51 protein-coding genes and 1 tRNA gene (2 of these 52 cut by a window edge) are annotated in these 55649 nt (G+C 67.3%); 17 read left to right on the top strand and 35 right to left on the bottom strand.

Translation table 11 applies throughout. The features are described 5' to 3' along the window. Both ACZ5MJ_RS02695 and ACZ5MJ_RS02690 read left to right on the top strand, forming a co-directional pair. Positions 1-272 carry the 3' end of a sulfite exporter TauE/SafE family protein gene (locus tag ACZ5MJ_RS02695; RefSeq protein WP_464222197.1) on the top strand. 553 nt of this gene lie to the left of the window's left edge, so only the last 272 of its 825 coding nucleotides appear in the window; the start codon falls outside the window, past its left edge; its stop codon occupies positions 270-272. Positions 273-386: 114 nt separating this feature from the next. Next, entirely contained in the window at positions 387-1085 is a 699-nt protein-coding gene (locus ACZ5MJ_RS02690) for an SIMPL domain-containing protein (protein WP_464222195.1), read from the top strand. A gap of 48 nt (positions 1086-1133) precedes the next feature. Here ACZ5MJ_RS02690 and ACZ5MJ_RS02685 read toward each other — a convergent pair whose 3' ends face one another. The 5 genes from ACZ5MJ_RS02685 to ACZ5MJ_RS02665 all read right to left on the bottom strand — a co-directional run bounded on the left by ACZ5MJ_RS02685 (position 1134) and on the right by ACZ5MJ_RS02665 (position 7022). Further along, the gene (locus ACZ5MJ_RS02685; RefSeq protein ID WP_464222192.1) at positions 1134-2687 is read right to left on the bottom strand and encodes a malonate--CoA ligase; all 1554 of its coding nucleotides are present in this window, start codon (positions 2685-2687) and stop codon (positions 1134-1136) included. Positions 2688-2759: 72 nt separating this feature from the next. Next, a complete protein-coding gene (locus ACZ5MJ_RS02680; protein WP_464222190.1) occupies positions 2760-3542 on the bottom strand; it encodes an enoyl-CoA hydratase/isomerase family protein in 783 nt (260 codons plus the stop codon). 44 nt (positions 3543-3586) lie between these two features. Next, positions 3587-4600, bottom strand: coding sequence for a Bug family tripartite tricarboxylate transporter substrate binding protein (locus tag ACZ5MJ_RS02675; protein ID WP_464222189.1), 1014 nt, complete (start codon positions 4598-4600; stop codon positions 3587-3589). Between the two features lie 172 nt (positions 4601-4772). After that, complete coding sequence (locus tag ACZ5MJ_RS02670) at positions 4773-6236, bottom strand: malonyl-CoA decarboxylase domain-containing protein (protein ID WP_464222188.1); 1464 nt, start codon at positions 6234-6236, stop codon at positions 4773-4775. 72 nt (positions 6237-6308) lie between these two features. Further along, positions 6309-7022, bottom strand: a complete 714-nt coding sequence (locus tag ACZ5MJ_RS02665; protein WP_464222186.1) for a GntR family transcriptional regulator — start codon at positions 7020-7022, stop codon at positions 6309-6311. 807 nt (positions 7023-7829) lie between these two features. Here ACZ5MJ_RS02665 and ACZ5MJ_RS02660 point away from each other — a divergent pair. Next, a complete protein-coding gene (locus ACZ5MJ_RS02660; protein ID WP_464222184.1) occupies positions 7830-8927 on the top strand; it encodes a YjgN family protein in 1098 nt (365 codons plus the stop codon). Positions 8928-8955: 28 nt separating this feature from the next. Next, positions 8956-9978: a M48 family metallopeptidase gene (locus ACZ5MJ_RS02655; RefSeq protein ID WP_464222183.1), complete on the top strand. Its 1023-nt coding sequence runs from the start codon at positions 8956-8958 to the stop codon at positions 9976-9978. A gap of 19 nt (positions 9979-9997) precedes the next feature. Here the strand turns inward: ACZ5MJ_RS02655 and lgt are convergent, their stop codons facing one another. Continuing rightward, positions 9998-10816: a prolipoprotein diacylglyceryl transferase gene (gene lgt, locus ACZ5MJ_RS02650; protein ID WP_464223636.1), complete on the bottom strand. Its 819-nt coding sequence runs from the start codon at positions 10814-10816 to the stop codon at positions 9998-10000. Between the two features lie 70 nt (positions 10817-10886). Beyond that, on the bottom strand, positions 10887-11816 hold the full coding sequence (locus tag ACZ5MJ_RS02645; RefSeq protein WP_464222181.1) for a LysR family transcriptional regulator: 930 nt from the start codon (positions 11814-11816) through the stop codon (positions 10887-10889). Between the two features lie 160 nt (positions 11817-11976). Here ACZ5MJ_RS02645 and ilvD point away from each other — a divergent pair, with 160 nt between their 5' ends. Next, complete coding sequence (gene ilvD / locus ACZ5MJ_RS02640; RefSeq protein WP_464222180.1) at positions 11977-13650, top strand: dihydroxy-acid dehydratase; 1674 nt, start codon at positions 11977-11979, stop codon at positions 13648-13650. A gap of 75 nt (positions 13651-13725) precedes the next feature. Here ilvD and ACZ5MJ_RS02635 read toward each other — a convergent pair whose 3' ends face one another. The 3 genes from ACZ5MJ_RS02635 to ACZ5MJ_RS02625 are packed head-to-tail and all read right to left on the bottom strand — an operon-like array spanning position 13726 to position 16194. Next, positions 13726-14178 (bottom strand): hypothetical protein, encoded by a 453-nt coding sequence (locus ACZ5MJ_RS02635; protein ID WP_464222178.1) that lies wholly within the window; start codon positions 14176-14178, stop codon positions 13726-13728. Next, positions 14175-14609, bottom strand: coding sequence for a DNA polymerase III subunit chi (locus ACZ5MJ_RS02630; protein ID WP_464222177.1), 435 nt, complete (start codon positions 14607-14609; stop codon positions 14175-14177). The genes ACZ5MJ_RS02635 and ACZ5MJ_RS02630 overlap by 4 nt, the downstream gene beginning before the upstream one ends. A 34-nt stretch (positions 14610-14643) precedes the next feature. Then, on the bottom strand, positions 14644-16194 hold the full coding sequence (locus ACZ5MJ_RS02625; protein WP_464222175.1) for a leucyl aminopeptidase: 1551 nt from the start codon (positions 16192-16194) through the stop codon (positions 14644-14646). A 187-nt stretch (positions 16195-16381) separates the two neighbouring features. On the opposite strand from ACZ5MJ_RS02625, the gene lptF reads away from it, so the two are divergent. The 3 genes from lptF to ACZ5MJ_RS02610 are packed head-to-tail and all read left to right on the top strand — an operon-like array spanning position 16382 to position 19098. After that, the gene (lptF, locus tag ACZ5MJ_RS02620) at positions 16382-17509 is read left to right on the top strand and encodes an LPS export ABC transporter permease LptF (protein WP_464222174.1); all 1128 of its coding nucleotides are present in this window, start codon (positions 16382-16384) and stop codon (positions 17507-17509) included. Further along, entirely contained in the window at positions 17506-18693 is a 1188-nt protein-coding gene (lptG, locus tag ACZ5MJ_RS02615; RefSeq protein WP_464222172.1) for an LPS export ABC transporter permease LptG, read from the top strand. Before lptF ends, lptG begins: the two co-directional genes overlap by 4 nt. 12 nt (positions 18694-18705) lie before the next feature. Further along, positions 18706-19098 carry a sirohydrochlorin chelatase gene (locus ACZ5MJ_RS02610; RefSeq protein WP_464222171.1) on the top strand — a complete coding sequence of 131 codons (393 nt, stop codon included), beginning with the start codon at positions 18706-18708 and terminating at the stop codon, positions 19096-19098. 83 nt (positions 19099-19181) lie between these two features. On the opposite strand, the gene cobA is transcribed toward ACZ5MJ_RS02610, so the two are convergent. The 7 genes from cobA to ACZ5MJ_RS02575 are packed head-to-tail and all read right to left on the bottom strand — an operon-like array spanning position 19182 to position 26211. Continuing rightward, positions 19182-19982, bottom strand: coding sequence for a uroporphyrinogen-III C-methyltransferase (gene cobA, locus ACZ5MJ_RS02605; RefSeq protein ID WP_464222170.1), 801 nt, complete (start codon positions 19980-19982; stop codon positions 19182-19184). 38 nt (positions 19983-20020) lie between these two features. Further along, positions 20021-21325: a sulfate adenylyltransferase subunit 1 gene (locus ACZ5MJ_RS02600; protein ID WP_464222169.1), complete on the bottom strand. Its 1305-nt coding sequence runs from the start codon at positions 21323-21325 to the stop codon at positions 20021-20023. 25 nt (positions 21326-21350) lie between these two features. Beyond that, complete coding sequence (gene cysD, locus ACZ5MJ_RS02595; protein ID WP_432258004.1) at positions 21351-22316, bottom strand: sulfate adenylyltransferase subunit CysD; 966 nt, start codon at positions 22314-22316, stop codon at positions 21351-21353. Between the two features lie 12 nt (positions 22317-22328). After that, a complete protein-coding gene (locus tag ACZ5MJ_RS02590; RefSeq protein WP_464222168.1) occupies positions 22329-23132 on the bottom strand; it encodes a phosphoadenylyl-sulfate reductase in 804 nt (267 codons plus the stop codon). After that, entirely contained in the window at positions 23129-23710 is a 582-nt protein-coding gene (locus tag ACZ5MJ_RS02585) for a DUF934 domain-containing protein (protein ID WP_464222166.1), read from the bottom strand. The genes ACZ5MJ_RS02590 and ACZ5MJ_RS02585 overlap by 4 nt, the downstream gene beginning before the upstream one ends. 16 nt (positions 23711-23726) lie before the next feature. Beyond that, complete coding sequence (locus ACZ5MJ_RS02580) at positions 23727-25409, bottom strand: nitrite/sulfite reductase (RefSeq protein WP_464222164.1); 1683 nt, start codon at positions 25407-25409, stop codon at positions 23727-23729. Between the two features lie 28 nt (positions 25410-25437). After that, entirely contained in the window at positions 25438-26211 is a 774-nt protein-coding gene (locus ACZ5MJ_RS02575) for a sulfite exporter TauE/SafE family protein (RefSeq protein WP_464222162.1), read from the bottom strand. 165 nt (positions 26212-26376) lie between these two features. Here ACZ5MJ_RS02575 and ACZ5MJ_RS02570 point away from each other — a divergent pair, with 165 nt between their 5' ends. The 4 genes from ACZ5MJ_RS02570 (at position 26377) to ACZ5MJ_RS02555 (ending at position 30729) form a co-directional block, all read left to right on the top strand. Continuing rightward, complete coding sequence (locus ACZ5MJ_RS02570; RefSeq protein ID WP_432258009.1) at positions 26377-27318, top strand: CysB family HTH-type transcriptional regulator; 942 nt, start codon at positions 26377-26379, stop codon at positions 27316-27318. Positions 27319-27404: 86 nt separating this feature from the next. Then, positions 27405-28568 carry a methyltransferase gene (locus tag ACZ5MJ_RS02565; RefSeq protein ID WP_464222160.1) on the top strand — a complete coding sequence of 388 codons (1164 nt, stop codon included), beginning with the start codon at positions 27405-27407 and terminating at the stop codon, positions 28566-28568. An 87-nt stretch (positions 28569-28655) separates the two neighbouring features. After that, a complete protein-coding gene (locus ACZ5MJ_RS02560) occupies positions 28656-29819 on the top strand; it encodes an ABC transporter substrate-binding protein (RefSeq protein ID WP_464222158.1) in 1164 nt (387 codons plus the stop codon). Next, positions 29803-30729: an NAD(P)-dependent oxidoreductase gene (locus ACZ5MJ_RS02555; protein ID WP_464222156.1), complete on the top strand. Its 927-nt coding sequence runs from the start codon at positions 29803-29805 to the stop codon at positions 30727-30729. Before ACZ5MJ_RS02560 ends, ACZ5MJ_RS02555 begins: the two co-directional genes overlap by 17 nt. 32 nt (positions 30730-30761) lie before the next feature. Here ACZ5MJ_RS02555 and ACZ5MJ_RS02550 read toward each other — a convergent pair whose 3' ends face one another. Next, on the bottom strand, positions 30762-31682 hold the full coding sequence (locus tag ACZ5MJ_RS02550; protein ID WP_464222154.1) for an alpha/beta hydrolase: 921 nt from the start codon (positions 31680-31682) through the stop codon (positions 30762-30764). A gap of 161 nt (positions 31683-31843) precedes the next feature. Here ACZ5MJ_RS02550 and ACZ5MJ_RS02545 point away from each other — a divergent pair. Next, a tRNA-Leu gene (locus ACZ5MJ_RS02545) sits at positions 31844-31928 on the top strand. Positions 31929-32082: 154 nt separating this feature from the next. On the opposite strand, the gene ACZ5MJ_RS02540 is transcribed toward ACZ5MJ_RS02545, so the two are convergent. Then, entirely contained in the window at positions 32083-33522 is a 1440-nt protein-coding gene (locus ACZ5MJ_RS02540; RefSeq protein WP_464222152.1) for an aldehyde dehydrogenase family protein, read from the bottom strand. A gap of 139 nt (positions 33523-33661) precedes the next feature. Between ACZ5MJ_RS02540 and ACZ5MJ_RS02535 the strand changes: the two genes are divergently transcribed. Continuing rightward, positions 33662-34549 carry a LysR family transcriptional regulator gene (locus ACZ5MJ_RS02535; protein ID WP_464222151.1) on the top strand — a complete coding sequence of 296 codons (888 nt, stop codon included), beginning with the start codon at positions 33662-33664 and terminating at the stop codon, positions 34547-34549. 302 nt (positions 34550-34851) lie between these two features. Further along, positions 34852-35901: a glycosyltransferase family 9 protein gene (locus tag ACZ5MJ_RS02530; RefSeq protein ID WP_464222150.1), complete on the top strand. Its 1050-nt coding sequence runs from the start codon at positions 34852-34854 to the stop codon at positions 35899-35901. 96 nt (positions 35902-35997) lie between these two features. Here ACZ5MJ_RS02530 and hutG read toward each other — a convergent pair whose 3' ends face one another. The 11 genes from hutG to ACZ5MJ_RS02475 all read right to left on the bottom strand — a co-directional run bounded on the left by hutG (position 35998) and on the right by ACZ5MJ_RS02475 (position 48224). Then, a complete protein-coding gene (gene hutG / locus ACZ5MJ_RS02525; protein ID WP_464222149.1) occupies positions 35998-36810 on the bottom strand; it encodes an N-formylglutamate deformylase in 813 nt (270 codons plus the stop codon). 34 nt (positions 36811-36844) lie between these two features. After that, a complete protein-coding gene (locus ACZ5MJ_RS02520; RefSeq protein ID WP_464222147.1) occupies positions 36845-38251 on the bottom strand; it encodes a formimidoylglutamate deiminase in 1407 nt (468 codons plus the stop codon). Further along, positions 38248-39501 carry an imidazolonepropionase gene (gene hutI / locus ACZ5MJ_RS02515; RefSeq protein ID WP_464222146.1) on the bottom strand — a complete coding sequence of 418 codons (1254 nt, stop codon included), beginning with the start codon at positions 39499-39501 and terminating at the stop codon, positions 38248-38250. The genes ACZ5MJ_RS02520 and hutI overlap by 4 nt, the downstream gene beginning before the upstream one ends. Continuing rightward, complete coding sequence (locus ACZ5MJ_RS02510; RefSeq protein ID WP_464222144.1) at positions 39498-40100, bottom strand: HutD/Ves family protein; 603 nt, start codon at positions 40098-40100, stop codon at positions 39498-39500. Before ACZ5MJ_RS02510 ends, hutI begins: the two co-directional genes overlap by 4 nt. Continuing rightward, positions 40097-41797, bottom strand: coding sequence for a urocanate hydratase (gene hutU / locus ACZ5MJ_RS02505; RefSeq protein WP_464222143.1), 1701 nt, complete (start codon positions 41795-41797; stop codon positions 40097-40099). The genes ACZ5MJ_RS02510 and hutU overlap by 4 nt, the downstream gene beginning before the upstream one ends. 51 nt (positions 41798-41848) lie before the next feature. Then, entirely contained in the window at positions 41849-43435 is a 1587-nt protein-coding gene (hutH, locus tag ACZ5MJ_RS02500) for a histidine ammonia-lyase (RefSeq protein ID WP_464222141.1), read from the bottom strand. Between the two features lie 63 nt (positions 43436-43498). Further along, on the bottom strand, positions 43499-44260 hold the full coding sequence (gene hutC / locus ACZ5MJ_RS02495; protein WP_464222139.1) for a histidine utilization repressor: 762 nt from the start codon (positions 44258-44260) through the stop codon (positions 43499-43501). 6 nt (positions 44261-44266) lie between these two features. After that, complete coding sequence (locus ACZ5MJ_RS02490) at positions 44267-45046, bottom strand: ABC transporter ATP-binding protein (protein WP_464222136.1); 780 nt, start codon at positions 45044-45046, stop codon at positions 44267-44269. Beyond that, complete coding sequence (locus tag ACZ5MJ_RS02485; protein ID WP_464222134.1) at positions 45043-45912, bottom strand: ABC transporter permease; 870 nt, start codon at positions 45910-45912, stop codon at positions 45043-45045. Before ACZ5MJ_RS02485 ends, ACZ5MJ_RS02490 begins: the two co-directional genes overlap by 4 nt. Before the next feature lie 27 nt (positions 45913-45939). Continuing rightward, entirely contained in the window at positions 45940-46908 is a 969-nt protein-coding gene (locus ACZ5MJ_RS02480) for an ABC transporter substrate-binding protein (protein ID WP_464222132.1), read from the bottom strand. A gap of 308 nt (positions 46909-47216) precedes the next feature. Next, positions 47217-48224, bottom strand: coding sequence for an NAD-dependent epimerase/dehydratase family protein (locus tag ACZ5MJ_RS02475; protein WP_464222130.1), 1008 nt, complete (start codon positions 48222-48224; stop codon positions 47217-47219). 9 nt (positions 48225-48233) lie between these two features. Here ACZ5MJ_RS02475 and ACZ5MJ_RS02470 point away from each other — a divergent pair, with 9 nt between their 5' ends. Together ACZ5MJ_RS02470 and ACZ5MJ_RS02465 are read left to right on the top strand one after the other, a co-directional pair. Further along, on the top strand, positions 48234-49292 hold the full coding sequence (locus ACZ5MJ_RS02470) for a CDP-6-deoxy-delta-3,4-glucoseen reductase (protein WP_464222128.1): 1059 nt from the start codon (positions 48234-48236) through the stop codon (positions 49290-49292). A gap of 297 nt (positions 49293-49589) precedes the next feature. Next, entirely contained in the window at positions 49590-50777 is a 1188-nt protein-coding gene (locus ACZ5MJ_RS02465) for an acetylornithine transaminase (protein ID WP_464222126.1), read from the top strand. A gap of 242 nt (positions 50778-51019) precedes the next feature. Here ACZ5MJ_RS02465 and ACZ5MJ_RS02460 read toward each other — a convergent pair whose 3' ends face one another. From ACZ5MJ_RS02460 to ACZ5MJ_RS02440, 5 genes are all read right to left on the bottom strand, one after another. Further along, entirely contained in the window at positions 51020-51736 is a 717-nt protein-coding gene (locus tag ACZ5MJ_RS02460) for an ABC transporter ATP-binding protein (RefSeq protein ID WP_464222125.1), read from the bottom strand. Positions 51737-51753: 17 nt separating this feature from the next. After that, positions 51754-52530, bottom strand: a complete 777-nt coding sequence (locus tag ACZ5MJ_RS02455) for an ABC transporter ATP-binding protein (RefSeq protein ID WP_464222124.1) — start codon at positions 52528-52530, stop codon at positions 51754-51756. A 13-nt stretch (positions 52531-52543) separates the two neighbouring features. Beyond that, positions 52544-53701, bottom strand: coding sequence for an ABC transporter permease subunit (locus ACZ5MJ_RS02450; RefSeq protein ID WP_464222123.1), 1158 nt, complete (start codon positions 53699-53701; stop codon positions 52544-52546). Between the two features lie 11 nt (positions 53702-53712). Next, the gene (locus ACZ5MJ_RS02445) at positions 53713-54648 is read right to left on the bottom strand and encodes a branched-chain amino acid ABC transporter permease (protein WP_464222121.1); all 936 of its coding nucleotides are present in this window, start codon (positions 54646-54648) and stop codon (positions 53713-53715) included. Between the two features lie 212 nt (positions 54649-54860). Continuing rightward, positions 54861-55649 carry the 3' portion of a branched-chain amino acid ABC transporter substrate-binding protein gene (locus ACZ5MJ_RS02440; RefSeq protein WP_464222120.1) on the bottom strand. 414 nt of this gene lie beyond the right edge of the window, so 789 of the gene's 1203 nt are visible here — the last part of the coding sequence; its start codon lies beyond the right edge, outside the window; the stop codon is at positions 54861-54863.

Raw genomic sequence — 55649 nt, 5'->3', positions numbered from 1 at the left:
CCACCTCGGCCGCGCTTGGCTTCCCGATCGCCGCCGCGAGCGTGGCGGGCTACATCTGGAGCGGCTGGCAGGCGCCGGGACTGCCGGTTGGTTCGCTCGGCTATCTCTACCTGCCCGCGCTGCTGGTGATCGCGGCGGCCAGCGTGCTGACCGCGCCGCTGGGCGCGCGCACCGCGCACCGGATGGATGTGGGCCAGCTGCGCAAGATCTTTGCCGTGCTGCTGCTGTGCCTGGCAACCTATATGTTGTGGAAGGCCTGGCAGGCCTTCTGACCCGAACGGAGGAGGTACGCTCGCGCCGGCTTCGTAACAATGGTTTGCAATGTCGCGGAACGATTGCCCCTTCGCTTACGTCTGATACCCATCACGTTTGAACGGGAGAAGAACATGAAACAATGGCTCGTCGCCACTCTGCTGGGCACCACCGCCGTCGTCGCTTCGGCGCATGGCGGCCCCACTGAAACGCCGTCGGGCGTGCTGTCGCTGAGCGCGCAGGCCGTCACCGAAGTGCCGACCGATATCGTGCACCTGACGCTTGCCGCGGAACAGGAAGGCGCCGAACCGGCCGCAATCTCCTCGGGCCTGTCGACCCGGACCCAGGCCGTCATCACGCAGGCGCGCCGCGTCCAGGGCGTGACCGCCGAGTCTGGCGGCTTCACCATCCATCCGAACACCGACCGCAACGGCCGCATCAGCACCTGGCGCGGGCGTTCCGAGGTCATCCTGAAGTCGCGTGATTTCTCGGCGGTGTCCAGGCTCGCGGGCGAACTGGCCAGCCAGATGCAGGTGCAGAACATCACCTTCTCGCTGTCGCGCGAAGCACGCGAGGCAGCCGAGGCCAAGCTGGCCGAGCAGGCCATCGACTCGTTCCGCAGCAAGGCGCAGTCGACCACCAAGTTGTTCGGCTACAACAGCTACACCATCCGCGAAGTCAACCTGAATGAAACCGGCGTGGTGCCGCCGATGCCGCGCATGTACGGTGCCGCCAAGGCCATGATGTCCGACTCCGCGGTGCCGGTGCCGGTCGAGGGCGGCAAGACGCAGGTAACGGTGTCGGTCAATGGCTCCGTGCAGATGCTGAAGTAAGACAGCCGCGCCCTGCGCCATCGCGCAGGGCGCTTGCCTTCAGGTCCCTCAGAGCACCGCGAACTGCTCGCGCAGCACGTTCTTCTGCACCTTGCCCATGGTATTGCGCGGCAGCTCGTCCACCATGTGCACGCGCTTGGGCACCTTGAAGTTGGCGATGCGGCCCTTGAGCGTGCCGATCAGCGCCGCTTCATCAATCTCCGCGCCCGCCTTGCGCACCACCACCGCCACCACTGCCTCGCCGAAGTCCGCGTGCGGCACGCCGATCACCGCGCTCTCGGCCACGCCCGGCATCTCGTCGATAAAGCTCTCGATCTCCTTCGGGTAGACGTTGTAGCCGCCCGAGATAATCAGGTCCTTGCTGCGCCCGACAATGGTCAGGTAGTGGTCCGGCACCACGCGCTCGCCAGCCTGGCTGACGATGGCGCCGCCGAAGCGGCCGACGTCGCCGGTCTTGAACCAGCCATCCTCCGTGAACTCTTCCCTGGTCTTCTCCGGCATGCGCCAGTAGCCCTTGAACACGTTCGGGCCCTGGACCTCGACATTGCCGATCTCGCCCGGCGCGCACGGCTTGCCCTCGCCATCGACCACGCGCGCCGACACGCCCGGCAGCGGCATGCCGACGGTGCCGCCGATGCGCTCGCCCAGCGTCGCGTCATACGGATTCGACACCAGCATCACGGTCTCGCTCATGCCATAGCGCTCCAGGATGGTATGGCCGGTGCGCTCGCGGAAGGCATCGAAGGTTTCCAGCAGCAGCGGCGCCGATCCCGACACGAACAGCCGCATGCGGCGGCAGGTGTCGTCGTCGAAGCGCGGCTCCTGCAGCATGCGCACGTAGTAGGTCGGCACACCCATCATCACGGTGCAGCGCGGCAGGAATTTCAGCACCTGCGCCATGTCCAGCCTTGGCGCCCAAATCATCTTGGCGCCGGCCAGCAGTGCCCCGTGCGACGCGACAAAGAGGCCGTGCACGTGGAAGATCGGCAGCATGTGCAGCAGCACGTCGTCGCTGCGCCAGCCCCAGAACGCATGCAGCGTCTGCGCGTTTGAGGCCAGGTTGCGATGCGTCAGCATCGCGCCCTTGCTGCGGCCGGTGGTGCCGGAGGTGTAGAGAATGGCGGCAAGGTCGTCGTCCTGGCGCGCGACCGTCTCGAAGGCATCCGGCTTGCCCGCCGCGCGCGACAGCAGCGAGCCGCTGCGGTCGTCGTCCAGCGTAAAGACGTGGTTCACGCCGTGGCGAAACGCCACCTTGGAGACCCAGCCGAAGTCCTTGCTGCTGCAGACCACCACCGACGGCTCGGCATTGCCGACAAAGTAATCGATTTCGGCTTCCTGGTAGGCGGTGTTCAGTGGCAGGTAGACGTAGCCCGCGCGCAGCGTGGCCAGGTACAGGAACAGCGCTTCGGGAGACTTCTCCACCTGCACCGCCACGCGCGCGCCTTCAGGCAGGTGCAGCGAAGCCAGCAGGTTGGCCAGCTTGGCGGTGGCGCGGTCAAGATCGTCCCAGCTGTAGTACAGCCCGTCATGGGTTTCGATGCAGCAGGCGGTGCGGTCGGCGGGGAAGCGGGATTCGAACAGGGCGAACAGGTTGGCGTTCATGGCGGGGATCGAACGAAAGGCTAAGAAAAACGAAGAAGACGAGGATGTGGGAAGCAGTGCTGGCGGTGTGCCCTACTCCCCGCGAAACTGCGGCGGCCGGCGCGCGAGAAAGGCAGCAACCCCTTCCGCGTGGTCAGCGCCTTCGGCATAGGCAAAATGCGCATCCAGTTCAGCCGGCGAAAGCGGTGCCGGCGACGGCGCCAGCCGGCGGATGGTGGCCTTGTTGATGCGGGCCGCGGCGGGCGCGCCGGCGGCGATGCGGCGCACCGTAGCGTCGACCTCCGCAGCCAGCGTGCCGGGCTCGACCACGCGCGTCAGCAGCCCCTTATCGCGCGCCTCGGCAGCGTCGAAGACGCGACCTTCGAGCAAGATCTCGAGCGCCGCGGCACGGCCCGCCAGCGCCAGCAGGCCTTGCAGCTCGCCGGGCGCCATCGGGAAGCCCAGCCGGTTGATCGGCACGCCGAAGCGGCTGTCCGACGCGGCGATGCGCAGGTCGCAATGGCAGGCGATTTCCAGCCCGCCACCCACGCAGACGCCCTCGATCATCGCGACGGTCGGGTGCGTGCATTGCGCCACCGCCGCCAGCGCGGGGGCGATGGTGGCCATGTGGTAGCGGCGCACCGCGGCCTCGTCGCCGCGCTCGGCGGGAAACTCGGCAATATCGGCGCCTGCGGCAAAGTTGCCGTCGGCGCCGCGCACCACCACGCAGCGCAGAGAGGGATCGGCCGACAGGCGCGCAAAGCCCGCGGCCAGCTCGCGCCACATCTGCGCGGAAATGGCGTTGAGCTTGCCCGCGTGCGACAGCGTCACGGTGGCGGTGGTGCCCAGCGCGGCAAACTGCACGGTACCGCTCATGGCTGTGCCCCCTGGCATCGGATCAGCATTGGCATGGTGTCCCGTCAGTCGATCGTCGCGCCGGACTGCTGCACCACCTGGGCCCAGCGCCGGATCTCGGCGCGCTGGAACTGCGCGAACTGTTCCTGCGTGAAGGCGGGCGTATCCGAGCCATTGTTGAGCCAGACCTGCTTGAGGTCCGGCGTATTCAGCGCCTTCTCGGTTTCGGCGTAAAGCCGGTCGACGATCTCCTTGGGCGTGCCCTTGGGCACCCACATCGCATACCATGTGGAAACGTCAAAGTTGGGCACGCCGGCCTCGGCCGCGGTCGGCACATTGGGGAAGGCGGCCGAGCGCTTGGTCGAAGCCACCGCCAGCGCCTTGATGCGGCCGGCGCGGATATGCTGCGCCGATGAGCCCAGGCCGTCGAACATCAGGTCGACCTGGCCCGCGATCAGGTCCGACAGCGCCGGGCCAGCGCCCTTGTACGGGATATGGGTGATAAAGGTCTTGGTCTGGAGCTTGAACAGCTCGCCGGCCAGGTGGTGCGACGAGCCGTTGCCGGCCGACCCGTAGTTCAGCTTGCCGGGATTGGCCTTGGCGTAGGCAATCAGCTCCTGCAGCGTGTTGGCCTTGACGCGGCTGGGGTTGACCACCACCACCTGCGGCGGCTGCGCGATCACCGTCACCGGGATGAAATCCTTTTCGATGTCGTAGTCCAGCTTCTTGTAGAACGACGGCGCGATGGCGTGGTGGGCGCCGCCGATAAACACCGTGTAGCCGTCCGGCGCGGCCTTGGCCGCAATGCTGGCGCCGACCGTGCCGCCGGCGCCGCCGCGGTTGTCGATCACGAACTGCTTGCCGAGCTGCTTGGACAGCTGCGCGGTCAGCGGCCGGGCAAAGGCGTCGGTGCCGCCACCGGCGGGGAACGGCACGATCACGGTAACGGGCTTGGAAGGCCAGGTATCGGCAAGCGCGGCGGGGGCCGCAATCATGGCGCCGGCGCTGATGCCGGCCAGGCCCAGGGCCATGCCCGCGGCGCGCGCGCATGCGGCCAGGCTGAACTGACGACGATTCATGTTGTTGTCTCCTCTCTCTTCCGGAAAGTCAATCTGATGGGCCACACGCACCTGCACAGGCGCGCCGCACGGCTGGCTTTGCTTCTACGACATGGGTCCCGACAAAAGAACGCGGCGCGCCAGGCGCCGCAGGTGCGAGGGCGATCACCGTGACCGGACTAGCGGACCAAGGTCACAGCAGCTTCCCGACGCTGCGGCTGATGCGCGGGTTGCCCGCGCCCAGGCGTGCCAGATTGTCATCCAGCGCCTCGGACACGTAAAGGTAATTGACCATCATGCCGCAGCTCTGGCTGCGGCCTTTGCGCGACAGGTCGGCGCCCCAGTTGAGCCGCTCCACGCAGGCACCGTTGCCCAGGTGGAAGCGCGCCACCGGGTCGGCCGGCATCGACTGGTTGCGCTCGCGCACCAGGAAATGCGCGGCCAGGGTCATGGCGGTGTCGCGGATCATGGGATCGGCGGCATCCGGCGCCAGCGCCTCCAGCCACCCCGCACCGTCGGCGGGCGCGTCGCCGTGGCGCTCACGCCAGCGCGCCACACGCTTGTCGCCCAGCACGCGCGCCACGGCATCGCCATCCTGCTTGCGCAGCCAGTCGGCAAACCCCGGGATCGGCGACAGCGTGGCGAACTGCTTCACTTTCGGGAATTCGCGCTGCACTTCCTCGATCACGCGCTTGAGCAGGAAATTGCCGAAGCTGACCCCGCGCAGGCCCGCCTGCGTATTGCTGATCGAATAGAAAATTGCCCACTTGACGCGGCGCAGGTCCTCCAGCGGCGCAGCCTCATCCAGCAAGGTATGGACATCGGCCGCCATCTCCGGGGCGAAGGCCACTTCGACAAAGATCAGCGGCTCGCGCGGGATGCGGGGGTGGAAGAAGGCGTAGCAGCGGCGGTCGGAATCAAGGCGGTTGCGCAGGTCGGTCCATGAGGCGATCTCATGCACGGCCTCATAGCGGATCAGCTTTTCCAGCAGTGACGCCGGCGAGTCCCAGGTGATCGGCTGCAGCTCCAGCAGGCCCACGTCGAACCAGTTGGAGAACAGCGCCTCGAGGTCGTCATCGAGCGGGCGCAGGCCGGGCATGCGGCGCTGCCAGCGCAGCATGTCGGCGCGCAGCTGGATCAGGAAATGCAGGCCGCAGGCGCTGCTGCCGCGCTGGCCGTGCAGCGCGGCCAGCCGCTTGAAGAAGCGGATGCGCGCGTTGGACAGTGCCTGGCTCAAGCCCGACGGCCCGGCCTGCGCGCGCGCGCCGCGCGCACCCTTGTCGGCGTCGGCCGCGCCGTCTTCGCTGCCGCTGCCGGCCACCTCGGCCAGCACCGCCAGCATGCCGCGCCGGGTGGCCTCGCCGGCGGCCTCGTACTCGGTCTGCCAGGCCTGCGCGGCGGCATTGGCCGCGCCATCGGTCAGGCGCGCGTCGAAGCACAGGCGCAGCTGCTCGCGCTGGCGGCGGACCACGCGCGGCGGCAGCGGTGCCTCGCCATCGGCCGGCGTGGCCGCGGCGGACTTGCCATTGGCCCTGGCGTCGCCCTCGCCCTTGCGTCCCCACCAGCGGCCCAGCCGCGACAGGATATTCGAGCCCGACGGCTCGCTCTCGCCCAGCGGCGCACTGATCTTCTGGTCACCCGTGTCGAAGGAATTCATCCGGTACCTGCCTTGGTGCATCGATCGGAACGTGGGAACAACATCGGACTGGCCTGGCGTGGCGTTGCACGGCTATTCTTCGCCGCCCGCCACGCGCAACGCAGGCGGCGCGCGCACGGCCTGCGTCTCTGCCGCCATGGCGCCGGCGTCCAGAGTCTTGAGCGCGCCGCGCTGGCGCAGCAAGTGGGTCTTCATCATCGCCTCGGCGCCTTCGGGGTCGCGGGCCTTGAGCGCGGCAAACACCGACAGGTGCTCGGCGCAGGATTCCTGGATCCGGCCCGGCAGCTTCAGGCTCTTGTGGCGCGACAGCCGCAGCACCTTGCGCAGGTCGCTGATCAGCCCCGTCAGCCAGCGGTTGCCCGCAAGCCGCTGGATCGCTTCATGGATCTGGGCGTTGGTCTCGTAGTAAGCGTCGATATCGCCGGCCTGCGCGTATCGCGCCAGGTCGGCATGCAGGCCGTCCAGCGCATCCAGGTCGGCGCGGGTGGCGTTGCGGGCGGCCTCATAGGCGCAACGCCCTTCCAGCAGCGCCATCAGCGGGAAGATCTCGTCCAGGTCCTGCTCGGACAGTTCATTAACGAAGCAGCCGCGGCGCGGCTCCAGCCGAAGCAGGCCCTCGGCGGCCAGCACCTTGAGCGCCTCGCGCAGCGGCGTGCGTGAAATGCCCAGCGTTTCGGCCATCGCGCTCTCGTCGATCCATGCGCCGGGCACCAGCCTATGCGTGTCGATCATCGCGCGCAGCCGGTCTGCCACTTCCAGGTACAACGCCTGCTGGACGATGCGCATGCTTCCTCCGGGTCTCTTTGGCGTGACCGGCCCGCCGATCACGATCCGATTGCGGGAGCCGATGCGCCCCGTTAGCCATAATTCATAATTATGGATTAGGGCGCGAACGATACAAGCGATTTCGATGCTGCGCTGCAACCCTCCGGAAAACTGGCGTTGCGCTGCTTGTCGTGGAAAGAACCGCGGAGAAGAAAGGAGATACGGCGCGAGGTGCGGCGGGCGTTTCCCTGCCTCCCCGCAAGGAAACGCCCGCGCCTGAAAAGAACTGCCTGTACTGCTGTTTCATCGCAGGCGGTCACCGTGAGCGTCCGCTGCGTGGGTCCATGGATTACCTGGCGCTGGCCCTGCGCCCCCCTTGAAACGCGCTGGATGCGCGGATTTTCCCGTGCCCGTATAGGTTCGTGAAGCGCGGCAAGTGACCCTTGACCCTACAGGCCTACTCCCCCCTGGCGCTACCGTGGCGACTGTGGCTTGCCGCTCATCTTGTAACAAGATCCATAGCGATTTGCGTGCCAGCGGGACTAAGTCCCTGATTTCATTGATGGCACGCATCGAAAAGTTGTTACAGAATGAGACCAGTGTAACAGGATGTTTCTAGAGTGTTACGAGGGTTTTCCCACATTCGCGCTGGGGGAACCTGGCTGGCGGCAATGGCATATGCAGATTGTGCCGTGTCCGTTATTTATCGGTGCGAGAATGTGAGCGCGTCGCCGCAAATGCCCAGATTAATGTGGTTGCATTTCTGAAACTGCGGCAAGGATTGCTGTCTTTTACCGTCGTTGTCCAAACCCACCTGGAGCTCCCGCCATGCAAGCAGGCAGCAGCGATTTCACCTCAGCCGGCACCCCGGCAGACGACGCGGTCTTCCCCGCCGGACCGCGCCATGCCGCACCGCGGCCACTGGCCCTGACCTTTACCGGATCGGGCTCGGAGTACTTCCGGATCTGGATTGTCAATGTACTGCTGACCCTGGTCACGTTCGGCATCTATTCGGCCTGGGCCAAGGTCCGCACGCTGCAGTACTTCTATCGCAATACGCGGCTCGACGGCGCCAGCTTCGACTACCACGGCAAGCCGTCGGCGATCCTGAAGGGCCGCGCCATCGTGTTCGCGCTGGTGTTCGCCTTCCAGTTCGCGTCGACCTTCTCGCCCTTCCTTGCGCTGGCAATGCTGGTGGTGGTGCTGGCGCTGTTCCCGTTGCTGCTGGTGCGTTCACTGCGTTTTCGCATGGCCAACTCCAGCTACCGCGGCCTGCGCTTCGCCTTCACCGGCGGCGATGCCGAGGCCTACAAGGTGTTCGTGCTGTGGCCGCTGGCGGCAGTGGCCACGCTGGGCTTGCTGGGGCCGGTGGCGCACCAGCGCTTCAAGCGTTATCAGCACAACCACACCCGCTTCGGCACCGCACCGTTTGCCTTCGACGCCGGCACGGGCGATTTCTACGGGGTCTACCTGCGCGCCTTCGGCGTGATGGTTGCACTGGTGGCGGTGGCGGCGCTGGCCGGCCTCATGCTGGGTGCAACCGCATCAGGCAAGGCGGGCATGATGCTGTCATTCGGCCTCGGCGTGGGCGGCTTCTACCTGGCGTTGCTGGCGGTCAGCCCTTACGTGACGGCACGCCTGCAGAACGTCGTGTGGAGCCACACCACGCTGGCGCCGCATGCGTTCCGCAGCGAGGTCGGCGCGGCCCGCATGGTGTTTATCTTCGTCACCAACCTGATCGCGACCGCGCTGACGCTGGGCCTGTTCCTGCCGTTCGCGCGGGTCCGCTCGGCACGCTACCGGCTGGAATGCGTGACCATGCTGGCGGCCGGTCCGCTCGACAGCTTCGTGGCCGGCGAGGCCCAGCAAGTGGGTGCGCTGGGCGATGCGGCGGTAGACTGGTACGACATCGACATCGCGCTCTGAGGCACCATGCGCTGACCGCACCAGCACCATGATCCCAGTCACCTTCTACGATGGCCGCTCGTCGCGCGCGCACCCGGCCACGCTGGCCGTCGAGGCGCAGCAGGCCGTGCTGCGCGACGCGTCCGGCGCCGAGCTGCGGCGCGCGCCGCTGCAGGACCTGCGCGTGTCCGAACGCGTGCGCCGCGCGCCGCGGCTGGTCACCTTTGCCGACGGCGCCTTCTGCGAGATCACCGACCACGCCGCCTTCGACCACATGCTGGCCGCCACCGGCCACCGCGACAGCCTGGTGGCGCGCGCGCAGAACAGCTGGCGCCTGGCCGGCCTGGCCGTGGCGGCGCTGGTCGCGGTACTGGTGCTGGGCTACTACGTGCTGCTGCCTTGGGGCGCGGGCCTGATGGCGCGCGCGGTGCCGCCCGAACTGGAGGCCCGTCTCGGCAAGCTGACCCTGGCAAGCCTGGACAACGGCGTGGTCAAGCCGACGCAGTTGCCGGCCGCGGAGCAGCAGCGCATCCGCACTGGCTTCGCGGCATTGCGGCGCCCGCCCGATGCCGGGCACGACTACCAGATCCTGTTCCGCCAGGGCGGAGAAATCGGCGCCAATGCGCTGGCCTTGCCGGGCGGCACCATCGTGGTCACCGACGAACTGGTCAGCCTGGCCGGCACCGGGCCCGGCATGATGGGCGTGCTGGCCCACGAAGCGGGCCACGTGGCCAGGCGCCACGGACTGCAGCAGGTGATCCAGGGATCGGCGCTGGCCGCGCTGTCGGCCTACCTGTTCGGGGATATCTCGTCGGTGCTGGCCGGCGTGCCGGCAGCCATGCTGACGCTGCGCTATTCACGCGAGCACGAGCGCGAGGCCGACGCCTATGCGATCGAGGTCATGCAGCGCAACGGCCTGCCGCCCGCGGCGCTGGCCGACGTGCTGGTCAGGCTGGAGAACCGGCGCGGTGCGGCGTCGGACGCCCAGCCGGAGCGCGGCCAGGACTTCATGTCGACCCACCCGCAAACGCAGGCGCGCATCGAGGCCCTGCGCCGCGCCGGCGGCAAATAACGCAGGCCGGGCCGGGCGCTCAGGCCGCCGGCTGCGATGCGCCGGCGCCGGGCTGGCGGCGGTAGGCCCAGATCACCATGGCGATGCCGGCCAGGATCATCGGCAGGCTCAGCCACTGGCCCATCGACAGTTTCAGCGCCAGCAGGCCCAGGAAGTTGTCGGGCTCGCGCGCGAACTCCGCGGCAAAGCGGAAGGCGCCGTAGCCGATCAGGAATACGCCCGATACCGCGCCCATCGGCCGCGGCTTGCGCGCGAACAGCCACAGGATGATGAACAGCGCCACGCCTTCGCCCGCAAACTGATAGAGCTGCGACGGATGGCGCGGGATATTGTCGCCCGCCTGCGGGAAGATCATGCCCCACGGCAGGTCGGTGGCGCGGCCCCACAGCTCGCCGTTGATGAAGTTGCCGATGCGCCCGGCGGCCAGCCCGCAGGGAATCATCGGCGCGATGAAGTCGGTCACCTCCATCCAGTGGCGCCGGCGCAGTCTGGCAAACAGCCACATCGCCACGACCACGCCGAGGAAGCCGCCATGGAAGGCCATGCCGCCTTCCCATACCTTGAAGATCTCGACCGGGTGGGACAGGTAGTACGACGGCTTGTAGAACAGCACATAGCCCAGCCGCCCGCCCAGGATCACGCCCAGCACACCGAAGAACAGCATGTCGTCCAGGTCGCGCGTGGCCCAGCCCCTGGCCGCGATATGCGGCTGGCGGATGCGCAGGCGCCCGAACCACAGGAACATGATGAACCCGGCCAGGTACATCAGGCCGTACCAGCGGATGGCAAGCGGGCCCAGGTGGATGGCAACCGGGTCAAACTGGGGATGAATCAGCATGTTGGCGTGAATGGTGGTTGAGAAGGCCGCGGCCCGCGTATTGTCGGTGGCCTCGGTGACATTCGTAAGGTCAGCGACCGGCAAGCCCGGCTGCGCCCGCTTCGTGCGCGAGCGCGGTCGCAATATCGATGAACGAGCGCAGCACCGGCGCCACGCCGGCGGACGCGCCATCGCGCCACACCAGTCCGGTCTCGATCTGCGGACCGGCCTCGCGCAGCGCCAGGTACGACACGCCGGTGCGGCGAAGGTTGCACAGCGACGCCGGCACCAGCGCCACGCCCATGCCGGCCGACACCAGGCTGACGATGGTCTGCATCTGGATGGCTTCCTGCGCGACCGCGGGCACCAGGCCCTCGCGCGCATAGTAGCCCGTAATGATGTCATAAAACGCCGGCGCGCTTCGGCGCGGGAAGATGATCAGCGGCTCGTGGGCGGCCTCGCGCAACGAGATCGTGCCGTCGCCCGCCGGCTGCCAGCCGTCGGGCACCGCGAGCACCAGCGGCTCGCTCACCAGCGGCAGGTAGGACAGGCCGTGCGGCATGGCCGGCAATTGCGGGCGGATCACCAGGCCAGCGTCGATGCTGCCGTCGAGCAGCGCTTCGAGCTGTACGTCGCTGGTGGCCTCGCGCAACTGCAGCTGCACTTCCGGGTGGCGGGCACGGAAACGGCGCAGCAGGTCGGGCAGGATGCCGTAGTCGGCCGTGCTGACAAAGGCCAGCGACAGCGACCCCAGCTCGCCCCGCGCCAGCCGTTGCGCCAGCCCGGGCAGCGCCGCGGCATCGGCCAGCACGCGCCGCACCTCGGGCAGCCACTGCTGGCCGGCCGGCGTCAGCGCCACCGAGCGCCGCGTGCGCGCGAACAGGTGCACGCCGATCTCCTCTTCCAGCGCCTGGATCTGCTGCGACAAGGGCGGCTGCGTCATCGACAGGCGCTGCGCCGCGCGGCCGAAATGCAACTCTTCCGCCACCGTGACGAAGTAACGCAACTGGCGCAGGTCCAATATGGCTCCTGATATGTTTTTCGACTCAATAAAGGTCAAATAATATATTTGACACTACAAAACGCAAGCGTCATTCTTTGGCGCACAACATCGCCGCCGCGCGTTCGGCTTTCGGGCGCGGCGCGCAGCGGCACTGAAGATCCCCCCGGAGACTCCCACCATGGCATTCAACAAGCGCTCGCAGAACATCACGCAAGGCGTGGCACGTTCCCCCAACCGTTCGATGTACTACGCACTCGGCTACCAGAAGGAAGACTTCGACAAGCCGATGGTGGGCATCGCCAACGGGCACTCGACCATCACCCCCTGCAACGCCGGCCTGCAGCGCCTGGCCGATGCCGCCATTGACGCCATTAGGGCATCGGGCGCCAACCCGCAGGTGTTCGGCACGCCGACCATCTCGGACGGCATGTCGATGGGCACCGAGGGCATGAAGTACTCGCTGATCTCGCGCGAAGTCATTGCCGACTGCATCGAGACCGCGGCGCAGGGACAGTGGATGGACGGCGTGGTCGTGATCGGCGGCTGCGACAAGAACATGCCGGGCGGCATGATCGCGCTGGCGCGCACCAATGTGCCGGGCATCTATGTCTATGGCGGCACCATCAAGCCGGGCAACTGGAAGGGCAAGGACCTGACCATCGTGTCGTCGTTCGAGGCCGTGGGCGAGTTCACCGCCGGGCGCATGAGCGAGGAAGACTTCGAGGGCGTGGAACAGAACGCCTGCCCGTCCACCGGCTCGTGCGGCGGCATGTACACCGCCAACACCATGAGCTCGTCGTTCGAGGCGCTGGGCATGTCGCTGCTGTATTCGTCGACCATGGCCAACCCCGACCAGGAAAAGGTCGACAGCGCCGCCGCATCGGCCCGCGTGCTGGTGGAAGCCGTCAAGCAGGACATCAAGCCGCGCGACATCATCACGCGCAAGTCGATCGAGAACGCGGTGGCGCTGATCATGGCCACGGGCGGCTCGACCAACGCCGTGCTGCACTACCTGGCCATCGCCCACGCCGCCGAGGTCGAATGGACCATCGACGACTTCGAGCGCATCCGCCGCAAGGTGCCGGTGATCTGCAACCTGAAGCCGTCGGGCCAGTACGTGGCGACCGACCTGCACCGCGCCGGCGGCATCCCGCAGGTCATGAAGATCCTGCTCAAGGCCGGCCTCCTGCACGGCGACTGCCTGACCATCACCGGCCGCACGCTGGCTGAAGAACTGGAGAACGTGCCCGACACCCCGCGCGCCGACCAGGACGTGATCCTGCCCATCGACAAGGCACTCTATGCCGAAGGCCACCTGGCGATCCTGAAGGGCAACCTGGCCGAAGAAGGCGCGGTCGCCAAGATCAGCGGCCTGAAGAACCCGGTCATCACCGGCCCGGCCCGCGTGTTCGAGGACGAGCAGAGCGCGATGGACGCCATCCTGGCCGACAAGATCAACGCCGGCGACATCCTGGTGCTGCGCTACCTGGGCCCCAAGGGCGGCCCCGGCATGCCGGAAATGCTGGCCCCGACCTCGGCCATCATCGGCAAGGGCCTGGGCGAGTCGGTCGGCTTTATCACTGACGGCCGCTTCTCGGGCGGCACCTGGGGCATGGTGGTCGGCCACGTGGCGCCGGAAGCGTACGTGGGCGGCACCATCGCGCTGGTGCAGGAAGGCGACTCGATCACCATCGACGCGCACAAGCTGCTGCTGCAGCTGAACGTGCCGGAGGAAGAGCTGGCCCGGCGCCGCACCGGCTGGAAGCAGCCCGCCCCGCGCTACACCCGTGGCGTGCTGGCGAAGTTCTCTAAGCTGGCGTCGACGGCCAGCAAGGGCGCGGTGACTGACTGATTGCGGTGCGCCAGATGTCAGAAAGCCTGCGAGCGATCGCAGGCTTTTTTTCGGCCACTGCCGGCATGCGCCGGCTCAGTCCCTGCCCGGCGCCTTCTCGATTTCTTCCAGCGTCGCATCCAGCCACTCGACCAGCCGCGCTTCCAGCGACTGCGTCAGCTCGCTGGCCAATTGCGCCGTCAGCGGCGCCAGCCGCGACTGCAGCGTGGCTTCGGTGTGGGCGGCCACGACCTGCGGCCATTCGGTGCGAAAGCGCATCATCACACGGCTGAGCAGCTCGGTGCGGACCGCGCGCAGGTCGTCTTCGCCCGGATCGCGGGCGTCGGCGTCCGCGGCGGGCGGCACCGGCGGCTCGCCGGTATCGCCAACCTGCATCACCAGCCCGGAATCGTCCATGCCGAAGGTATCGATCACGCCGTCTTGTGGCGCGGCCTCTGCATCCGGCAGTTCAACAACCTCGGTCAGCAGCGGAATGCTGTCGTTCGGGCCTGGCCGCGGGATCACCCGCGAGGTGGTGCGTTCGCTCATGCGGCGTCTCCCTTGGGCTGGCCGATGTCGTGGTGCGTCAGCGGATAGCCGCGTTCGCGGTAGAAGCGGTAACGCTGGCGGCCGGACTCGCGCGCGGCGTCGCCCGCACCCACCACCTCGATCAGCCGTTCAAAGCTGGCAAACTGCGCCGGGGCCTCGTCCGCCAGGTTGATCAGCAGCTGGTGGTGCGGCACGCCTTCGGTGGTGGCGGCCAGCAGGATCGGGGTGACCGCCGCATTGGGGCTTTCCAGCCCGCAATGCGGCAGGAAGTCCAGCGCGGAGAACGTCCACAGGCGCGCGTCCAGGTCGGCCAGCTGCGCCGGCGCGCCATGGATCACCACCTTTTGCCCGGCGCCGTAGGCCTTGCGGACCAGCCGGCAGACATAGCCGAGCACGTCCGGCACGTTGCTGTGGAAGTCGATGCGCGTCATGGACGGTCGATGCTCCTTGCCTTGACCGCCGCCGTCAGGCCGCGCGGTCCATCAGGAACTGCGTCAGCATCGGCACCGGGCGGCCGGTGGCGCCCTTGGCCGCGCCGCTCTTCCAGGCGGTGCCCGCGATGTCCAGGTGGGCCCAGTCGTACTTCTCGGTGAAGCGCGCCAGGAAGCAGGCCGCGGTGACGCTGCCGGCCGGACGGCCGCCGATATTGCCCATGTCGGCAAAGTTGGACTTGAGCTGGTCCTGGTACTCGTCGTCCAGTGGCATGCGCCAGGCGGTGTCCATGGCGCGGCGGCCGGCCTGCAGCAAGGCATCGGCCAGCGCGTCGGAACGGGCGTACAGGCCGCTGTTGACGTGGCCCAGCGCGATGATGCAGGCGCCGGTCAGGGTGGCCACGTCGACCACCGCGGCCGGCTTGAAGCGCTCCACGTAGGTCAGCGCGTCGCACAGGATCAGGCGGCCTTCGGCGTCGGTGTTCAGGATCTCGATGGTCTGGCCGGACATGCTGGTGACCACGTCGCCCGGCTTGGTGGCGATGCCGCTGGGCATGTTCTCGCAGGTCGGCACCACGGCGATGACATTGAGCTTCAGGCCCATCTCGGCCACGGCCTGGATCGTGCCCAGCACCGAGGCGGCGCCGCACATGTCGTACTTCATCTCGTCCATGCCCTCGCCCGGCTTGAGCGAGATGCCGCCGGTGTCGAAGGTGATGCCCTTGCCCACCAGCACCACCGGCGCCTGCTTGGCGCCGGCGCCGTCGTAGCGCAGCACGATGAACTGCGGCGGCTCCTCGCTGCCCTTGGTCACGGCCAGGAAGGCACCCATGTTCAGGGCCTCGATCTGCTTGCGGCCCAGGATCTCGGCCTTGAGCTTGTGGCGCTTGGCAATGCCGCGGGCGGCATTGGCCAGGTAGGTCGGCGTGCAGATATTGGACGGCAGGTTGCCCAGGTCGCGCGTCAGCTCCATGCCGTTGGCGATGGCGGTGCCGCGCACCACGGCCTGGGTGGCGGCGCGCGCGTCGCCGCTGTCGACCGCGATCACGACCTTGCGCAGGGACGACTTGTCGCTGCCGTTGGGCTTGCCGCTGGCGCCATTCTGCCCGTTGGCGCGCTTCAGGCCCGGATGGCGCTCCAGCAGGCGGTAGCCGGCGTCGCGCACCAGGGTGATGGTGGTGATGACGGCCCAGGCCACGTCGCGCTGCTGCGGCGCCTGTTGCGCCAGGCACCACAGGGCCGTGGCCGCGCGCGTGGACGACAAGGCACGCACGGCGGTACGGACCGCGTCGGCAAAGGCCTTGTCGCTGAAATCGGCTTCCTTGCCCAGGCCCACCAGCAGCACGCGCGCGGCGCCCACGCCGGCTACTTCGTGCAGCATCAGGTGCGTGCCGCGCTTGCCCTCGAAGTCGCCCTGCTTGACCAGGCGGCCCACCAAGCCCTTGGTGGCCACATCCAGTGCCTTGGCCACGCCGGCCAGGTTCTGGCCTTCGAACAGTCCGACCACGAGGCAGTCGGTCTTGGTCGCCAGGAAACCATTTTGGCCGGCTTTGCTCCAATCCAGGGCTTTTGTGCTAAATTCCATCGCGCTTCCTTCCAGGGGCTCGTTAGACACGAAAGCCTCCATTATCCGCGATTTTTACCCCGCGACCTGCCGCCGCTGATACGCCCCGGCCACGCTGCCGGCACGCTGTGCCGTCAGCCAGCTGTTCTGCCCGGCACCTCGCACGGCACGTCGCCCGCTCCGGCCGGCAGCCCGGAACCGAACCCGCATGATCCTTCAACAAGCCCTGCGACGCGAGCTCGCCTACACCGCCGGGGCGGTGTTCCTGGTGATGCTGACCTTCATGCTCACGTCGCTCGTGATCCGCATCCTGGGGATGGCAGCCAACGGCAAGGCCAGCCCCAACGACGTGCTGATGCTGATCGGCCTGGCCACCATCGGCTACCTGTCGATCCTGCTCTCGGCCACGCTGTTCATTTCCACCCTGATCGTGCTGACGCGCTGGTACAAGGATTCGGAAATGGTGGTGTGGTTCTCCGCCGGCATCTCGCTGCGCGACCTGGTCAAGCCGGTGCTGCAGTTCGCCGCGCCCTTCATCGTGCTGGCGCTGCTGCTGGGGATGTTCGCCTGGCCCTGGGCCAACCAGCAGAGCACGCTGTTCCGCGACCGCTTCGAGCAGCGCGGGGTGATGTCGATGATCGCCGCCGGCCGCTTCATCGAGCCCGCCAAGGCCAACTACGTGCTGTTCATCGAAGGCATGGACGCCGACATGAAGCATGCGCGCAACGTCTTCGTGGCCAATTCCGAAGCCAACAAGATCGGCGTGGCGCTGGCGCACCAGGGCCAGTTCGAGACCATGCCCAACGGCGACCGGCTGGTGGTGATGGAGAACGGACGGCGCTATTCCGGCACGCCCGGCCAGGTCGACTACCGCATCGTCGAGTTCCAGCGCTATGCGGTCAAGGTGGACAACAAGCCGCCCGAGGCCGAGGCCGACCAGCCGCCCAAGAGCCGCAACACCATCGACCTGATCCGCAATCCCACGCGCGAGAACCTGGGCGAGCTGCTGTGGCGCATCTCGCTGCCGATCCTGGCCTTCAACTTCGTCATGATCGCGATCCCGCTGGCCTACGTGAACCCGCGCCTGGGGCGCTACACGCCGCTGGTGTTCGCGGTGCTGATCTACCTGACGTACAGCAACCTGATCAACCTGTCGCAGTCCTGGGTGCGCTCGGGCGCGCTTCCGTTCTGGCTGGCATGGTGGCCGATCCACCTGGTGGTATTGCTGGGGGCGCTGCTGCTGTTCCGCTACCGTCAGAACCGCAGCCTGGGCGGCTGGCGCGCCGTGTTCGGCCTGCGCAGGCGCCCCGCCGCAGCCACCGGAGGCCGGGCATGAGGATCCTGCGCGTCTATGAACGCTACTTCGGCCGCCTGGTCTATGGCGTGTTCACCTTCATCCTGTTCGCGGTGCTGTCGCTGTTCGTGTTCTTCGACATGCTCAGTGAGCTGGAGAGCGTCAGCGGCAAGTACACCTCGCTGATCGCACTGTTCCACGTGCTGCTGCAGGCGCCCACGCGGGTGTACGAGGTGCTGCCGATCGCGGTGCTGATCAGCGCGATCTACGTGTTCTCGCAGCTGGCCAGCCAGTCCGAGTTCACCATCTTCCGGGTGGCCGGCCTGAACACGCGCCAGGCACTGTTCTCGCTGTTCAAGCTGGCGGTGCCGCTGGCGCTGGTGACCTTTATCTTCGGCGAGTTCATCGGCCCGCGCGCCGAGCAGTTCGCGCAGAAGGTCAAGCTCGAGGCGATCGGCGCAACGGTGTCGTCGGACTTCCGCTCCGGGGTCTGGGTCAAGGACCGCGACAAGGACGCCGCCGGCGGTGGCGAGATCACCCGCTTCGTCAACGTGGCGGGGCTGCGGCCAGACCAAACCATCACCGGCATCACCATGTATGAGTTCGACCCGCAATACCGCCTGCGCGTGATCCGCGTGGCGCAGGAGGGGCGCTACCAGGGGAGCCAGTCGTGGGAGCTGCAGAACGTCAGCGAGACCCGCTTCATCGAGCTGGCGCCGCAGGCCCATGGCGCGCAGCCGGCACCCAACCACCCCGCCGCGTCCGCGCGCGACGGCCTGGCCCAGGACTTCCGCGCCGAGCAGGTCAAGTTCCCGCGCGTGGCCATGCATTCCGAGCTGACGCCGCAGATCCTGTCGGTGCTGCTGGTGACGCCGGAGCGGATGTCGACGCTGGACCTGTTCCGCTATATCCGCCACCTGCGCGACAACAAGCAGGACACGCAGCGTTACGAGATCGCCTTCTGGAAGAAGGTGATCTACCCGCTAACGCTGTTCGTGATGGTGGCGCTGGCCCTGCCCTTCGCCTACCTGCACGCGCGCGCCGGCGCGGTCGGCGTGAAGGTGTTCGGCGGCATCATGCTGGGGCTGTCGTTCCACCTGTCGAACACGCTGTTCTCGCACGTCGGCCTGCTGCATACCTGGCCACCGATCATCTCGGCGCTGGTGCCGGGCACGCTCTACCTGATGGTGGCGCTGCTGGCACTGCGGTGGGTTGACCGGCACTAGGACGAGGATGCCATGACCGCACCCACCCGGGCCCTGGTGCTGTTCGCGCACGGCGCGCGCGATGCGCGCTGGCGCGAGCCCTTCGACCGCCTGCAGCAGAAGGTGGCGGCTGCCCTGCCCGGGTGCGAGGTGCGGCTGGCATTCCTGGAGCTGATGACGCCGGTGCTGCCGGACGCGCTGGCCGACCTGGCAGCGCGCGGCATGTCGGACATCACCGTGGTGCCGGTGTTCCTGGGCCAGGGCGGTCACCTGCGGCGCGACCTCCCCGCCTTGCTCGACCAATGCCGGCAAGCGCATCCCGGGCTGCGCATCCATTGCGCGACAGCGGTGGGAGAGGCCGACGCGGTACTGGATGCCATGGCAGCGTACTGCGTAGCCGCATTGCCCGGAAGCGGCCAGCCCTGAGCAATAGCGCGACCCGCCATGACAAAAGCCCTGTACCGGCATGCCGATACAGGGCTTTTTGCTTGGTGGCGCTCAGATGAAGATCAGGCGGCGCGCGGCGTCTGCACGGCGGTTTCGTCTACGCCTTCGCGCGGCGTTTCGGTGGCCCGCGCGGCCAGTGCCGCCCCAATCATCAGCAGGCTCGGCTGCACGGGATCGATCCACGCGGCCGCCTCACCTGCGGCCATCCGGCCGAGTGTGAATTCACGGCTGCGCTGCCGCGGCGTGCTGGCGGCTTCCACCACCCACGCCGGCGTGGAAGCCGGCTTGCCGTGCGCGATCAGCTGCGCGGCAATCGATGCCGCCTGGTCGCGGCCCATGTAATAGACCAGCGTATCGGCCTTGACCGCGGCTTCGATGTCGGCCGAGCCCTCACCATCCGCGGCCTTCGCCTGTGTGGCAAACGCCACGCTGCGCGACACGCCCCGCTTGGTCAGCGGCTTGCCGATCGCCGAAGCAGCCGCCAGCGCGGCGGTGATGCCCGGTACCACTTCGTACTCGATGCCGGCGGCTTCCAGAGCCTGCAGTTCTTCGTCGGCGCGGCCGAACAGCATCGGGTCGCCGCCCTTCAGGCGCACCACGCGCTGGTACTTGCTGGCCAGGTCGACGATCTGGCGGTTGATGAACAGCTGCGCGGTGGAGCGCTGCCCGCAGCGCTTGCCCACCTCGACCAGTTCCGCCTGCGGACACCAGGCCAGCATCTCCGGCGCCACCAGTGCATCGTGCAGCACCACCTGGGCTTCGCCCAAAAGCCGTGCACCACGCACCGTAATGAGGTCTGCCGCACCGGGGCCTGCCCCAATGAGGTACACCTTGCCGTAAGTCTTCTGCGCCTGCTGGTTCATCTCCGGCCCCTAGCCCGTTTGTTCCTGTCTGTCAGCGATCAGGAGAACGCACGGATCATGCCTGCGGCCACCGTGTGGTTGGTCGCTTCGTCGATCAGCACGAAGGCGCCCGTTGCCGGGTTGTCGCCATAGGCATCGCACACGATCGGCTTCTGCAGCGAGATCTGCACCGAGCCGATGTCGTTCAGGCGGATATCGTGGCGGCCGGTCTCGTGCGACAGTGTATGCACGTCCAGCACGCGGTCCACCGCCGACACGCGCGCGAACACGCTGGCCGTGGTGTGCTTGAGCACGTACTTGCGCGCCGGGTTCAGCGATTCGTCGTCGAACCAGCACAGGTCGGCCTGCAGCTTCTTGGCCGGCGCCGTGGCGGCATCGGCGGCGACGAACATATCACCGCGTGATACATCGACGTCCTCGGCCAGGCGCACGGTGACGGTGTCACCGACGTTGGCGGATTCGGCCGCGCCGTTGGGCGTCAGCACCTCGGCCACCACGGCGTCGCGGTTGGCGGGCAGCACGCGCAGCTTCTGGCCCACGCGCACGGTGCCGGCCTCGATGCGCCCGGCGTAGCCGCGGAAGTCGTCCGACTGGGAGCCGTCCTGGCGGATCACCAGCTGCACCGGGAAGCGCAGCGCGGCATCGTCCTCAGGCGCGGCTTCTTCCACCGGCAGGTCTTCCAGCAGCGGCAGCAGCGGCTCGCCCTGGAACCACGGCATGGCGTCGCTCTCATGCACGATATTGTCGCCGCGCAGCGCCGACACCGGCACGTAGCGCACGTCCTTCAGGCCGAGCTGGCTGGCCAGTTCGGTGTAGGCAGTGCGGATCTCGTTGAAGCGCTCTTCGCTGTAGTCGACCAGGTCCATCTTGTTGATGGCAACGATCACGTGGCGGATTTCCAGCAGCTTCAGGATTGCCGAATGGCGCTTGGTCTGGGCCAGCAGCTCCGCACGGCCATCCTTGACGGTAACGCGGGTGGCATCGACCAGCACGATGGCAGCGTCCGCGGTCGAGGCGCCGGTGACCATGTTGCGGGTGTACTGCTCGTGGCCCGGCGTATCCGCGATGATGAACTTGCGGCGCGCGGTCGAGAAGTAGCGGTAGGCCACATCGATGGTGATGCCCTGCTCGCGCTCGGCCTCCAGGCCGTCGGTCAGCAGCGAGAAGTCGATCTGCTCGCCGGCGGTGCGCTTGTTCTTGGCGTTGGCCAGCGCGGTCAGCTGGTCGGACAGCACGGCCTTGCTGTCATACAGCAGGCGGCCGATCAGCGTGCTCTTGCCGTCGTCGACGGAGCCGGCGGTGATGAAGCGCAGCAGGCCTTGATGGGTTGCTTGGTGAGTCATGTCTGAATCCTTTGCTGCGTACGGCTTAGAAGTAGCCTTCCTTCTTGCGGCGTTCCATCGAGGCTTCGCTCGTCTGGTCGTCCATGCGGGTGGCGCCGCGCTCGGTGATCTCGGTCACCGCGGTCTCGGCGATGATCGCTTCCGGCGAATCGGCAACGCTGGCCACCGGGCAGGTGCAGCTGATGTCGCCGACGGTGCGGAAGCGCACCGACAGCACTTCGCTGACGTCGCCGTCCTGCTTGGGCGTGATCGGCGTGACCGGCACCAGCAGTCCGTTCTTGCGCACTACTTCGCGCTGGTGCGCGTAGTAGATCGGCGGCAGCGCCAGGTTTTCGCGGGCGATGTACTGCCACACATCCAGCTCGGTCCAGTTCGAGATCGGGAACACGCGCATCTGCTCGCCCTGCGCCATGCGGGCGTTGTACAGGCTCCACAGCTCGGGGCGCTGGGCCTTGGGGTCCCACTGGCCGAACTCGTCGCGGAACGAGAAGATGCGCTCCTTGGCGCGGGCCTTCTCTTCGTCGCGGCGGGCGCCGCCCATCAGCGCGTCGAACTGGTGCTCGCCGATGGTTTCCAGCAGCGTCACGGCCTGGGCCGCGTTGCGCGAATCGGTTTCTTTGCGCAGGCGCACGGTGCCGCGCTTGATCGAGTCTTCCACATGCCCCACCACCAGGCGCGCGCCCAGTTCAGCCACGCGCTGGTCGCGGAAGGCGATGACTTCCGGGTAGTTGTGGCCGGTGTCGATATGCACCAGCGGGAACGGCAGCTCGATCTTGCGGTCGCCCAGGCGGAAGGCCTTTAGCGCCAGGTGCAACATCACGATCGAGTCCTTTCCGCCGGAAAACAGCAGCGCCGGGTTGCGGCACTCGGCCACCACCTCGCGGATGATGTAGATGGACTCCGCCTCCAGGCGGTCGAGATGGTCGTTCTGTACCTGCAACAGGTGGGCCACGCTACTGGTGGCTTCTGCGATGTCGTTCATGATGCCCATTTTGTTCCGGCCTCAATGCTTGATGTTCTGTTCGTGGAGCCCGCACTCTTTCGAGTCCTTGCTCTCCCACCACCAACGTCCCGCGCGCACGTCCTCGCCCGCGCGCACCGCACGCGTACACGGCTCGCAGCCGATGCTGGGGTAGCCCTTGGCGTGCAGGTCATTGACGGGCACGTTGTGGCGCTTCAGGTAGGCCCACACCTCGGCCTCGCTCCAGTCCGCCAGCGGATTGAACTTGGGGATGCCGCGGGTCTCGTCCAGTTCCTCGAACGGCAGCTCCGAGCGCGTGACCGCCTGCTCGCGGCGCTGGCCGGTCAGCCAGGCGTCGGCGTGCGAGAGCGCGCGGTTGAGCGGCTCGACCTTGCGGATGCCGCAGCATCCCTTGCGCGCATCGATGCTGTCGTAGAAGCCGTTCAGCCCGTGCTTCTTCAGGTAGTTCTCGACCGCCTCGGCGTCCGGCGTGAACTGCTCGATGCTGTAGCCGTAGTGCGCCTGCACCTTGTCCAGCACCGCCAGCGTCTCGGCATGCAGGCGTCCGGTCTGCAGCGTGAACACGCGGATGCCCGCGCGCACGCCTTCGGTGCCGCGCAGGATGGCGTCGGTCAGCACCATGTCCTCGGCCGCCAGGCTCGAGGCGAAGCGCGCGCGGAAGAAGCGGCCGGCGATGCCCACCAGGCGTTCGCCCAGTTCGCGCTCCTTCTGCTCCAGCGCGGCGATGCTGCCGGTGTATTCCGGCGCGACCCACAGCGCGGGCGGGCGCAGCGCCGATACGGCGCCAGCGTCGACCACGGCGATGTCGCTCAGTACCGTGCTCATGCCGTTTCCTTCGCTTGCGCGCCAACCTCTGCCCGCGCGCGGCGGAACAGCGGCAGCGGCTCGTCCACCGAGGCCTGGTAGGTCACGGTGAACTCGGTGAAGCCCTTGATGGCGTCGTCGATGCTCTTGTCGGCGCGCACCGCGAAGGCGTCGAAGCCGCAACGCTTCATGAAGTTGAGCTGGTCGCGCAGCACGTCGCCGATGGCGCGCAGCTGGCCCTTCCAGTGGTAGCGGGTGCGCAGCAGGTAGGCCGTGGAAAAGCCGCGGCCGTCGCGGAACACCGGGAAGTCCACCGCCACCAGCGCCACGCGCCCGAAGAAGGCCTCGGCATCGGCCGGCTCGTCTTCCGGGGCCAGCCACACGCCGGTGCGGGCCGCGTCGCGGCCGGCCAGCAGCGCTTCGCTGGCCTTCCACACCGACAGCGGGAACAGCACCGCGTCCTGGCTTTGCACAGCCGCGGCAATCTGCTCGTCGGTCAGCGGCTGCTCGGCGGTGCCGCGCAGCACGGTCCAGGCGTCATCGACGATGACGGGGGCGACGGTAGCGCCGTCCTGTTGCAGTTGAATGATCTTTGCCATGTTCAGTCTCCGGTCCTCAGGCTTCAGCGCGCTCGCGCGGCTGCTTGTCGGCATACACGCGTTCCTTGAACGGGGCGATGCCGATGCGGGACAGGGTTTCGATAAAGCGTTCGTCTTCGATGCGGTGGGCCACGAAGGTGTCGATGATGCGGGTCACCACCTCAGGCATTTCCTCGGCGCTGAACGACGGGCCGATCACCTTGCCCAGCGCGGTCTGGTTGCCCTGGGCGCCGCCCAGCGTGACCTGGTACCACTCCGAGCCATCCTTGTCGACGCCCAGCACGCCGATATTGCCAACGTGGTGGTGGCCGCAGGCGTTGATGCAGCCCGAGATGTTCAGCGAGATCTCGCCCAGGTCATAGACGTAGTCGAGGTCGTCGAAGCGGTCCTGGATCGCCTGCGCGATGGGAATCGACTTGGCGTTGGCCAGCGAGCAGAAGTCGCCGCCCGGGCAGGCGATGATGTCGGTCAGCAGGCCGATATTGGGCGTGGCCAGGCCGGCCTTTTTGGCCAGGCCCCACAGCTTGAACAGGTCCTGCTTCTTCACGTCCGGCAGGATCAGGTTCTGCTCGTGCGCCACGCGCAGTTCGCCAAAGCCGAACTGGTCGGCCAGGTCGGCCACGGCTTCGATCTGCGCGTCGGTGGCATCCCCCGGGGGCGACACCACACCCGGCTTGGTCGACAGCGTCACCGCGGCGTAGCCCGGCACCTTGTGGCCGTGCACATTGCGGCTGACCCAGCGCGCAAAGGCCTTGTCTTCCAGCAGGTGGTTCTCGTACGAGGCGTCGGTGTCGGCCAGCTTTTCATAGGCCGGCGGCGTGAAGTACTGCGCCACGCGGTCGAACTCAGCCTGCGTCAGCGTGGCCGGGCCGTCCTTGCTGTGCTGCCACTCTTCCTCGACTTCCTGCGCGAACTTCTCGGCGCCGATGGCCTTCACCAGGATCTTGATGCGGGCCTTGTACTTGTTGTCGCGGCGGCCATAGCGGTTGTACACACGGATGGCCGACTCGACGTAGGACAGCATGTGCTGCCACGGCAGGTCGTCCTTGATGATGGTGCCCAGGATCGGCGTGCGGCCCAGGCCGCCGCCGGCCAGGATGCGCAGGCGCGTCTCCCCGTCGGCGTTCTTGTAGGCGTAGATGCCGATGTCATGCATCTGCACCACGGCGCGGTCGTCGGCCGAGGCCGAGATGGCGATCTTGAACTTGCGCGGCAGGAAGGCGAATTCCGGCTGGAAGGTGCTCCACTGGCGCAGCAGCTCGGCCAGCACGCGCGGGTCCACCGATTCGTCCGGCGCGACGCCGGCGAAGTGGTCGGTGGTGATATTGCGCACGCAGTTGCCCGAGGTCTGGATGGCGTGCATCTCGACGCTGGCCAGCTCGGCCAGCACGTCGGGCACGCGCTCCAGGTCCATCCAGTTGTACTGGATATTCTGGCGGGTCGAGAAGTGGCCATAGCCACGGTCGTATTCGCGCGCGATATGACCGAGCTTGCGCATCTGCTTCGACGACAGCAGGCCGTACGGGATCGCCACGCGCAGCATGTAGGCATGGCGCTGCATGTACAGGCCGTTCTGCAGGCGCAGCGGCAGGAATTCTTCCTCGGTCAGCTCGCCGGACAGGCGGCGGCGCACCTGGTCACGGAATTGGGCGACGCGCTCGGCGACGATGCGCTGGTCATATTGATCGTACTGATACATGGCGGGGTCCGTTCAGTATTCGTTGAATTCAGGAAACGAGCTTGATGGCGACCAGCGTCAGCGTGGTCGCCAGTGCGGCGCGCACCAACCGCTCGGGCAGCGCCCGCGACAGTTGCGCGCCCAGCCAGATGCCGGGGATCGAACCCACCAGCAGCGCCAGCAGCAAATTCCAGTCGACCGTGCCAAGCCACACATGGCCCAGCCCGGCAATCGCCGTCAGCGGGACGGCGTAGGCAATGTCGGTGCCGGCCACTTCGGCCGGCTTCATATGGGGGTACAGCAGCAGGATCAGCGTGGCGCCAACCGCGCCGGCGCCGATCGACGACACCGTCACCAGCACACCCAGCACGACGCCCACCAGGACGGTGGCAACCGCCTGCCGGCGGCCTGCCAGCTGGAAGCGGGGGTTGCGCGCCAGCCAGGCCAGCAGTTGCTTGCGGAACAGCAGCGACAGCACCGTCAGCAGCACCGAAACGCCGATGGTCACGCGAATCGCATGCAGCCACTGTGCGTTGAGCTCGCCGGCACTCTTCAGCACCAGGATGGCGGCCACGGCCGCCGGCAGGCTGCCGATGCACAGGCGCCGAACCACCTGCCACTGCACGTGGCCGTGGGCGCGGTGCGCGATGGTGCCGAAGCCCTTGGTGATGGCCGCGAAGGCCAGGTCGGTGCCGACCGCGGTGGCCGGCGAGAAGCCGAACAGCAGCGTCAGCAGCGGCGTCATCAGCGAGCCCCCTCCCACCCCGGTCAGACCGACGAGGACGCCTACAAACAGACCGGAAACGGTATAGGCAACAGACATGGGGGACTCGGTGAAGCCTGGCCCGTGGATCTCGCATCACAAAGTGGCTGCTGCGAGAAGACGCACTGAGGGCAGGCCGTTCATTAACAAAGTTCGAGAATCGTAATAAACTCGCCTCATACCTCAAACTAATAAGAAGTTGTTTGTTTATACGAACCCAGATATATGAACTTGCACCAGTTTCGTTTCGTGCGTGAGGCCGTCCGGCAGAACTACAATCTGACTGAAGCCGCAAAAGCGCTCTACACGTCACAACCTGGCGTGTCCAAGGCCATCATCGAGCTGGAAGAAGAGCTGGGCGTGGATATCTTCACCCGCCATGGCAAGCGCATCCGCAGCCTGACCGAGCCGGGCCGGCGCATCCTGAGCTCGGTCGAGAAGATCCTGCAGGAGGTGGAAAGCCTGAAGCGCGTCGGCATGGACTATGCGGCGCAGGACCAGGGCAACTTCACCATCGCCACCACCCACACCCAGGCGCGCTACGCCCTGCCGCGGGTGATCAGCGAGTTCACCAAGCGCTACCCCAAGGTGCGGCTCTCGATCCAGCAGGGCAACCCGTCCCAGATCGCCGACATGCTGCTGCATGACCAGGCCGATATCGGCATCGCCACGGAAGGCATCTCCGCCGACAAGAACCTGGTGTCGCTGCCCGGCTACCAGTGGACGCATATGGTGATTACGCCACCTGAGCATCCGTTGCTGGACAAGAAGCACCTGGCGCTGGAAGACCTGATGGGCTTCCCGCTGATCACCTACGACGCCAACTTTGCCGGGCGGACCAAGATCGACAAGGCTTTCGCGCTGCGCCACCTGGAGCCCGACATTGTGCTGGAGGCCATCGACGCGGACGTGATCAAGACCTATGTGGAGATCGGGCTGGGCGTGGGCATCGTCGCCGGCGTCGCCTATGATGCCGAGCGCGACCGCAATCTGCGCGGCATCCCGGCCGGGCATCTGTTCGGCAGCAATGTGACGCACCTGGCCGTCAAGCAGGGAGCCTACCTGCGCAGCTTTGTCTACACCTTCATCGAGCTGTTCTCGCCGACGCTCAACCGCAAGCTGGTTGAGCAGGCCATGTCCGGCGAACACGAAGCCTACGAACTCTGAGGACGGCCCGCCGCCGCCTCTCCTATATAAGAAGCAAACCCAACCATGCATTTCCTGCCCATCACGCCCTGCCGGCCGGAGGCTCTGTGAGCGACCTGCCCCGCATTCACTGGACTGAAGACGGCGTCGAGCGCAGCGCCGCCTGGCGCTCGGAAGCCGGCCTGCCGCCGCCCCGGCGCGTGGTCATCGCCGACGACACCACCAGCGCCGACACCGCCTACCGCCTGGCCTGCGAAGGCACCGCGCTGCTGTGGCGCGGCGACTTCCAGAACGCGCGCCAGCTGCTGCACGCACTGGCCCGCCGCACCGAGCGCAAGCCCAAGAAGGCCAGCCGCCCCGGCCAGAAGGCCAAGGACAAGACCAAGGGCGCGGCGGCTTCGCCCACCGAGGCCTTTCACCTGCACCGGCTGGCCCAGTCGCAGCGCGCCCGCACGCTGGGCATGCTGCTGCTGCCGTTCGAGGCCAGCCACGAGGTGCCGCTGCGCCGCGCGCCGGATGTGCGCGACGCCTGCGAGCAAGTCTACGGCCCGGCCGCCGAGCCCTACGTGGCATCGATGCGCGAACTGCTGGGCATGATCGGCGCCTTTGAATGGCGCAAGAAGGGCGTGGAGATCCCCGCGCTGGAAGACCGCATCCACCCCTGGTACGGCGTGTTCTCGCCGGTGCGCGGCGAATATGTCGACCTGGTCGCGGCCGAGCCGCTGCCGGCGAAGACGCTGGCCTTCGATATCGGCACCGGCACCGGCGTGCTGGCCGCGGTGCTGGCCCGCCGCGGCGTGCAGCGCGTGGTCGCCACCGACCAGGATCCGCGCGCACTGGCCTGCGCGCGCGAGAACATCGCGCAGCTGGGCTACACCGCGGAGGTCGAGATCGTGCAGGCCGACCTGTTCCCGGAAGGCCGGGCACCGCTGGTGGTGTGCAACCCGCCCTGGGTGCCGGCACGGCCCAGTTCGCCGGTCGAGCGCGCGGTCTACGACCCGGACAGCGCCATGTTGCGCGGCTTCCTGCAAGGGCTGGCCGACCACCTCGAGCCGGGCGGCGAGGGCTGGCTGCTGCTGTCGGACCTGGCCGAGCACCTGGGCCTGCGCCCGCGCGAGGAACTGACGGCGTGGATCGACGCCGCCGGGCTGAAGGTGCTGGGCCGCTCCGACATCCGCCCGAGCCACCCGCGCGCAACGGATGCCGCCGACCCGCTGCATGCGGCGCGTTCCGCCGAAGTGACCTCGCTCTGGCGCCTGGGCGTGCGCTGACCGCCTGACGGTTGCGGCGGGGCACGGGGGTGCCCCGCCGGCCGAGTTCGGCTATCCTTCCCGTCACATATAAGAACGGAGGAGACGATGCTGAAACTGCCCCTGCGCCCCCTGTTGCTGGCCGGCGCCCTGCTCTGCGCCAGCGCCGCGCATGCCGACATCCGCGTCGGCGTCGATGTGTCCACCACCGGGCCGGCGGCCTCGATCGGCATCCCCTCCAAGAACACCGTGCTGATGTGGCCCCAGACCCTGGGCGGCCAGAAGGCGCACTACGTCATCCTGGACGACGGCTCCGACCCGTCCGCCGCGGTGCGCAACGTGCGCAAGCTGATCTCCGAGGAAAAGGTCGACGTGATCGTCGGCCCCAATATCACGCCCACCGCCATCGCCGCGCTCGACGCCGTGGCCGAGGGCGAGACGCCAATGGTGGCGCTGGCCGCCTCGGCCGCCATCGTCGAGCCGCAGGCCGACGCCAAGCGCCGCTGGGCCTTCAAGATGCCGCAGAACGACTCGCACATGGCGACCGTGCTGACCGAGTACATGAGCAACCACGGCGTCAGGACGGTCGGCTTTATCGGCTTTGCCGACGCCTACGGTGAAAGCTGGTGGCGCGAGTTCTCGAAGCTGGCCGAGGTGCGCAAGATCAAGGTGGTGGCCAACGAGCGCTTCTCCCGCAACGACACCTCGGTCACCGGGCAGGTGCTCAAGCTGATGGCGGCCAATCCGGACGCGATCCTGATCGCCGGCGCCGGCACGCCGTCGGTGCTGCCGCAGAAGACGCTGGGCGAGCGCGGCTACAAGGGCAAGGTCTACCAGACCCACGGCATCGCCACCTGGGACTTCCTGCGCATGGGCGGCAAGGATGTGGAAGGCACGCTGTTCCCGACCGGGCCGGTCGTGGTCGCGCGCCAGCTTCCCGAGAGCCACCCGGTGCGCAAGGTCGCGCTGGACTTCGTCAACCGCTACGAAGGCAAGTACGGCGCCGACAGCGTCACGCAGTTCGCCGGCGACGCCTGGGGCGCGTGGATGCTGCTGGACGACGCCGCCCGCCGCGCGCTGAAATCCGGCGCCCAGCCCGGCACGCGCGAGTTCCGCGCCGCCATGCGCGACGCGCTGGAGGCCACCACCAATCTCACCATCCCCAACGGCGTGATGAACATGAGCCCGAAAGACCACCAGGGCTTCGACCAGCGTTCGCGCGTGATGGGGGTGATCCGCAACGGCAAGTTCGCCTATGCGGGCGACAAGTAGCCCGCCGTATCAAGAAAGGAAGCATGGCATGAGCACCACTCTCACCCCCACCACCGTCGCCTTCATCGGCCTGGGCGCCATGGGCTCGCACATGGTCCGCCACCTGCTGGCCGCCGGCCACACCGTACGCGCCTTCGTGCGCCGCCCCGAAGCCGCCGAGGCCGCGCGCGCGCTGGGGGCGGAACCCTTCTTCACCCCCGCCGAAGCGGCGCGCGGCGCCAGCGTCGTCTTCACCAACGTGACCTCGTCCGAAGACGTGCGCGAAGTGCTGCTGGGCGAGCAGGGCGTGATCCACGGCGCCACGCCGGGCACCATCTGCGTGGACCACAGCACCATCTCGCCGATCGTCACGCGCGAGATCGCCGCGGCGCTGGCCGCGCGCGGCATCGAGGCGCTGGACTGCCCGGTCTCGGGCGGCACCATGGGCGCCGAGGCCGGCACGCTGACCATCATGGTCGGCGGCAAGCCCGAGATGCTGGAGCGCGTGCGCCCGCTGCTGCAGCGGCTGGGCAAGACCATCACCCATATCGGCGACCACGGCGCGGGCCAGGTCGCCAAGCTGTGCAACCAGATCGCGCAGGTGGTCAATATCGAAGGCATCGCCGAGGCCATGCGTTTTGCCGCCGCGCAGAACGTCGACACCGGCCGCGTCTTCGAAGCCATGGCAACCGGCATGGCCGGCAGCCGCATGCTCGACCTGATGGGTCCCAAGATGGTGGCGCGCAATTTCGCCGCCGGCATCGAGGCGCGGCTGCACGACAAGGACTTCGGGCTGGCGCGCGATATTGCCGAAGAGATTGGCCTGGACCTGCCCGCGATGCAGGCCACCTCGGCCCAGCTGCGCGCGCTGATGGCCAGGGGCTGGGGCACGGACGACACCTCGTCGCTGCTGCGCGTGCTGGAGGGCTGACGCCCTGCCGGCCCGCGCAGGCCGGTACGCGCTCAGCGCGCCATCAGCCGCAGCACCGCGCGCGTCAGCACACCGTCCGGGCTGGCAAAGCTGTCCAGCACATTGAAGTGATGGCAGTCCGGCAGCACCAGGTCGCTCGCCGCCGGATGCGCCACCTTGGCCGGCCACGCCGCGCGGATCAGCGCGTGCTGGCGGTGGTATTCGGCAGCCTCGCGTTCCCCCACCGCGATCGCCAGCGGGGCACCGCTGGCCGGCGGCATATACGCGGGCGACAGCCGCGCGACATCGTCTTCCGAGAACCGCAGGTCGCGCTGCAGGAAGGCCGCGCGCCGCAGCGGCTCCATGTCGTACAGCCCGCTCACCGCGAGCCCGCCCTTGACCAGGTCGACAGGCAGGTCCGCACCCAGCTGCGGCCAGCGCGCGGCCATCAGCATCGCCACCTGGTGCCCGCCGACGGAATGGCCCGCCAGGAAGAGCTTGTCCGGATCATGGCCCAGCCGGTCCGCCTGCCGGTACAGCCAGGCCACGCTGCGCAGCACCTGCCGCACGATCTCCGGCACCGTCACCGCCGGCACCAGGGTGTAATTGACCACGGCCACCGACACGCCCAGCGCCGGCAGCACGCTGGCGACAAAGCTGTGGTCATGCTTGTCCAGCGCCCGGTAGTAGCCGCCGTGCACGAACACCAGCAGCGGCGGCAGCGCCCCGTTGGCCCGCTGCGCGGGAAAGTAGTCGAGCGTCTCGTCCTGCGCGTGCGGCGAGTCCTCGCCGGCATAGCTCAGGTCCGCAAGGAAGGGACTGCGCGCGCGCACCTGCGCGGACCACTGCGCCCAGCGCGCCAGATGCACCGGGTTGTCCGGCACATTGGCGCGGTTGTTGTACTCCTGGTCGTAGAAGCCGGGGTCCTGCGAAGGCAGGCTGGCGAGGCGCGCCAGCGAAGCTTGGTTGGTCATGGTGGTCGGGGGGGTCGGGGTGGTGGGCGTGCAAGGGGCTGGGCGTCATGCTACCGGATTTGCGCGACTGCCAAAGGGAACCCGGCGCCGGTTGTCCGACGCCGGGAATTCCGGCATAATCCCGTGCTCAGCACGGCACCGGTTCCGGCGCCATACACCCTGCCCGGGTGGTGAAACAGGTAGACGCAGGGGACTCAAAATCCCCCGCCGCAAGGCGTGTCGGTTCGAGTCCGACCCCGGGCACCAAGTACTCCCAAAGAATTCCACCAACCCCCGCAGTACCAGGGTCTACGGGGGGTTTCTTTCTGGCGCGTGCCGGCAGATCCGGTGCGGCGTCAGAATCTCACGACCAGGCTGGTTGGGGCGCTTATCCGCATGGGCGATGCGCCTGCAGATGGAATCAATGCCCCGACACCCCTGCCGCCATCAGCAAAGTCTTGGGCTCCAGGTACGCGCTCATCCCCCACTTGCCCATCTCGCGCCCAAGCCCTGATTGCTTGAAACCGCCAAATGGCGCGCGCGGCTCGTTGACCAGCGTATTGACGAGCACGCGGCCTGCGTCGATCTGGCGCGCCACGCGTTCGCAGCGTTCCGGGTCGTTGCCGAGCACCAGCGCACTCAGGCCATAGTGCGTGTCATTGGCTAGAGCGATGGCGTCGGCGTCATTCTCATAGGGAATGAGGGTCAGCACCGGGCCGAAGATTTCCTCGCGCGCTATGCGCATCTGGTTGGTAGCGTTGGTGAAGATCGTCGGCTTGACGAACCAGCCCGCCCGCAGCCCCTCGGGACGCCCCTCTCCACCCGCCAGCACCTGCGCGCCCTCATCGATGCCGATGCGGATGTAGTGCTGCACGCGCTCCCACTGCTTGGCGCTCACCATCGGGCCGATGGCGGTCTCGACATCGCGCGGGTCGCCAACCTTGACCTGTGCAACCGCCTGTCTGGCGACCTGCTCGAATTCCGCGAGCCGCAGGCGCGGCACGAGGATGCGGGTGCCGGCGATGCAGGCCTGGCCGCTGTTGACGAAGCCGGCCTGCAGCGCCAGGGGCATGATGGCGGCGAAGTCCGCATCGTCAAGCACCACGGTTGGCGACTTGCCGCCGAGCTCCAGCGTCACGCGCTTCATGGTGGCTGCGCCCGCGCTCAGCAGATGCTGGCCCACGGCGGAAGATCCGGTGAATGAAATCTTGGCGATATCGGGATGCCGCACGATTTCCTCGCCCACGACTTCGCCCCGGCCGTTGACGATATTGAACACGCCTGGCGGCAGCCCTGCTTCATGCAGTGCGCGGGCAATCACCTGCGTTTGCATGGCGCTCATCTCGCTGGGCTTGATGACGGCAGTGCAGCCTGCTGCCAGCGCGGTGGCAAGTTTGTTGCAGATGAAGCCGGCATTGCTGTTCCAGGGCGTGATCAGGCCCGCCACGCCGATGGGTGTCAGGATGACGCGTGCACTCCCTGCCTGCTCTTCGAACGCGAAGGACTGCAGCACGTCGATGGCCTGGGCAATGACTTCGGCGGGATACGTCGCCATCCAGCGCCCGCGCGCCGAAGGTGCGCCGTATTCCGTGAGGATGGCCTCCATCAGCTCGTCTTCGCGCGCCGCCACGGCCCGGTGCATGCGCTGCAGCGCCGCGATGCGCTCCTCGCGCGAGGTGCGTGACCAGGCCGGGAATGCGGCTTTGGCCGCCGCAATGGCGCGCTGCGCGTCCTGCGCGTCGCCCAGCCGTACCTGGCCGATGATCTCCTCGGTGCTGGGGTTGTGCAGGGCGTACCATTCCTGGCCGTGCGGCACGACGAATTCGCCGTTGATATAGATGTGCTCAATACGTTGCTGCATGACTGCTCCTTTTCAAAGCGGCTCGCATGAGTTCAAGCCGCGATGAAGCGAAGTCTAGGAATGGTTTATTGTTCTGATAAGCGGCCTTGTGGCTGATGACGTATCCGCGATTTCAGGACAATCCATGCACAGAACAGGAATGACCGAGCTGGAGGTGGTTCTGGCCGTCGCGCGCCGCAACAGCTTTCGTGGCGCGGCGCAGGAGTTGAGCATGTCCACCACGGCCGTGAGCAGCGCCGTGGCCGGGCTGGAGGCGCGCCTGAAGGTGCGTATCTTCAACCGCTCGACGCGCAGCGTAGCGCTCACCGATGCCGGGCGGCGCTATGTGGAGCGCATCGCCCCCGCGCTGGCCGAAATCAAAAGCGCCGGCGAAGAAGCCGGCACCGGCATCGATATGCCCAGCGGCACCCTGCGCATCAACGCACCACAGGGCGTAGCCTTCCTGCTGCTGGAGCCGCTCCTTAACCCGTACGCTCAGCGCTACCCCGAGGTGCGCATCGATATCGTCAGCGAATCGCGCCTGATCGACGTCGTGGCCGAGGGCTTTGATGCGGGCATTCGCCTGGCCGAATCCGTGCCGCAGGACATGATTGCCGTGCCGCTCTCGCGCGACATCCGCATGCTCATGGTGGCGACGCCCGGGTACCTCAAACGCCACGGCACCCCCAGGCATCCGCGTGATCTGCTCAAGCACCAGAGCATCGGCATGCGCATGTCGCACGGGGGCATCTACCACTGGGAGCTGGAAAAAGGCGGCCAAAAGCTGCAGATGGAACTACCCATGCGCATGGCCCTCAATGAGCTTCCCGCCATCAAGCAAGCCGTGCTGCTCGGGCTGGGCATCGGCTACATCACCGAATGGTTTATCCAGGATGAGCTGAAGTCCGGCGCGCTGACCCCGGTGCTGGTGCCGTGGTGCCCATCGTTTGGCGGCTTGAGGCTTTATTACTCCGGCCATCGCTTCGTGCCGGCGCGGCTGCGGGCACTCATCGATCTGGTTCATGAATTGGGCTTGGCAACCCGCTGAGGCAGGCTTGCCGTGGTCAATGGCGGAGGATCCGGTCACGGGAACGCGCCGGGTGCAGCCTGGGTCCCGTAAGAACATACAACCAGCTGCGGTCCCGGTCAGGCGTTGAAATACAATACGCTCCGGCGGGGCCCGTGATCGTGACGGGCGGCCAGGCAGGCAATCTCGTCGACCGGTCGGCAGAGGGTGCCGGGTCCGAGTAAAAATCCTGCCGGAACCCATGGGGCAACATGGCTGTCCGACACCACACGCCCCCCGACCACCACTGAACTCTGGAGCGGCCATTGCACTTGAACAGACCGTTGACCACCGGCAAGACCCGCCCCCGCGCATTGATCATGTGCACGGGTGGGCTGGGTGATGTCGTGTGGGCCAGCGCATCGATCGACGCCTTGCGACAAGCGTACGGTGAGCACATCGAAATCGACCTGCTGGTCAAACATCGATCCGACGCCCTGTTCAAGCACGATCCCCGGGTCTCGCGCGTCCTGGTCCTGCGGGGCGGCCCCCGGCTGCCGCTGCTGATCAATCCGCACAAATGGCTGATCCTGGCGCGCGCGCTGGTTCGCTACCCGTATCACCTGATCCTGGACCTGACCATCAACCGGTCGGATTTTTTCCCCAGCCTGGGCTGGCTCTTTCCCGCTGCCCACAAGGTCAAGGTCTACAAGGTCCGCCACGAGGTGGATCCGCCGGAAACACACCGGACCAAGGTCATCCAGCGCCTGCTGGCGTATTGCGTGCCCGAAGCGATCGCGCAGCGCGCCATGCCTTCGTTGCGCAGGCCGGATATCGATATCCGGGCACGTTATGGCCTCGATCAGCCCTATATCTGCCTGCATACGGGGAATAGCTCGTTCTACCACAACAGAAAGAACACGCGCCTCTGGCCGGTGGATAAATGGATCGAATTGCTGGAAGGCTGGTCGCGGTTTTTCCCGGGGCATAAGCCGGTGCTGATCGGCACGCCGTCGGAAGCCGAGCATATTGCGAAGATTGCCGACAGATTCCCGAATGCCATCAATCTCTGCGGAAAGACCCCGCTGCCGGAGATGATGACGCTGATCGCCGATGCCGCGCTTCTGATCGGCACGGATACCGGGCCTACCCATGTCGCGGCGGCATTCGGCACGCCGGTTGTCGCGATTTTCGGGCCGACGCTCTGGCACGTGACTGGGCCCGCGGGCGACAGTGAGCGCATTCGCATCGCGATTCCGCGGGTCGGCACCGATATCGACGACGTGCAGGTGGACCAGGTCGTCGGTGCTGCGTACGAGATGGTTCCCGGCCTGGCAGGAACGGCGCCGCTGCCGGGAGCTGGCGGCAACCTGGCACGACAGCGCACGGCCTGATCCAGGATTCCTTCGACCTTCTGACGAAGGTGCCGCCAGGCGCTGGCGTGGCCCGGGCCCGGTATTGCGCCGGGCCTCTTTGCGTTCCGCGGGGTCTCAGTGAGACTCGACGAATTCCAGCACGGTCGCCAGCATGCCGCGCAGTGCCGGCTGCAGCGCCGTGGCCAGCGCCTCGTCATAGGCGAAGGGATAGACCTCGCTCATATACGCGCACTGCGACAGCTCCAGCTGCACCGCGTGCACGCCATCGGCCGGCTTGCCGTATTGCCGGGTGATGTAGCCACCCTGGAAGCGGCCGTTGAGCACGGCGGTGTGGCCCGGAACGGCACTGGCCTGCTCCAGCAGCTGGCTGGCCAGCTCGGCATCGCAGCTGTCGCCGTTGGCGGTGCCGAGGTTGAAGTCCGGCAGCCTGCCTTCGAAGAAGCGCGGCAGCACCGAGCGGATGGAATGCGCGTCCCACAGTGCGATGGTGCCGTGCTCGGCCTTCAGCCGTGCCAGCTCGGCGGCCAGCGCCTCGTGGTACGGGCGCCAGATGGCATCGCGGCGCGCGGCAATCTCCGCATCGTCGGGGCCGTTGCCATCGGCGTACACCGGTGTCTTGTCGAAGGTATCGACCGGGCACAGGCCGGTGGTGTCCTGGCCGGGATACAGGTTGGCGTTGTCGGGCGGGCGGTTCAGGTCGACCACGTAGCGCGAGTGCGTGGCGGCCAGCACCGATGCGCCCAGTTCGCGGGCGAAGTTGTAGAGGCGTTCCAGGTGCCAGTCGGTATCGGGCACGGTGCGCGCTTCGGCGGTCAGGCGCTGCGAGACCGAAGCCGGCAGGTGCGTGCCGACGTGCGGCATCGATACCAGCAACGGGCGCGTGCCGCGATGCAGGGTGAAGGCGGGGGTATCGGTGGAGAAGGACATGGTCTTTGCAATGCAATGGGCGTGCGCCCGGTTTTCAGTCGGCCAGCAAACTGCCGCGCGCCGCGATGAACTGGCGCCCCGCATCCGCCTGCAGCGGATGCGCGCCATGCTGCACGCGGCTGCGGCCGGCGGTGCGGACATCCGCTAGTGTCTCATGACCGTGGCAGGCGAACACATGGGTGGCCAGCGCCTGCGCCCCGTCCAGGCCCGCCAGCGTCGGATGCGCGCCGTCCAGCACGACGAAGTCGGCCTGCTGCCCCACTGTCAGTCCGGCCACCGCGCGGCCCGAGGCACGCGCGCCGCCGGCCACGGCTTCCAGGTACAAGCGGTCAGCCACTTGCGCATGCGTGTCTGACGCCAGCACGTTGCGCCGCTGCAGCCCCAGCCGCTGCCCGTATTCGAACAGGCGCAACTCTTCGGCCACGCTGACGCTGGCATGGCTGTCGGAGCCGATGCCCCATGCGCCCTGCTGGGCCAGGTAGGGCGCGGCCTCGAACACGCCGTCGCCCAGGTTGGCCTCGGTGGTCGGGCAGATGCCGGCCACCGCGCCGCTGTGCGCCACGCGCCGGCGCTCGTCCCAGTCCATATGCGTGGCATGCACCAGGCACCAGCGCGCGTCGACCTCGGCATGATCGAACAGCCACGCCACCGGGCGCGTGCCAGACCACGCGATGCAGTCGTCGACCTCTTTCTGCTGCTCGGCGATGTGGATGTGGATGGGCGCCTGCGGGTCGATCGCCTGCAGCCCCGCCAGTGCGTGCACCAGGCTTTCCTCCGGCACCGCGCGCAGCGAGTGCGGTGCCAGCCCCAGCCGCGCGCCGGACTGCGCGCACGCGGGGCCAAGCCGTTCCAGCAGCTTCAGCATCGCGTCGGTGTCGTGCAGGAAGCGGCGCTGCCCGGCCAGCGGCGGCTTGCCGCCAAAGCCGGCGGTCTGGTACAGCACCGGCAGCAGCGTCATGCCGATGCCGGTACGCTGCGCCGCGCGGAGCAGCCGCAGCGACATCTCGGCGGCATCGGCATAGGGCTTGCCGCCGGCATCGTGATGCACGTAGTGGAACTCGCACACGCTGGTGTAGCCGGCGCGCAGCATCTCGATATAGAGCTGGGTGGCGATGGCCTCCAGCGTGTCGGGCGAAATCCGCTGCGCGAAGCGGTACATCAGCGTGCGCCAGCTCCAGAAGGAGTCGGCGCCGGCGGGGTCGTCGCCCTGCGGGCTGCTGCGGAACTCGGTCAGCCCGGCAAAGCCGCGCTGGAATGCGTGCGAGTGCAGGTTGGGCATGCCGGGCAGCACCGGGCCGGCCGCGCGCGGCACGCCGGCCTCTGGAGCGGCACCAGTCCGCACGGTGGTGAAACGGCCCTGCTCATCCCAGGCCAGCAGCACATCGCGTGCCCAGCCGGTCGGCAGCAGCGCAAAGGGCGCGAAGAGTTGCGAGCCGCTCATGCCGAGACTCCTTCGTGTGCATGCACACGTCCCTGGCGCACCACGGTCGCGACCGGATTGCGGCCGAACCAGTAAGCCAGCTCGGCGGGCGAATCGATGCGCCAGAGCGCAAAGTCGGCAACGCGCCCCGCTTCCAGCAACCCATGGCGATCCGCCGCGCCGAGCGCACGCGCGGCATGCACGGTCACGCCAGCCAGCGCTTCCGGCACTGTCAGCCGGAACAGCGTGCACGCCATATTCATCATCAGCAGCAGCGAAGTCACCGGCGACGTCCCCGGGTTGTGATCGGTCGAGATCGCCATCGGCACGCCGTACTGGCGCAGCAGCGCGATCGGCGGCAGGTTGGTGTCGCGCAGGAAGTAATAGGCACCGGGCAGCAGCACCGCCACCGTGCCGGCCTCCGCCATCGCCGCGACGCCGGCCTCATCGAGATGCTCGAGGTGATCGGCGGACAAGGCGCGATGGCGCGCGGCGAGAGCGGCACCGCCGAGGTTGCTCAGTTGCTCGGCATGCAGCTTGACGCGCAGGCCGTGGCGCGCCGCGGCTTCGAATACGCGTTCAGTCTGTGCAATCGAAAAACCGATCGACTCGCAGAAGGCATCGACCGCATCGACCAGTCCCTCCCCGGCCAGCGCCGGCAGCATCGTGCCGCAGACCAGGTCGATATAGTCGTCGGCACGGCCCGCGTATTCCGGCGGCAGCGCATGCGCGCCCAGGAAGGTCGTGTGGACCGAGATGCCGAAGTGCTCGCCCAGCCGGCGCGCCACGCGCAGTTGCTTGCGCTCGGCTTCGAGGTTCAGCCCGTAGCCCGACTTGATCTCGATGGCGGTGACGCCCTCGGCCAGCAGCGGCCGCAGGCGTGCGGCGGCCTGCGCGAACAGCGTGTCTTCATCTGCGGCACGCGTGGCGCGCACGGTCGAGACGATGCCGCCGCCGGCGCGCGCGATCTCTTCATAGCCGGCGCCGGCCAGCCGCATCGCGAACTCGTCGGCGCGCTGGCCGCCGTAGACCAGGTGCGTATGGCAGTCGACCAGGCCCGGCGTGATCCAGGCACCGTTGGCGTCATGGCGCGGTGCGCCACGCCAGGCGTCCGGCAGGTCCGCGGCGGCGCCGAGCCAGGCGATGCGTCCTTGCTCGACCACCAGCGCGGCAGCGCGGATCGCGCGTGCGGGATCGGCATCGGGCAGCAGGTGGCAGTTGTGCCAGACGCCGTCCGCGCTGGGCGCGGACGATACAAAGTTCAGCGTCATTGGTCGGGCTCCGTCTCAAGGGTGACGCACAGGCACAGGGCCGCGTCCCCCACAGGTTCAAACGATGGCGTCGAGGCGGCGTCGGCAGCGCCATACAGCGCCCCTTCGCCCGCTTGCAGCACCAGGCCGGCGTCATGCGCCCGCCATGCTCCGCTGACAGCCAGCAGGCACGCAGTACGGCCGCCGGTGTCGCAGGCAAACCCCTGCCGGAAGGCTTCAACGCGCGCGCGGCAGTGGCCGCGCCGCGTCATCACATTGAAGTCGCGCGTGGCACCACCGAGCAGCGTTGACTGCAGGCCGGTATCGCCGGAGAAGGCGAACGGCTCGCCGATGCGCTCCAGGCGATGGCTGAAGCTGGCATCGTCCGCGCGCAGCGTCACGCCGGCGCCTTCGAGCAGCACGATCTGGCGGTCAATGCCGGGGAAGGCCGAGAAGGGGCCGTCGCGTTCGATATCGGCCACGCTCAGGCGCCAGATGAAATCATCCATGCCGGCGGCCGGCGGCCATACCGCGATCTCGCGCGTATTGCCGCCGCCGTTCTTCCAGCGCGTGGGTGCGATGTCGGCCAGCGCGAACCGTCGTAATAGCGTCAGGCTCATACGCCCTTCACCATCGGCAGGTTCAGGCCCTTCTCGTGCGCGCATTCGATGGCGAGTTCATAGCCCGCATCGGCATGGCGCATCACGCCGGTGGCCGGATCGTTCCACAGCACGCGCTCGATGCGCCTGGCCGCCGCATCGGTGCCGTCGCACACGATCACCACCCCGGAATGCTGCGAGAAGCCCATGCCGACGCCGCCGCCATGATGCAGGCTGACCCACGTCGCGCCGCCCGCGGTGTTCAGCAGCGCGTTGAGCAGCGGCCAGTCCGACACCGCATCCGAGCCGTCGCGCATGGCTTCGGTCTCGCGGTTGGGCGAGGCCACCGAGCCGCAATCCAGGTGATCGCGGCCGATCACCACCGGCGCCTTGAGTTCGCCCGACTTCACCATCTCGTTGAAAGCCAGGCCGGCGCGGTGGCGCTCATCCAGGCCCACCCAGCAGATGCGCGCCGGCAGGCCCTGGAAGGCGATGCGGTCATGCGCCATGTCGAGCCAGCGGTGCAGGTGCTTGTCCTCCGGGAACAGCTCCTTCATCTTGGCATCGGTCTTGTAGATATCCTCCGGATCGCCCGACAGCGCAACCCAGCGGAACGGGCCCTTGCCGCGGCAGAACAGCGGGCGGATATAGGCCGGCACGAAGCCGGGGAAATCAAAGGCGTTCTTCACGCCCTCGTCGAACGCGACCTGGCGGATATTGTTGCCGTAGTCGACCGTGGGCACGCCCATCTTCTGGAAGTCGAGCATGGCCTGCACGTGTTTCACGATGGACGGGCGCGCGGCGGCTTCCACCGACTTGGGATCCTGCGTCCGCGCAGCTTCCCATTGCGCAACGCTCCAGCCCGCCGGCAGATAGCCGTTGACCAGGTCGTGCGCCGAGGTCTGGTCGGTGACGATGTCCGGACGCATGCCGCCGGCCTGTGCGCGCTTGACCAGTTCCGGCAGGATCTCGGCGGCATTGCCGAGCAGGCCGACCGAGATCGCCTGCTTGTTCTGCGTGGCTTCGGCGATCATCGCCAGCGCCTCATCGAGGGTGGTGGCCTTCTTGTCGACATAGCGCGTGCGCAGGCGGAAATCGATGCGCGATTCCTGGCACTCGATCGCCAGCACGCAGGCACCGGCCAGCACGCCCGCGAGCGGCTGCGCGCCGCCCATGCCGCCCAGGCCCGCGGTCAGGATCCACTTGCCGGACAGGTCGCCGTTGTAGTGCTGGCGGCCGGCCTCGACAAAGGTCTCGTAGGTGCCCTGCACGATGCCCTGCGTGCCGATATAGATCCACGAGCCCGCCGTCATCTGGCCGTACATCATCAGGCCGGCGCGGTCGAGCTCGTTGAACTTGTCCCAGTTGGCCCAGTGCGGCACCAGGTTGGAATTGGCGATCAGCACGCGCGGCGCATCGGCATGGGTGCGGAACACGCCCACCGGCTTGCCCGACTGCACCAGCAGCGACTCGTCTTCACCAAGGCGGCGCAGGCTGTCGAGGATGGCGTCGAAGCATTCCCAGTTGCGCGCGGCCTTGCCGATGCCGCCGTACACCACCAGGTCCTGCGGGCGCTCGGCCACGTCCGGGTCGAGGTTGTTCTGGATCATGCGGTAGGCGGCTTCGATCAGCCAGTTCTTGCAGTGCAGCTGGCTGCCGCGCGGCGCGCGGATCTCGCGCTGGCCGCGCTGGATGAATTGGTTTTCGTTGGCGTTCATGTCTTGTTCTCCGGCTGCGGATCGGGTCTGGCAGTGTCGGTGCGGGGCGCGTTACGACAGGTTGGTCGGCAGGATCACGCGCACGGCATCTGGCCAGCCCGCACCGGCATCGCCCTGCACCACCCATTGCTTCATGGCCTCGATGTCCGGCGCCAGGTAGCGGTCCTCTTCGACAAAGGCCACGCGCGCGCGGATCCGGGCCAGTTCCTGCTCCACCAGCGGCGACGACTTCAGCGGACGATGGAATTCAATGCCCTGCGCCGCGGCCATGGCCTCGATGCCGACCACCACCGCGGTGTTGGCGGCCATGTCGCCCAGCCGGCGTGCGCCGTAGGTGGCCATCGACACATGGTCTTCCTGGTTGGCCGAGGTCGGCAGGCTGTCGACGCTGGACGGATGGGCCAGCGACTTGTTCTCCGAGGCCAGCGCCGCCGCGGTCACCTGCGCGATCATAAAGCCCGAGTTCAGGCCGCCGTCGCGCACCAGGAACGGCGGCAGGCCCGACAGGCCGGTATCGAGCAGCAGCGCCAGGCGGCGCTCGGAAATCGCGCCGATCTCGGCGATCGCCAGCGCGATGATGTCGGCGGCAAAGGCCACCGGCTCGGCGTGGAAGTTGCCGCCGGACACCACATCGCCCTGCTCGGAGAACACCAGCGGGTTGTCCGACGCGGCATTGGCCTCGATCTGCAGGACGCGCGCGGCGTGCTGCAGGTTGTCCAGGCATGCGCCCATCACCTGCGGCTGGCAGCGGATCGAATACGGGTCCTGCACGCGGCCGCAGGCCTTGTGCGAATCGACGATCTCGCTGCCGTCCAGCATGGCGCGCACCGCGCCGGCCACGGCGATCTGGCCGGCCTGGCCGCGCGCCGCATGGATGCGGGCATCGAACGGCTTGACCGAGCCCTTGATGGCTTCCAGCGACAGCGCGCCGGCCACCAGGCCGGCGGCAAAGGCGTCTTCGGCGGCAAACAGGCCGGCCAGCGCCAGCGCGGTCGACACCTGGGTGCCGTTGAGCAGCGCCAGGCCTTCCTTGGGGCCCAGCTCGAAGGCCTGCAGGCCGGCGTGCGCCAGGCCCTCGGCGGCGGGTACGCGCTTGCCGTCGACCAGCACGTCGCCCACGCCGATCAGCGTGCACGACATATGCGCCAGCGGCGCCAGGTCGCCCGAGGCGCCCACCGACCCCTTGGCCGGAATGCACGGCGTCACGCCGTGGTTGGCCAGCGCCAGCAGCGCCTCGATCAGCTCCGGGCGCACGCCCGAGTGGCCGCGCGCCAGGCTCACGGCCTTGATCGCCAGGATCAGGCGCACCGTGTCTTCGGCCAGGTCCGGGCCAGTGCCGACGCTGTGCGACAGCACCAGGTTGCGCTGCAACTGGGCCAGCTTGTCGTGCGGGATGCGGCTTTGCGCCAGCTTGCCGAAGCCGGTGTTGATGCCGTAGACCACGGCGTCGGCGTCAATGATGTCCTGCACCGTGGCCTGCGCGGCACGCACGCCGGCCCAGGCCGAGTCGGCCATGGCCAGGCGCACCTCGCCGCGGTAGACGCGGCGCAGGTCGGCCAGGGTGACTTGGCCCGGCTGCAAGGTCAGCACGGGGCGGGAAGCTTGGTCTTGTTGGCTGGCTTGTACGCTCGCGGTCATTTGTATGTTCCTGTCTATACAGCTTAGAGTAAAAATTGAACCGTTGGGCTGAGTCTTGTGGAATCAGCCGAAAGCGGGGTTGCCCTCGGCGCGGAAGCGGCTGCCGAGGCGATATCGGTTGCCCGGATGCAGGCAACGCACAAAGGTCACCGGCACGCCATTGGTCCAGGTGCGGCGCGTCAGCATCAGGCAAGGTTGCGTAGGCGGCATTTCCAGCTGCGCGGCCTGCTCCGGCGTCGCGGCGATGGCATCGACCACATGTTCTACCTGATCGTAGGGCACATGGCGCAGCAGGTACTCGCCGGGCTGGGTCTCGCTGAAATCCTGGCTGATGAAGTCCGGCGCCACGCGCGGGTTGACGTAGCGGTCCTCAAGCTGCACCGGCACGCCGTCCTCGCGATGCACGCACACCGAGTGGAACACCGATTCACCGGTGCGCAGCTCCAGCGCGGCGGCCACCTCGATCGAGGCCGAGACCCGCTCCACCAGGATCACGTCGCAGGCATAGTCATGCCCGCGCATGCGGATCTCGTCCTGCAGGTTGACCACCGAGAGCAGCGTCGACTGCGGCTTGTGCTCGGCGACGAAGGTGCCCACGCCGGCCACGCGCACCACCCGGCCCTGCTCCTGCAGCTCGCGCAGCGCCCGGTTCACGGTCATGCGCGAAACGCCGAAGCGGTTCACCAGTTCCTGCTCCGACGGCACCCGGTCTCCCGGCTGCCACGCGCCGCTCTGGATCTGGCGGGCGATGTACTCCTTCACCTGCTGGTAGAGCGCGGTGGGAGAGGCAGAAGCGGAAGTCGGGGTGCCGGCGGCGTGGTTCATAAGGTCTTAGTGCTCGGCCGAGGCCATGGCCTCGGCACGGATCTCCTCGGTCAGCCGTGCCTTGAGCGCGGAGAACTCCGGAGTGGTCTTGATCGTGTAATGGCGCGGATGCGGGAAATCCACCGCGATCTCGCTCTTGATCCGACCCGGCCTGGCGGAGAACACCGCCACCCGGTTGGCCATGAAAATGGCCTCGTCGATATCGTGGGTCACGAATAATACCGTCTTGCGCGAGGCCTCCCAAATGCCCAGCAGCAACTCCTGCATCAGCACGCGGGTCTGGTTGTCGAGCGCGCCGAAGGGTTCGTCGAGCAGCAGGATCTTGGGGTCGTTGGCCAGTGCGCGCGCAATCGCGGTGCGCTGCTGCATGCCGCCCGAGAGCTGCTTCGGGTAATGGTGCTCGAAGCCGCGCAGCCCCACGCGCTGGATAAAGAAGTCGCTGCGCTCCTTCTGCCCGGCCGCGCTCATGCCGCGCTCGCGCAGGCCGAAGCGCACGTTCTGCTCGATCGTCAGCCACGGGAACAGCGTGTACGACTGGAACACCATGCCGCGGTCAGCACCGGGGGCGAACACCGGCTGGCCGTCCAGCAGCACGCGGCCGCTGGTGGGGGTGTCCAGCCCGGCCACGATGCGCAGCAGCGTGGACTTGCCGCAGCCCGAGGGCCCGAGGATGGTGACGAAGTCGTTGTCGCGGACCTCGAAGTCGACCGGCTGCAGCGCCAGGGTCTGGCCGCCGCGCGGGTTGGAGAACGTGCGCGAGACCTGCTGGATGGACAGTGCGCTCATTGGATCGAACTCCACGGGAACAGGCGCTGGTTGGCGCGCTTGAAGACAAGGTCCGAGACCAGGCCGATGCAGCCGATCACGATGATGCCGAAGATGATCTGCCCGGTATTGAGCAGCGCCTGGCTGTCGGTGATCATGTGCCCGATGCCCGACGACGAACCGATCAGCTCGGCCACGATCACGTAGGTCCAGGCCCAGCCCAGCACCAGCCGCAGGATCTCGGCGATCTCCGGCGCCGCGCCCGGGATCAGCACGCGCCGCACGATGCCGGCGCTGTTGGCGCCCAGCGTGTAGGCCGCCTCCACCAGGTCCTTGCGCGCGCCGCCGACGGCCACCGCCACCATCAGCACGATCTGGAAGAACGAGCCGATAAAGATCACCAGCAGCTTCTGGGTCTCGCCGATGCCGGCCCACAGGATCAGCAGCGGGATGAAGGCCGACGCGGGCAGGTAGCGGCAGAACGACACGAAGGGCTCGAAGAACGCCTCGGCCGCCTTGTAGGCACCCATGAAGATGCCCAGCGGCACCGCGATCGCCGCGGCCAGCACGAAGCCGCCGAGCACGCGCCACACGGTCATGCCGATGTCGCCGATGAAGTTGTACTCGGTGAACAGCAGCACGCCCTCCCTGGCCATCGTCATCGGGTCGGCCAGGAACGTGCGCGGCACGAAGCCGCCCAGCGTCACCACCGCCCAGATGCCGAAGAACAGCACGAAGAAGGACAGGCCCAGCAGCCAGCGGGTATTGGGCGCCACCGGCACCAGCGGCGCCAGCCACGGGTGGCGCCGGCGCACCGGCGCCACCTCCGCGGCGGTAGCCGCCACGGCGGTGGCCGGGGCGGGTGAACCAATTCGGGCTTGCGTCATGACGTCGCGCTCCTGGGAACGGCCTGCTTACTTGAGGAAACGCGCGTCATACAGCGCTGTCACGTCCGGCACCTGGCGGATCACGCCGATGTCCAGCAGCACCCCCGCCGCTTCCTTGCTGAAGCTGGCGAGTTCGCCGGCAAAGAACTTGCGGTTGGCGTCGCGGTCCTGCCAGCGCAGGTAGGCGGAGGACCTGGCGAACTGCTCGCCGGTCTGCTTGACCGCGGCGCCCATGATGTCATTGGCCCGGGCCGGCTCCTTCTGGATCATCTCCAGGGCCTCGAAGTAGCTGTCGACCAGCGCCTGCGCGGCCTTGGGATTGTCCTTGAGCCACTTGGGCGCGCAGCCCAGCGTGTCGGTCACCATCGGGTAGTCGAGCGTGGTCGCCAGGATCTTGCCCTTGTCCGGGTTCTGGCGCACGGTCGACAGGTACGGCTCATAGGTCATGGCGCCGTCGTTCTGGCCCGCCACGAAGGCCTGCGCGGCCGCCTGCGGCGACAGCGTGGTGGTCTTGACGTCCTTGAGCGACATGCCGTTCTTCTTCAGCATCCAGGCCAGGCCGAAGTAAGGCGCGGTGCCCGGCGCATCGACGCCAATGGTCTTGCCCTTCAGGTCGGCAAAGCTCTTCACGTCGGCGCGCACGGCCAGGCCGTCGGCGCCATAGGACTTGTCGAGCTGCACGATCTGGGTGATGGGCACGCCGTTGGCGTTCCAGGCCACGTGCGTTTCCACGGTGGTGGCCGCGCACTGGATCGCGCCCGAGGCCAGCGCCAGGTGGCGGTCCTTCTGCGGGATCATCTTGATGTCGACATCAACGCCGTGCTTCTTGAAGATGCCGGCCTTGTCGGCCAGCGTCAGCGGCGCGAAACCGGTCCAGCCGCTCATGCCCAGCGTGACCTGGGTCGCCTGGGCGTGTGCCGCACCGGCTCCGAGTGCCGCGGCCAGCATCGCAGCCTGCACTGCCATCCGACCGCGAATCCTGCTGTGAACCTTCATCTGTACGCTCCTTTGGTGTGTCCGTCGACGGCTGGCCATGCGTGCGGCCGCGCTCGTTTTCGGGCATTAGACAATACCTGTATATACAAGTCAACGTAGGGCTTCCACCAAGCGACCAGGCGGATAAATGCCTGAAACAGCGCTTTTCGGCGGGAATTCCTTGACAGGTCTCGCACTGCCCCGGTTCACGGAATGCCGTGCCAGCACCATGCCGAGGCGAAGGAAGTGTTGCTGTATAGACAGGATCAAGACCACGCACAGAGGCAGCAAGCCCCGTGCCAGTCACACGGGGCAGACCGGCAAGGCGGTCAGGCGTCGAAGAAGGAGGTGACGGTGGGGTAGCGCAGCCGCAGGCGCAGCTCGCGTTTCAGGCGGCGGTTGTCGAGGCGGCGCGATTCACTCATGAAGCTCAACAGCGTCTTGTCGATCACTTGACGGGCCTCGCCGCGGGTGATCCGCGGCGGGCGCGGCAGGCCGCGGCGGTCGGCGACCAGGTCGAAATAGTCGGCCATGCGCAGTTCGGTGTCGTCGCTGGCATGGACCACGCGCTGTGGACGCCCGCGGAACAGCGCCGCGATCATGGTGCGCGCCAGGTCGTCGGCGTGGATATGGCTGGTGTAGACGTCGTCCTGCGGCACCAGCGCCGGCGTGCCGCGCTTGAGCCGGGCCACTGGCAGGCGGTCTTCGGCATAGATGCCGGGGATGCGCACCAGGCTGGCGCGCCAGCCGGCATCGCGGCCAAAGGCACGCACCGCCTGTTCGGCCGCCACGCGGCGGCGCGCGCGTGGGGTCTGGGGCCGCACCGCGTGGAATTCCGAGACCCGGGCGCCCTGCCGGTCGCCGTAGACGCCGGAGGTGCTGGCATAGACAAACGCAGCGCGGGACCGGATACGGTCGGGTAGAATGGCGGGCTCGCCGGGAAGCATGCCGGCAGACGTCCTGGCACGGCGCCAGGCCGTCCGGCGCAATGCGCCGAGCAGCGCACGCGTGCGCGGATCGCCGTCACCCTGCCCGGGCGGCGGCGCCAGGTCCAGCACCTGCGTGGCCAGCCCGTGCAGCCGTGCCAGCGTGGCCGGCCGGTCCAGGTCAGCCACCAGCGGCACCGCGCCGGCGGTACGCAGTTCGGCGCGGCGCGCCGGCTGCGACGTCACGGCAAAGACACGCATGCGCGACGACAGGATTCGCAGGCAGCGCGTCCCCACATCCCCGCAGCCGACGATCAACAGGCGCGGGCGGCCCAGCCGGCGCGAAGGTGCCGGCAGCCGCGGAAGTTGTGGAAGGCGCGAGGGCTGCAGCTTCGACAGAATTTGGCTCATAGACCGATTATGGCTTATCAAGTAACCGTCATGCCCAGCGGCCACAAGTTTGAAGTGGCCACCGACGAAACCATCCTCGGCGCGGCCCTGCGCCACAGCATCGGGCTGCCCTACGGCTGCAAGAACGGCGCCTGCGGCTCGTGCAAGGGCCGCGTGCTCGCCGGCGACATCGTGCAGGGCGACCACGCCCCGGCGGCACTGACCGCGCAGGAAAAGACCGAGGGCCGCGCCCTGTTCTGCTGCGCCAACGCCGCCTCGGACATCACCATCGAATGCCGCGAAGTCCACGGCGCGGGCGATATCCCGATCAAGAAAGTGCCGTGCCGCGTGACCTCGCTCGAGCGCCTGGCCGACGACGTGATCGCCATCAAGCTGCAGCTGCCGGCGACCGAGCGCATGCAGTACCTGGCCGGCCAGTACGTGGAATTCCTGCTGCGCGACGGCAAGCGCCGCAGCTATTCGATCGCCACGCCGCCGCATGAGGACGGCCCGATCGAGCTCCATATCCGCCATATGCCGGGCGGCGCCTTCACCGACTACGTCTTTGGCGCCAGGGAAGGCCAGCCGGCCATGAAGGAGCGCGACATCCTGCGCTTCGAGGGCCCGCTGGGCAGCTTCTTCCTGCGCGAGGAATCCGAGGCCCCGATCATCCTGCTGGCTTCCGGCACCGGTTTCGCGCCGATCAAGGCCATCGTCGAACACGCCGCCTATACCGGCATCACCCGCCCGATGACGCTGTACTGGGGCGGCCGCCGGCCCAAGGACCTGTACATGCACGCGCTTGCCGAGCAGTGGGCGCGCGACCTGCCCAACTTCCGCTACGTGCCGGTGGTCTCCGACGCGCTGCCGGAAGACGACTGGCAGGGCCGCACCGGCTTTGTCCACCAGGCCGTGATCGCCGACCATCCCGACTTGTCGGGCCACGAGGTCTACGCCTGCGGCGCGCCGGTGATGATCAATGCCGCACGCGGCGACTTCACCCGCCAGTGCAAGCTGCACGAGGACGCGTTCTTCGCCGACTCGTTCACCTCCGAGGCCGACATGCACCCGGCCGCTCCCGCGGCCTGAGGCCGCCGGACAGCCGTTCCTTCAGCGCAACAATGCCCGGGCCCGCCAAAATTCGTTTTGACACCCGGGTCCATGCGCCTTATATTTGCCCGCATGCACACGACCTTCAACCGACGCCGCAGCTTCCGTACGTCGCTCCCCGCTGGGGTGCCGCGCGGCTGACCGTCGACTGCGTCTGTTCATGTCAACGAGCCACGGGCAACCCCCGTGGCTTTTTGTTTTTGTTTTAGTTTTTGTTCTTGTTGCGTCTTTCGCGCCCGTCCGTCCATCGTTACACGCCGACCCCTGGAGTCCGCCATGGCATTTGCTGAGTATCCCGTCCAATCCCTGATGTACATCACCAACCGGCCCGAACTCGTGTTCACCGAGGGCAAGGGCTCCTGGCTGACGGATCACAACGGCAAGCGATATCTGGACTTCGTGCAGGGCTGGGCGGTGAACTGCCTGGGCCATTCCAACCAGGGCATGATCGACGCGATGGTGGCCCAGTCGCACAAGCTGATCAACCCGAGCCCGGCCTTCTACAACGAGCCCATGCTCAAGCTGGCCAAGCAGCTGACCGACAACAGCTGCTTCGACAAGGTCTTCTTCGCCAACAGCGGCGCCGAGGCCAACGAAGGCGCGATCAAGCTGGCGCGCAAATGGGGCCGCAAGCACAAGGACGGCGCCTTCGAGATCATCACCATGGACCACAGCTTCCATGGCCGCACGCTCGCCACCATGAGCGCGTCGGGCAAGGCCGGCTGGGACACCATCTTCGCGCCGCAGGTGCCGGGCTTCCCGCGCGCCGAGCTGAACGACCTGGCCTCGGTGGAGAAGCTGATCACCAGCAAGACCGTCGGCATCATGCTGGAGCCGGTGCAGGGCGAAGGCGGCGTGATCCCCGCCACCCGCGCGTTCATGCAGGGCCTGCGCGCGCTGGCCGACAAGCACAGGCTGCTGCTGATCGTCGATGAGGTCCAGGCCGGCTGCGGGCGCTGCGGCACGCTGTTTGCCTATGAGCTGGCAGGCGTCGAGCCGGACATCATGACACTGGGCAAGGGCATCGGCGGCGGCGTGCCGCTGTCGGCGCTGCTGTGCAAGGCCGAAGTCGCCAGCTTCGAGGCCGGCGACCAGGGCGGCACCTACAACGGCAACCCGCTCATGACCGCGGTCGGCAGCGCCGTGATCGAGCAGCTGACCGCGCCGGGCTTCCTCGACGAGGTCAAGGCCAAGGGCGAGTACCTGAAGGAACAGCTGCTGGCGCTGTCGGCCGAGTTCGGCCTGGGCGGCGAACGCGGCGAGGGCCTGCTGCGCGCGCTGCTCCTGAACAAGGACATCGGCCCGCAGCTGGTGGAAGAAGCGCGCGACATGGGCCCGCAGGGCCTGCTGCTGAACGCGCCGCGCCCCAACCTGCTGCGCTTCATGCCGGCCCTGAACGTGACCCGCGAAGAGATCGACCAGATGATCGGCATGCTGCGTACGCTGCTGAAGAAGCTGGCCTGATTCGTCAGGCAGCACCAGACGAAAAAAAGCCTCGCTTCTCGCGAGGCTTTTTTTGTTTGGCAGCGATGTCAAAAACGCGCCGCAGAGGAGTGAGGGAGAGGGCCAGCACCGCAGAACCCGTGCACACCGGCCTGAGCCGGCCCGCGCGGGGCCCCGCGGCAAGGGGAAAGGCCTTGCGCCTGCGAGCGCCCGCCCTCTCCCTCACCCCTCTGGCGGCAAGGGTGGGAGCGGCGGCGCGCCGCTTATTCGCCCAGGTAGGCCGCCCGCACCTTCGGATCGTCCAGCATCTGCCTGGCGTCCCCGCTCATGGTGATCAGGCCCGACTCCATCACGTAGCCGCGGTGCGCGGCCTGCAGCGCCAGGCGCGCGTTCTGCTCGACCAGCAGCACGGTCACGCCCTGCGCCGAGATGTCGCGCACGACCTCGAAGATCTTCTCGACCATGATCGGCGAGAGGCCCATCGAGGGCTCGTCCAGCAGCAGCACCTTGGGCTGGCTCATCAGCGCGCGCGCCATCGCCAGCATCTGCTGCTCGCCGCCGGACATGGTGCCCGCCAGCTGGTTGGCACGCTCCTTCAGGCGCGGGAAGATGCCGAACATGCGCTCGACATCGGCCTTGATGCCGGCCTCGTCGTTGCGCGTGTAGGCCCCCATCTGCAGGTTCTCGGTGATGGTCATGCGCGCGAACACACCGCGGCCTTCCGGCACCATTGCCAGGCCCTGCTTGAGCAGCGCGTAGCTGGGCACGCCCTTGATCGACTTGCCCATGTACTCCACGTCGCCGCCGCTCCAGCCCTGCAGGCCGGTGATGGCCTTCATGGTGGTGGTCTTGCCGGCGCCGTTGGCGCCGATCAGCGTCACCAGCTCGCCATCCTTGATGTCGAGGTCGATGCCCTTGACGGCCTGGATGCCGCCGTAGGCAACCTTCAGGCCCGAGATCTTCAGTACTGTCTGTGTCATTGCTTGTCCTCCGGCCATCAGTGTGCCGATGCGCCGAGGTAGGCCTCGATCACCGCGGGGTTGTTCTGCACGTCTTGTGGCAGGCCCTGGGCAATCACCTTGCCGTAGTCCAGCACCGTCATGCGGTTGCACAGGCCCATCACCAGCTTCACGTCGTGTTCGATCAGCAGGATGGTCTTGCCATCATTGCGGATCTTGTCGAGCAGGCCGCGCAGTTCGACCTTCTCGGTCGCGTTCATGCCCGCGGCCGGTTCGTCCAGCGCCAGCAGCTTGGGCTCGGTCGCCAGCGCACGCGCGATCTCCAGCCGGCGCTGGTGGCCGTACGACAGGTTGCGCGAGGTGAAGTTGGCGTACTTGCCGATGCCGACGTAGTCAAGCAGGTCATGCGCACGATCCTCCACATCCGCCTCTTCCCGGCGCACCGAAGGCGGCCGGAACACCGCACCGAGCAAGCCGGCCTTGGTCCGCACGTGCCGGCCCACCATCACGTTCTCGAGCGCGGTCATTTCGCCGAACAGGCGGATGTTCTGGAAGGTGCGGGCAATGCCCGCCTTGGCCACCTCATGCACGGCGGTCGGCTGGTAGGCCTGGCCACCGAGCACGAACTCGCCGGAGTCAGGCGTGTACAGGCCGGTGATCACGTTGAAGAACGTGGTCTTGCCGGCGCCGTTCGGCCCGATCAGCCCGTAGATTTCGCCCGGATTGATCTGCAGGCCCACATCGGACAGCGCCTGCAGGCCGCCGAATCGCTTGTTGACCCCCTGTACCGACAGGAGGAAGTTGTCATTGCTCATGTTATCCCCCTGGTCAGAAACGGCCCACGCTGCCCGCCCGGCGTGCCACCGGACGGTCTTCCTTGCGCGGCGATGGCCAGATGCCCGCCGGGCGATACAGCATGACGCCCACCAGGGCCAGGCCGAACAGCAGCTGGCGCAGCACTTCGGCATCGACGATGGTATGGCCGAACAGCATATTCTGCGCCGGCTCCGCCACGGCACGCAGCAGTTCCTGGAAGCCGACCAGCAGGAGGCCGCCAAGGATCACGCCGGGGATGTGCCCCATGCCGCCGAGCACCACGATGGCCAGCACATAGATGGACTCCCACAGCACGAACGATTCAGGCGACACAAAGCCCTGGAAGGCACCGAACACTGCGCCGGAAGCGCCGCCGAACGAGGCACCCATGGCAAAGGCCAGCAGCTTGATGTTTCGGGTGTTGATGCCCATTGCCTTGGCGGCGATCTCATCCTCGCGGATGGCGACAAAGGCGCGGCCGATACGCGAGTTCTGCAGCCGCAGGCAGATGAACACGATCACGATGACCAGGAACACCAGCAGGTAGTAGTACATGAACACCGGCGTGAACTTGAGGCCGAGGATATCGTGGGACTTCGAGAAATTGAAGCCGAAGATATGGACCGGGTCGACCGCGGTGATCCCCTTCGGCCCGTTGGTGATGTTCAGCGGGCGGTCAAGGTTGTTCATGAAGATGCGGATGATCTCGCCGAAGCCCAGGGTCACGATGGCGAGATAGTCGCCACGCAGCTTGAGCGTCGGCGCACCCAGCAGCACGCCGAAGGTGGCGGCCACCAGGATCGCGATCGGCAACACGAACCACATCGACAGATGCAGGCCGTGGGGGAACAGCTGATGGATCCACTCGAACTGGTTGGACAGGTGGGGCGAGCCCAGCAAGGCCATCAGGTAGGCGCCGACGGCATAGAACGCGATATAGCCGAGATCGAGCAGGCCGGCAAAGCCCACCACGATGTTCAGGCCCAGCGCCAGCATGATGTAGATCAGCGCGAAGTCGAGCACGCGCACCCAGTAGTTGCCGCCCAGCGTCTGCACGATGAACGGCGCGCACAGCGCGACCACCAGGAAGCCAATGAGCGCGGCCAGGGTCTTTGCCGGAACGCGCGAAGGCGCCGCAACCGCCGCCGTGGATGGAATCGGAGTATTCATGGATTCGCTCCTCAAGCGCGTTCGGCCACTCGCTCGCCCATGATGCCGGACGGACGGAACACAAGTACGATAATCAGCACGATAAAGGCGAAGACGTCCTGGTAGTTGGAGCCGAAGACGCCATTGGTCAGGTCGCCGATATAGCCGGCGCCGAGCGCTTCGATCAGGCCCAGCAGCATGCCGCCGACCATGGCGCCCGCGAGGTTGCCGATGCCGCCCAGCACCGCGGCGGTGAACGCCTTCAGGCCGGGGATGAAGCCCATGTAGAAGTGGGCATTGCCGTAGTTGGTGGCCATCATCACGCCGGCCAGCGCGGCCAGCGTGGCGCCGATCATGAAGGTGGCGGAAATGACGAAATTGGGGTTCACGCCCATCAGGCCGGCCACCTTCTGGTTCTCGGCGGTGGCGCGCATGGCGCGGCCGAGCTTGGTGCGGTTGACCAGCGCGAGCAGCCCGGCCATCACCATCACGGCCATGCCGATGATGACCATTTCCTTGCCGGTGATGGTGGCGCCGGTCGAGCCGATGTCGATGGGCTCGGACGGCAGCAGCTGCGGGAAGGTCAGCGGGTTGCGCGACCAGATCAGCATGCCCATCGTCTGCAAAATGATGGAGACGCCGATCGCGGTGATCAGCGGTGCCAGCCGTGGCGCATTGCGCAAGGGCCGGTAGGCGATACGCTCGATGGAATAGGCCAGTACCGCGCAGACCGGCATGGCGATCAGCGTGGCGATCACCAGCGTCAGCCATTCCGGCAGGCCGGGGGCGAATTTCTGCAGCCCCAGGATCGCTGACAATGCGGTCAGAGCGCCGATCATCAGCACGTCGCCGTGGGCGAAGTTGATGATCCCCAGAATGCCGTAGACCATGGTGTAGCCCAGTGCGATCAGCGCATAGATGCTGCCGAGCACCAGACCGTTCACGATCTGCTGGATAAAGATATCCATGAAAACTCCTGCTTCAGTCCCGGACCTTACGGCATGGTGTGGATGCCGGGGGGACCATGATGTGTGATGGGTAGGGTTGCTGAGGTTGGTTTGCTGGTAAGCGGCCTGCCATGCTCCATCCAGGGTAAGGATGCTTCTACATTAGGCGAGGCTAAAAAGAACGGCACCGCAAAATACTCACGGTGCCGTTCGGATGGGCCGGTAAGCCCTGATTACATCTTCACGACGTCGAGGACGGACTTCTTCTTGTCCTTGTACTCGTACAGCGTAATGGTGCCTTCCTTCATGTCGCCCTTTTCGTCGAAGGCGATATTGCCGATCACGCCCTTGTAGTTGGTCTTGGGCATTTCGGCCAGGATGGCGGCCGGTTCGGTCGAGTTGGCGCGCTTCATGGCGTCGACGATGACCATCACGGCGTCATAGGTGAACGGTGCGTAGATCTGCACCGGGGCGTTGAAGCGAGCCTGGTAGCGCTTGTCGAAGTCGGCACCGGTCTCCATCTTCGACAGGGCCAGGCCTGCCTCCGAGCAGATGATGTTCGACACGGCATCGCCGGCCAGTTCCGCCACCTTGTCGGTACAGACGCCGTCGCCGCCGACGATCTTGGCACCGATGCCAAGTTCCTTGGCCTGCTTGGCGAACGGGCCGCCGGTGGCGTCCATGCCGCCGTACATGATGACGTCAGGCTTCTTGCCCTTGATCTTGGTCAGAATGGCCTTGAAGTCGGTGGCCTTGTCGTTGGTGGCTTCACGCGCCACCACGTTCACGCCGGACGCCTTCGCGGTCTTCTCGAACTCGTCGGCCAGGCCCTTGCCGTAGGCGGTGGCATCGTCGACGATGGCCACGCTCTTGGCGTGCAGGGTCTTGGCGGCGTAGTTGGCCAGGGCCGGGCCTTGCTGGGCATCAGTGGCCACCACGCGGTAGGTGGTCTTGAAGCCCTGCTTGGTGTAGTCCGGGTTGGTCGACGACGGCGAGATCTGCACGATGCCCGCGTCGCTGTA

This window comes from Cupriavidus sp. LA-1 (assembly GCF_055385985.1).
This window is presented reverse-complemented; position numbering and strand designations above follow the sequence as displayed.

Coding starts and splice junctions, on each gene's coding strand:
- ACZ5MJ_RS02600 (WP_464222169.1), bottom strand. CDS start 21,325: ATGACTCACCAAGCAACCCATCAAGGCCTGCTGCGCTTCATCACCGCC.
- ACZ5MJ_RS02445 (WP_464222121.1), bottom strand. CDS start 54,648: ATGGATATCTTTATCCAGCAGATCGTGAACGGTCTGGTGCTCGGCAGC.
- ACZ5MJ_RS02465 (WP_464222126.1), top strand. CDS start 49,590: ATGGCATTTGCTGAGTATCCCGTCCAATCCCTGATGTACATCACCAAC.
- ACZ5MJ_RS02670 (WP_464222188.1), bottom strand. CDS start 6,236: ATGAATTCCTTCGACACGGGTGACCAGAAGATCAGTGCGCCGCTGGGC.
- ACZ5MJ_RS02470 (WP_464222128.1), top strand. CDS start 48,234: ATGGCTTATCAAGTAACCGTCATGCCCAGCGGCCACAAGTTTGAAGTG.
- ACZ5MJ_RS02490 (WP_464222136.1), bottom strand. CDS start 45,046: ATGAGCGCACTGTCCATCCAGCAGGTCTCGCGCACGTTCTCCAACCCG.
- cobA (WP_464222170.1), bottom strand. CDS start 19,982: ATGAACCAGCAGGCGCAGAAGACTTACGGCAAGGTGTACCTCATTGGG.
- ACZ5MJ_RS02455 (WP_464222124.1), bottom strand. CDS start 52,530: ATGAGCAATGACAACTTCCTCCTGTCGGTACAGGGGGTCAACAAGCGA.
- ACZ5MJ_RS02610 (WP_464222171.1), top strand. CDS start 18,706: ATGACCGCACCCACCCGGGCCCTGGTGCTGTTCGCGCACGGCGCGCGC.
- cysD (WP_432258004.1), bottom strand. CDS start 22,316: ATGGGCATCATGAACGACATCGCAGAAGCCACCAGTAGCGTGGCCCAC.
- hutC (WP_464222139.1), bottom strand. CDS start 44,260: ATGAACCACGCCGCCGGCACCCCGACTTCCGCTTCTGCCTCTCCCACC.
- ACZ5MJ_RS02520 (WP_464222147.1), bottom strand. CDS start 38,251: ATGAGCGGCTCGCAACTCTTCGCGCCCTTTGCGCTGCTGCCGACCGGC.
- ACZ5MJ_RS02570 (WP_432258009.1), top strand. CDS start 26,377: ATGAACTTGCACCAGTTTCGTTTCGTGCGTGAGGCCGTCCGGCAGAAC.
- ACZ5MJ_RS02480 (WP_464222132.1), bottom strand. CDS start 46,908: ATGAAGGTTCACAGCAGGATTCGCGGTCGGATGGCAGTGCAGGCTGCG.
- ACZ5MJ_RS02680 (WP_464222190.1), bottom strand. CDS start 3,542: ATGAGCGGTACCGTGCAGTTTGCCGCGCTGGGCACCACCGCCACCGTG.
- hutU (WP_464222143.1), bottom strand. CDS start 41,797: ATGAACGCCAACGAAAACCAATTCATCCAGCGCGGCCAGCGCGAGATC.
- ACZ5MJ_RS02635 (WP_464222178.1), bottom strand. CDS start 14,178: ATGAGCGAACGCACCACCTCGCGGGTGATCCCGCGGCCAGGCCCGAAC.
- ACZ5MJ_RS02560 (WP_464222158.1), top strand. CDS start 28,656: ATGCTGAAACTGCCCCTGCGCCCCCTGTTGCTGGCCGGCGCCCTGCTC.
- ACZ5MJ_RS02585 (WP_464222166.1), bottom strand. CDS start 23,710: ATGGCAAAGATCATTCAACTGCAACAGGACGGCGCTACCGTCGCCCCC.
- ACZ5MJ_RS02540 (WP_464222152.1), bottom strand. CDS start 33,522: ATGCAGCAACGTATTGAGCACATCTATATCAACGGCGAATTCGTCGTG.
- ACZ5MJ_RS02485 (WP_464222134.1), bottom strand. CDS start 45,912: ATGACGCAAGCCCGAATTGGTTCACCCGCCCCGGCCACCGCCGTGGCG.
- ACZ5MJ_RS02555 (WP_464222156.1), top strand. CDS start 29,803: ATGCGGGCGACAAGTAGCCCGCCGTATCAAGAAAGGAAGCATGGCATG.
- hutH (WP_464222141.1), bottom strand. CDS start 43,435: ATGACCGCGAGCGTACAAGCCAGCCAACAAGACCAAGCTTCCCGCCCC.
- ACZ5MJ_RS02685 (WP_464222192.1), bottom strand. CDS start 2,687: ATGAACGCCAACCTGTTCGCCCTGTTCGAATCCCGCTTCCCCGCCGAC.
- ACZ5MJ_RS02475 (WP_464222130.1), bottom strand. CDS start 48,224: ATGAGCCAAATTCTGTCGAAGCTGCAGCCCTCGCGCCTTCCACAACTT.
- ACZ5MJ_RS02630 (WP_464222177.1), bottom strand. CDS start 14,609: ATGACGCGCATCGACTTCCACAGCAACGTGCCGGACGTGCTCGGCTAT.
- ACZ5MJ_RS02535 (WP_464222151.1), top strand. CDS start 33,662: ATGACCGAGCTGGAGGTGGTTCTGGCCGTCGCGCGCCGCAACAGCTTT.
- ACZ5MJ_RS02690 (WP_464222195.1), top strand. CDS start 387: ATGAAACAATGGCTCGTCGCCACTCTGCTGGGCACCACCGCCGTCGTC.
- ilvD (WP_464222180.1), top strand. CDS start 11,977: ATGGCATTCAACAAGCGCTCGCAGAACATCACGCAAGGCGTGGCACGT.
- ACZ5MJ_RS02550 (WP_464222154.1), bottom strand. CDS start 31,682: ATGACCAACCAAGCTTCGCTGGCGCGCCTCGCCAGCCTGCCTTCGCAG.
- ACZ5MJ_RS02460 (WP_464222125.1), bottom strand. CDS start 51,736: ATGACACAGACAGTACTGAAGATCTCGGGCCTGAAGGTTGCCTACGGC.
- hutG (WP_464222149.1), bottom strand. CDS start 36,810: ATGTCCTTCTCCACCGATACCCCCGCCTTCACCCTGCATCGCGGCACG.
- hutI (WP_464222146.1), bottom strand. CDS start 39,501: ATGACGCTGAACTTTGTATCGTCCGCGCCCAGCGCGGACGGCGTCTGG.
- ACZ5MJ_RS02580 (WP_464222164.1), bottom strand. CDS start 25,409: ATGTATCAGTACGATCAATATGACCAGCGCATCGTCGCCGAGCGCGTC.
- ACZ5MJ_RS02655 (WP_464222183.1), top strand. CDS start 8,956: ATGATCCCAGTCACCTTCTACGATGGCCGCTCGTCGCGCGCGCACCCG.
- ACZ5MJ_RS02660 (WP_464222184.1), top strand. CDS start 7,830: ATGCAAGCAGGCAGCAGCGATTTCACCTCAGCCGGCACCCCGGCAGAC.
- lptG (WP_464222172.1), top strand. CDS start 17,506: ATGAGGATCCTGCGCGTCTATGAACGCTACTTCGGCCGCCTGGTCTAT.
- ACZ5MJ_RS02590 (WP_464222168.1), bottom strand. CDS start 23,132: ATGAGCACGGTACTGAGCGACATCGCCGTGGTCGACGCTGGCGCCGTA.
- ACZ5MJ_RS02575 (WP_464222162.1), bottom strand. CDS start 26,211: ATGTCTGTTGCCTATACCGTTTCCGGTCTGTTTGTAGGCGTCCTCGTC.
- lgt (WP_464223636.1), bottom strand. CDS start 10,816: ATGCTGATTCATCCCCAGTTTGACCCGGTTGCCATCCACCTGGGCCCG.
- lptF (WP_464222174.1), top strand. CDS start 16,382: ATGATCCTTCAACAAGCCCTGCGACGCGAGCTCGCCTACACCGCCGGG.
- ACZ5MJ_RS02665 (WP_464222186.1), bottom strand. CDS start 7,022: ATGCGCATCGTCCAGCAGGCGTTGTACCTGGAAGTGGCAGACCGGCTG.
- ACZ5MJ_RS02510 (WP_464222144.1), bottom strand. CDS start 40,100: ATGAGCCTGACGCTATTACGACGGTTCGCGCTGGCCGACATCGCACCC.
- ACZ5MJ_RS02625 (WP_464222175.1), bottom strand. CDS start 16,194: ATGGAATTTAGCACAAAAGCCCTGGATTGGAGCAAAGCCGGCCAAAAT.
- ACZ5MJ_RS02450 (WP_464222123.1), bottom strand. CDS start 53,701: ATGAATACTCCGATTCCATCCACGGCGGCGGTTGCGGCGCCTTCGCGC.
- ACZ5MJ_RS02675 (WP_464222189.1), bottom strand. CDS start 4,600: ATGAATCGTCGTCAGTTCAGCCTGGCCGCATGCGCGCGCGCCGCGGGC.